This is a genomic window from Flectobacillus longus, assembly GCF_030056705.1.
Lineage (GTDB): Bacteria > Bacteroidota > Bacteroidia > Cytophagales > Spirosomataceae > Flectobacillus > Flectobacillus longus.
Genome location: NZ_JASHIC010000011.1, coordinates 1 through 57671, shown reverse-complemented (window position 1 = coordinate 57671; position 57671 = coordinate 1). Strand labels below are relative to the sequence as shown.

The following is a 57671-nucleotide window of genomic DNA, read 5'->3' as shown; positions in this document are numbered from 1 at the left end:
GAAACTTTTGAGGTAAAAATATTGGGTAAAGCCATAATGAGATTGGAATAAATCAAATGAGGTTTTTTTGATAAAAATAGGAAATACTTTACATATAGTAAAGAAAATCAAACACTTATACAATAGCAGAATAAGGTATTACACAAAATTCCCTCTATTTTGAGCGTGAACAACTACGACAGATAAATTGAGATTCAAGCAATTACTCATCTCTCATATAAGTTATTTTATAACCGCTTAACCTTATTATATCTCGACCATCTATGATTTTCACTTTCGTAAATCCTATTTCTCTATCTTTAAAATAAAAACCAAAACACCTCTTGTATGGACTGTCCTAATTGTAACACGCCTGTTTCAAACTACAACATCAACATCCAAACTGATATTGGTAAATGTGATGCTTGTCAGCAAGTATTTAAGATTTCGGAATCTTTTCAGCATACGCCTTCACAAAAATCATATTCCTATGAAGTAGACTTAACCCAAGTACCTGAAGGTATGAGCATAACGAAGAATATGGATGTGATTTCTTTACAGATAAAAAATTCCATTGGTTATGGTCTGATAACCAGCCTTCTTCCTATTTCAGTCTGGACATTTTTCTATTTTTTAGCCACCGAAATCCTCGATTGGGCATCAATGGAACGTATGGTACAATTTGTTATCATAGGATTTGCTATTTTATTCGTTGGATTTATGATTTGGTTATTTCTACAATCAATTTTTGGCGAACTCAATATCCACCTCAACAACAAAGGAGGAAATATTGAAAAAGGATTAAAAGTATTTGGTTGGCATTCCAGCTATTCATTCGATTGGAAAACGGTTTCTGGCATTGAAGAAGAAGTTAGTTATTATCAAAATAAAGACCAAGTTCAGCCATTTTACAAAATTGCCATTTATGCAAGTCAGAAAATCGAACTTGGAGATTCATTAACAGAAGATAAACGTTATTTCGTCCTTAAATTTTTACAATATTATTTAGGGAAAATTAAAACTACTGGCAAATTGTAATAGCCTTTTAGCCTTTCTATTTCTAATCAAATTCTAAGCTTAATTCTTCTATTTACATTAAACTCCCTAGCAAAAATTACGTCATACCTATATAAATTATCAATTTGATACAATAATCATTTCACCTATCGAATTGAATTCATTCATTTCAAAAACAAATGTTAAATAATATGAAAATGCTAGAAAACAAAGTAGCCGTAGTAACGGGTGGTGCTTCGGGAATAGGTTTGGCAGTAGCGATTGCTTATGCTAAGGAAGGTGCAAAAGTTGTTATTTCGGACATCAACAACGAACTCGGTGCTATTGCTGTTAAGCAAATTGAAGAGCTTGGTGGCGTAGCAACTTATATCAAGGCTGATACATCAAAAGCTGAAGAGGTAGAGGCCTTAGTCAATGGAACTGTGAGTACTTTTGGAGGTCTGGATATTATCTGTAACAATGCCGGGATTGGCGGTCAACTAGCTAACACTGGAGATTATAGCTTGGATAGTTGGAGAAAAGTATTGACTGTTAACCTTGATGGCGTGTTTTACGGCTGTAAATATGCGCTTCAATATATGGAGAAAAATGGTGGCGGAGTGATTGTCAATATGGCGTCTATCCACGGTTGGGTAGCAGCTCCAATGTCATCAGCTTACACGACTTCGAAACATGCAGTGATTGGTTTGACCAAGAATATTGGTGCTGAATACGCTCAGAAAAACATCCGTTGTAATGCGGTTTGTCCTGGGTATATTCAAACACCCTTGTTAGACCAAGCATCTGGCGACATCAAAGAGGCTTTGGCAGCCAAACATCCTATTGGCAGATTAGGACGCCCTGAAGAAGTAGCAGAATTAGTACTTTTCTTAAGCACCGAAAAAGCTTCATTCATTACTGGAGCAGCCTATTTGGTCGATGGTGGATATACTGCTATCTAATAACGACGCATACAATAAAAGAAACCCAATGCCTTTATCGGCATTGGGTTTGCTGTAATACTCCCAATTTCTAATAATGTCACTATGACATCATTAACCAGTTCATTCCATTTTCTATACTTTCAAAAAAACTTTATTCTTGTATAAAATTCTTAGTAAAATCACTTGAGTAAGTGTTATAGAGCAGGCTGTCAATACATTATGCCAGTGCGCTGGACTGTGTAAAATGAGTCCTCCAAAAAAGAAGTTGGCGGTATGTCCAAAATTCACAATTCCTTCAGATGCCATGTAAATCAAGATGGAGTTTGAACCAATCCAAATAAACGGTGCTGCCCATTTTTGAAAGCCCCAAACGTCTATAATTAGGTAGAATACAACAAAAAACCAAATTGAAAAACCACCCACTACACATACAAAGGAGCTTGACCACAATCTTTTATTAATAGGAAATGATATATCCCAAACTAAGCCGATTAATACCAAAACTAGTCCTGCAAATGCTAATACTGCTATCTTTCCAGATGAAGAAGTAAAGTATTTACTTCTTAAAAATGTAGTTGTAAAAACACCTAATAGCGCTGTCCCAATGGCAGGAATGGTTGACAAAATTCCTTCGGGGTCAAATACTTTACTATGCAATCTTCCTGGCAACAACAACCTATCGATGTATGATTCTAAGGAACCTTCCTTAGTGAGTACTCCAGCTCCAAAACCTGGTACTGGCACTAGTTTCATCAAAGCCCAGTAAAGTACCAAAATAAACACAAACCAATACACTTGTCTTCTGGTGTCTGAATTGAGATAAATAAGTCCTGCAAAAAACCACGCCAAGCCAATTCGTCCCAATACACTCGCCATACGGGTCTGTTCGTATCCATTCCATTTAAACAAACCGTTGACAACCATTCCTAAAAAAATTAGCGTAATGGTACGCTTTATCATACTCCAATACAAAGGACGTTTGATATGAAAAGGCAATTGATACGCCGATGTTACAGCCGCCTCCTGAGCTTTTTTTTGCATGGAAAAAGGCATAGAAGCCCCTGCAATAAACAAAAACAACGGAAATATCATATCATAAAAAGTTACCCCGTCCCAAGCAGTATGATGCAGTTGTTCTGACATCCACTCAAATGCTGGGATATGCGTAGTTTCTGCCAAAGCATGAATGATATGCTCACCACTCATAATCCAAAACATGTCAAACCCACGAAGCGCATCCAGCGAAATGAGTCTTAGATTTTTTGACTGATTGCTCATATATTAGTTTGTCGAAAAACGTTTTCTATTTTCTTTTGTAAAAACTCCATTGGAGCGACAGCTTGGTTGCATCAAGCCTTTGTTGGAGTTATCTGCCAACAAAACTTATTTGGCATTATTTATACGCCTCCAACAGAGCTTTTTGATACTTCAGATGAAGCTTTTGAGCCAACAAAATACTACTACCTTGCGTAGTGGTAGGGAATGATTTTTGAGTTGTAACCCATTTCCATTCCCAAGCACGAATTTGCTGGTCGAATGACTTCAAATCTGGCTCTTTGTTTTCCGACCTAGCTTTTGTTAATTCTTGAAAAAACTGCGTCCAACGTGGTTTATAGAAATCATTCAACAAACCACTCCACTGGCGGTTAGAATATTCGTGCAATGGACTGTTGGCATCGCCCCAAAGTGTTACCAAGTCTCTGGCATTTTGCTCGTACAATGCTTTTTCTTGTGGCGTTGTACCCCAAGATCTAGCAGAACTAATCCATGGTCCTAGCATAAAATCCTTACGCGTTGCCAATAGGGCATCCATATCAGAAATCAAGGTCAAAAATTCCTCAGAGTCTTTTTTGAACTGAAAAGCATTTTTATCCTTGTAAGAAATTTTCCATTTCTTCTGCAAAATTAAGGCATAATTAGCCAAAACCTGACGGGTAATATCTACCAAATCATATTGAAAACCGTCGGCATTTATCCCCTTTTTGGACGCCTCCACAAACAAATCCCAAGCTGGTAATAAATCTTGAGGAGCGTAATTTAAGCGAGTACGAGTCCAAATTGTAGTTGAATCAAAAGTAGGACGACCTGTAACAATTGACTCAGCACCATCACGAATGTCTTTGCCATTATAAACCGTTTTTCTTAATATTTGCCAAGCATCTACCAAGCTCTTGTCCTCCGTTTTGTAACGGTTTTTTGCATATTTGACCAACCACTCATTCAAATCTACAGGAGTCGTTTGCCAAGTGTGTTGCATCATCAATTCATAAATCACAGGATTTTGCTCAATTGCCTCCATGGTTAGACCTATTCCTTGCAAATTCTTTGAATTTGGGTCATTGAGCGCCAATGCTGGTCCTGATGCTACACCCTCCATTCGTCCAAATAGGTTGACATTTCCTCCAAAATTATTCAACATATTCCAAATCCACGGTTTGCCGTAAAAGGCTTCTGTTCTTTTCCAAACAGGTTCAATTTCAGTGGCTAAATCCAAAAGCAACATTTTGTCATTTGGCACAGCGTTCAACAATGCCTCGATTTGGGGAGCTTTCCAGAATTTTCTATCACTATAAAACAACCAACCTTGCATTACCCAAATACCTTTTGGGTCTGCTTGACGAATCCCTTCATAAATTCTTGCACTCAATTTTGACAAATACGCAGGCTCATCTGTTGGAGGTTCATTTTCATTGAAAGTGTCCGCCGAATACAAGTGATTTGTACCAAAAAGTTTAGTTTGTTTATCAATAAACTTCTTTCCTAGGGTGGCAAAAAGTGGATCTTCCGAATCAAGGATATAAGTATCGCCAAAGCCATTAGTCCAGTTTGTGGCTTTGAGCTTGGCGTTAGGATATTTCTTTTTAAAAGCAGCAGGTACGTGTCCTGTAAAGGCAGGCAATACAGGTGTCATCCCTAATGCTCTCTCTCTTTGGAGAATTTTGACCTGTAAATCTTTGTGTGATTTCATCCAGCTTACTGGCAAAGGACCACCCCAACCGTCGAGATTTCCCATCCAAAACCATGAGAAATAGGCAGGACCACTGAAAAAGTCTTTTAGATCATTGTCCGAAAAACCCATTTCGTTATACACTTCTCGCCATGTGAATTCTTCGCCTGTAATGGCCAATGGCATATTGATGCCGTGCATCGCCATCCAATCAATTTCTTTTTGCCATCTTTCCCAATTCCACCACGACATACTGTAGTTGAAGGTACAATAGTTGAGATAATAGCGGTATTGGTAAGGCGTAGTTTTGGTAATTTTTGCTGGAAGTTGTGGCAATTTTGAAGGCAAATCAAGATTTTCGCCATTCCATGTAATTTGACAATGACAGTACTCAGTAAGGTAGTAATACAAAGCTGAGGCAACGGAAACGCCATTATTTCCTCGCAATATAATTTTATTGTTTTTACTTTCTATTTCAAAAAGATCTTTGGGTGCAGAGGTCGACAGTGGTTCTACCACGAAAGATTGTGCTTGCTTCGGAATCACACGTGCTATGAGCGCCTGTGATTCTTTTTGATTCAGTTGTGCCCTTGTATCAGCACCTAAAAATACGCCTAGCAGGACACCAAATATTTTGAGAGAATGGTAAAATGTTTTCATCGAAGTATTAAAATTAAGTTGATAAAACAAAGCTCAAGCTTTTATTTGAGCTTTATTAAGTAGGATAGATAGTAAGATTTTGATTACCTCTGACAAGACAATAATGCTTGTCAGAGGTAAAATAAAACACTAACGCATTTTGCTATACGCTATTTCAAAATTTATGAGAGTGATTTCTAATTCAATCAAATTATGCCAATTGGTAAAAGTTATGAGTGTGAATTTGAGGTTGATTTTTCAAAACTCTACACTCATAACATATCACTTATTAATAGCCTGGGTTTTGCTTCAAGTTTGGATTCAACTGCAAGGCATTACGTGGAATTGGGAAAATTCTACGGTAAGTGTCTGTGTTGGTTTTGAAACCCCATTTGTTTTCAAATTTTCCAAAACGAATCATATCGTTTCGGTGCCAAGCTTCAAAGGCAAATTCTCTTACACGTTCAGCATAAATACCTTCTAAATCAATCGTTGAAAGCGCAGGAGAAGTTGTACGTTGAGTACGTACTTGATTAACCAATGACACAGCCGTAGCACCTGTCGTTGGCGCACCACCACGCAAAATAGCCTCAGCCTTCATCATTAAAACATCAGCATAACGGAATACAGGAATATCGTTATTTTGATCACGGTTCAATGAAGTAGCATCAGGATAGAATTTGATATTGCGATAACCCATATTCCAAGCAATTTCGTCATTTCCGACATCAAATGACGCTACACTTTGACGCAATACGATATCTGGCGTCAGATTTACTTGGTAAGTCTTCGTTTCTGTAGGGTTGCTACCTTTATAATATTGGTCATATCCCAGATTGTTGGTTGTCACTGTTACTGGAGTAACACCATCAGCCATAAACTGTAACCCTGTCAACCATTGTCCGTTACGAATATCATTAGCATCATTGAAATACGCATAATATTCTGGTAAAGTACTTGCCGAACCTGCTGGTGTATATGGCATACTAAAGCGTTTTGCCATACTTCTTGGTACTTGGTAACGAGCATGAATGTTTACCGAACGGAATGGGAAACTGTTTGTCATCGTTGGATTGTACGGAATCGCAAAGATGAACTCTTTCATTTGTGGACCATTGCTTGGGTAGAACATTTGCAAATACGACGCTCTTGGCTCAATTGAATACTTACCGCTAGCAATTACTTTATCGCAAGCTGCAATACAATCATCATAACGCTTGGTACCTGTGTAAACTTCAGCATTCAAATACATTTTTGCCAAAAGTGCATAAGCTGTCCATTTGTTCGGACGTCCATACTGAGTTACATCGTTCTCTTCATTCAAGAAAGGAATACAGGATTGGATTTCTTTTTCTATAAAATCAAATACTTGAGCTCTTGGGGTATTAGCTTTTGGTGTAAAATCACCATACAATGTATCCAGAGGAACATTACCATAGTTATCCATCATCATGTAGTAAGCAAAAGCTCTTACCATTTTGATTTCGGCAATACCTGTATTTTTAGGTTTACCAGATGGCATTGTTGTTCTCAAAATATTGATAGTTTGGTTAGAAACCCCAATAATCGTCGACATCCAGTACCAGTTACCATTCAGATAACCATTGTCTTGTGTCCATGTGTGATAGTGCATAGTTTGGTTTTGACCACCGTCAAACCAGTTACCACCACGAGCAGGCATAATACTTTCGTCGGTACTAAAAGATTGTTGTTGGAAATATTCCACACCATAATTCCCTCTCAAGGCTACGTAAGCGGGTCCTGAAGCAGAAATATATTGAGCTGTATTTGAAGGAAATACATCGGGCGTAAGTTCTGTCGTAACAGGAACATACAAATCGTGGCAGGAGAATAATGCTCCCGACATCAAAATGATTGCGAATATATGTAAAAATGTCTTTTTCATGATTTCAACTAAAAGAGGATTAGAATGATACATTAACACCTAACAAGAATGTACGAGTTTTTGGATAGAAGTTGTTGTAATCTACCCCTGGCGCAATTCCACCTTGGTTTACCTCTGGATCAATACCTTTGTAACCTGTTATGACAAACAAATTATTCACAGAAGTGTACACTCTAAGGTTTTTAACAACTCCTGTTTTCTTGAAATTATAACCCAAAGTTGCATTATCAAATCTGATAAAACTTCCATCCTCAATAAAGCGTGATGAATAGAAATAAGCATTGTAGTCTGAGGCAGATTCGTTACCTGCATCAACCAAAATATTTGAATATTGAGCAGTATTTGGTCTGAATAAGTCAGCACGAGTTGCATTGAAAATTTTGTTTCCAAATACACCACGAATAAATACATTCAAATCAAAATTGCCATATTTGAATGTGTTGTTCCATCCCAACATCAATTTTGGCTGTGCACTTCCTAGGTATTTATAATCCTTGCCATCAACAGGTGTAGTTGTCAATTTACCATCAGCACCTACAAATTGAGAAACGCCATCTGCATTTTTACCCGCATATTCCAACGCAAAGAATTGACCCAATGGACGACCAGCTTTCAAAATTTGTAACGAACGACCTGACTGACCTCCACCTTCTGGACGAGATAATAATACCGAGTCGCCACCTGCAAATAATGGATTTGTTAAGCTTGTAATTACGTTGCTGTTGTGAGCCAAGTTCAAGGCACTATTCCAAGAAAAAGCCCCTTTTTGGATTAATTTTGCATTCAATGATAATTCTATCCCTTTGTTATTGATACTACCACCATTGGCAACAATACTACCTGTTGGCACTTTGATAGGGTCAACACTGTATGAGTAAATCATACCTGTCGTATTTTTATTATAGAATTCAATCGAACCTGTAAGTTTACTTTTTGCCAAAGTAAAGTCAATACCAATGTTAGTTGTAGCGGTCTTCTCCCACTGTAAATCTGGGTTTGCTGCCTTTGTTGGACCAAAAGCACCTGTTACAGCTCCGTTATAATAGTATGTTCCTAAACTTCCTGAGATAAATTGAGAAGTATAAGCATTAAAGCCAGAAGCATTACCCGTTACCCCATAACTTGCTCTTAGTTTCAAGTCATCAAAAATGTTTTGTCCTTGCAAAAAGTCTTCTTGACTTAATCTCCAAGCTACACCAACTGATGGGAATATCCCCCATTGATTATTTGTACCAAACACAGAGCTACCATCTCTACGTACAGAAGCTTGTAACAAGTACTTGCTTTTGTAGTTATAGTTCAAACGTGCAAAATCAGATATTAAACGAGTTTCTTGGTAAACACCATCAGGACCAAAGCTAATTTGGTAACCAGAAATTCCGTAAGGATTACTCAACGCCAAGTTGTTATACCCAATATTGTCTACAGGCAAATTACTAGTCGTTACCTGAAAACCTTCACCGATTTTGTTGCTTTGCCAAGAATAGCCTACTACTGCATTCAAAGAATGGTCGCCAAATTCTCTATTCCATGTCAAGTAAGTTTCTAAAATTTTTGAAGTATTTTGGTATGAGTTACGGCTAGCTTGTCCATTTTTCCCAAAAACTTGTTGATAGTGAAATCCTAAACCTGGGTCTGGATTATCATACATGTTGTTGTAAGTAGATGTATAATAACTATTGTAAAAACTTCCTGATAGGCTATTTGAGTTAAGATAAGAAAGGTTCAAATTATAAGTTAATCCAAAAGGCAATTGCAACTCAGTTTTGAAACTTCCAATCAAATTACTGTATTTAGTATCCATTTGGCTGTTATTGATCATTGCCACTGGATTATAGTAATTGTTGTTTTGTAAGTTTTCAAAATAGGTTCCATCTGCTTTTCTAATTGGAGACACAGGCAAATACAAGGTAGATTGTAACAAAACTGTATTTCTGTAAGGAATATCCTCAGCATCACTCGTAGAATTTGTTACAGAAAAACCAAACTTCAATTTGTCTTTCAAAGCATATTGTTCTACCGACAAACGACCAATTACTCTTTCCAAAGAACTATTCAAGAGAATACCATCTTTTTTAACGTAGTTCACACTTACGCTATAGTTGCTATGTTCGCCACCACCCGATACTGATAAGTTATGGTTAGTTGAGATAGCCGTATTTTTTTGAATAGCTGATTGCCAATCTGTACTTGCACCCAAATCATCCTTATCAGTTAATCCAACACCTGTTTTTTTCAAGAAATTTCTCAACTGATCTGCATTCATCATATCTAATTTACTAGATACTTTTTCTGCACTGATGAATGAGCTGTAAGACACTTGCATTTGACCCGCTTTACCTTTTTTGGTCGTTACCATAATTACCCCATTGGCAGCACGGTTACCATAAATCGCAGTTGCAGCAGCATCTTTCAATACATCAATCGAAGCAATATCGTCTGGGGCAATTGTCGAAATGTCTGCTCCTGGCACACCATCAATTACATAAAATGGTCCTTGCGAACTGTTCAATGTCGAAGCTCCACGCATAACAACAGCAGCAGGTTTGTTTGGGTCACCACTTGCTGTAATATTCAAGCCGGGTACTTTACCTTGTAATAACTGACCCACATCAGTCATAGCACCTTTATTGAGCTCCTCAGTTTTAACAGAACTCACCGCACTTGATAAGTTTTTACGAGACTGGCTACCATAACCAACAACCGCAACTTCTGTCAACGAAGTAGCTGATTCTTGAAGGCTTAATGAAATAAATGTTTGGTTTCCTACCGCAATTTCCTTTCCATTAAAACCAATATAAGAAAATACAAGGGTTTCATTTTTAGAAGCATTGAGTGAAAACTCACCATTGACATCGGTAGTAGTACCACGTGTTGTTCCTTTTACAGCAACACTTACACCAACCAAGGGCTTTCCATCTGTTGAGGATGTAACTTTACCTTTCACAGGCGTTGCCACTAATTCCACTGGTACTAGAACAGGTGCTGATTTAAGGGGTTTCAACACGATAGTTTTGTCAACGATAGAATATTCAATCTTTTCGTTCGCAAAACATGATTCTAGCACTTCTTCCAGCTTAGCATTTTTTACTACTACAGTTACTTTATCAGATTTTTGCAATAAGTCTGATTTATACCAAAAAGTATAACCGCTTTGACGTTCAATTTCTTTAAAAACTTGTGTAACACTAGCGTTTCGAAGATTGATATTAAATCTCTGCGAAAAACTAACGGCACTTACCTGTAAACATATCGTAAGCGATAAAATAAAGGTTAGTTTCATGACCCTGTAAAGTTTTGTGGAAAAGTGCCCACGACAGGAAGCCGAAAGGCATGGCAAATCCAGCCTAATTTGGAAAATAGGATTGCGATTCATACTTTTGTTTGGGGTTTTAAAATAAGATACTTGGAAAACTGATTTTATCAAACTCCGATTTCGAGCGAAGACGTGCCAGCGTTTTCGCTTTTTCTTTGTTTAATATCTTGTTGTGAAATAAGTGTCACAGGCACTGTTCTAGTTAAAAGGATATAAGTATTAGTGCTGAATGATGAATTGTGAATGTAAAATTTTAAATTTCATAACCTTACATGCTCAGTTGATCAAATCTTATTTTGCATGATTACTTAAGTTTACAAATACAGTATTTCAGTCGACTCAAAATCGTATTTGTAATTTAATAATCTATTGATGCTCAATTTATTTTTTCACAGTGAAGCTGTTTAAACTTTCGTAATATTTCTTGAGTAAGCAATGAATTTATACTGTTTGAGCGCAGCGAGGTGGTACGCCACTCCGATTATAAATTCTTGATTTTTTTGCGGCCGCCGCTGCGGTTACTTTTTGTATCAAGGCGGGAACGCCTAGTTAAAAAGTAAGGCTAAGAATTAATGCCAAAAACTGTTTTCTGAAAAATTTAAACAGCTTCAGTAAATAGGAAATCAATTTCCACTAACGCAATTCCACCCTATTTATACTCAGTAGTCAATTTCACTTATGGGGTAATAATAATCTTTTTACCTTCAATTTTAAATTCTACCTCACTCATCGAAAGTATTTTCAGGACATTCGAAAGATTGGTATTTCTAGGAAGTTTTCCTGTAAAATGCTCGTTGGATATTTTGCCAACATACTCAATATCGACATCGTACCAGCGCTCAATTTGTCGCATAACTTGTTCTAGGCTTGCATCGTTAAATTGGAAATAACCATTTTTCCATGCTAACTCCTCCTCTATATTTACATCATTAACCGTTCTGAAAATATTACTATTTATACCCACCTTCGATTGCTGACCAGGTTGCAACACAGCCGTCTTTTCATTATTACTCACTTTTACAGAACCTTCCAGTAGCGTAGTTTTGATAACCTTTTCATTTTGGAAAGCCATCACATTAAAATGCGTTCCCAATACTTCCACTTCTTGTCCTTGAGTAATAACCTTGAAAGGCATTTTGGGATTTTTTGCCACTTCAAAGTACACTTCACCTGTCATTTCTACCCTTCGCTCGTTGCCCGTAAAAGCCGTTGGAAATCTCAAGCTAGAAGCAGCATTAAGCCATACTTTTGTGCCATCTGACAAAACCACCTGATATTGACCACCTTTGGGTGTTGTCAATGTATTGTACATTGGCTTAGCCACCGCAACCTGTCCACCTTCATAAACGACTTTACCACTTTGGGTTTTACGAATATCTGTTTCGCCTTGCTTACCCAAACTCCCATTAGCAGAATTATCTAAAACCACTTTCGAGCCATCATCTAGTGTCAAAACAGCTTTGTCTCCCCCTGGGAGCACATCGTGTTGTTCAAACGATTTTACTTCTACAATTCGGTTTTCGGTTCTTTTCAGATTAGCATTATACTGCAACCAACCAAAAAAGCCAAAGCTTATAATCAATGCCACCGAAGCAGCCATGCCATAAGTGGTTCGCCAAAAACTTGGTTCTCTATATTCTTCTTCTATCGGAGTCGCTTCTTCCTCATGATTGAAGATATTAGTCAGTATTCGCTCCGACATCCCTTCGGGCATTGGAGTATCAGAAGAAAAGTTTTTCCAAATACCCGCCAACTTCTGACCTAGTTCAGTTTCCGAACTTGCGTCTACCCACTCCATTAGCTCTTGTAATTCCTCTTCGGAACAGGAGCTTTGAAAATATTTATCTATCAAAAAGTCAATTCGTGTCGAAGGCATATCACTTCTATGGAGTTTACTCCCTTTGGATTATGGTTTTATTTAACATCCCAATGGTCAAAACAAACAACCGAAGGGCTCACGGAAGAGGTTAGCTATAAAGAAGACAATTCTCAAAAAGGATAGGACTAGTCAAATTGAAAAAAAATTAAATTATTTTTTCAATTGATACCAAAAAGCCAACGCCATCATCAAAACAGCCTGATACTTGAGGCTTTTTTTGATGGTATTAAGCGCCTGAATGATATGATTTTTGACTGTTAAGGGAGAAATGTTGAGCATTTCGGCTATCTCATCATGTTTGAGATACTGTTCGCGGCTCAACTGATATACTAATTTTTGTTGAGGAGGTAATGTATCTACAATTTGTTGAAGCAAATACTGCGTTTCTTCAAATTGGATTTTATGGTCAGTGCTGTAGTCTTCCTCGGTTTGCGTTTCGAGGTATTCGACATATAGCAAGGCTTGGCGAGCTCTTGATTTAAAAGAATTGATGGCATAATTTTTTGCCATTCTAAAAAGATACGAATCAAAAGAAATGATGTTGGCTAAGTCAGATTTATCTTTCCAGAGTTTCAAAAAAATCTCCTGAACAATATCCTCCGCCACTTCGCTAGATTCTGTAATTCGGAATAAATAGCCGTATAGCTTGTTTTTATAAGTATGAAAAATCAAAGAAAATGCCTCTTCACTACCATTAGAGGCATGAATTAACAGTTCTTTTTCATCATATAAAATCTTTGTAGCCATTCAATCTTTTATAATAAGGTCACTAATTTCAAATCGATTCCTTGTATAAATCTACTCAATAATTTCAAAAAAATATAAATTTCAGATAATTATTGTATCAAAATCATCTAATAGACGAATTATAAATATCAATAAGCGGAAACATAGTACCGAAACGCATCAAAAAACGAATAATAAACAAAATCACTTACTTAAACAACAATAGTACTTTTCCAATATTTAATCAAAATTAAGACAGAAGTATCTATATAACAAAAAATCCCCGGCAATGTTTTTCAAGTCATTGCTGGGGATTTGTGTTACAGAAGAATGATGGTGTTTATTTCTTTTTTGCCTTAGCATCCTCCAAACTAATCGCAATTCTGAAGCTCGTCTTTTTGGCAGTGTTATTTTTTACCGTAAACGTATAGTCTTTGGTCACAGAAATGGTTGCTTGATAAGGATCAGCATTAGGTTCTATTGATTCCTTGCCTAGTTCCATCATACCTTTTTTGGTATCGTCAATAAAACTCAAAGTCAATACTTGTCCCTTTGTAGCTTTGAACACAAAACTTTTACTAGCGTTAGCCTCAACCTTTTGTTCCCAAACCAAAGAGTTAGAACCTTCTTTAGCAAAATCGATACGTTTGGGAGCTTGTGCTAAAGAGGCGTTTACTACAACTACAAAAGTGAACAATACAAGAGCGGTAAGTTTGAAAATGTTGTTTTTCATGTGAGATATGTTAAAGTGTTTACAAGAAGAAAAACCTCTTAGAATGTCAAATTACAAGATTTTTTAAAAGTAAACCAAAACACCATAGAAAAACAGTGATGACAATTTGATGACAAAAAACAACAGGAAAATTCAGCGCTTAATAGGTTTTAATGGCATTAAAATTAGGATAGAATCCTTAGAAAATGTGAGTACTGGCTTGGAAGCCAGCACTAGTTGAGAGTAGAAATAGATAAAAATCTTATTCTTTTCTTTTCAGAAAACCTTTATTCTCCATGCTTGAAACTATTTCACGTAAACAACTTTGGCCATTAGGATCAGAATCCCAGTACATACTGTGTGCCTTTATGGCTACTAATGTTAAAAACTGCCAAATGTTATAGTCTCCAACCTTGACAACTTCGAAATTGATATTGGTTGGAATAATTTGTAAATTCTTGATACCAAACAACGCTGTAGCTCTTTGGGTATCATTTCTAAAATTCGTCGCCAACGCATCTGATACTGAATACACGTTTAACCATGTAATCAAACTTTCCATAGTAGGTGTTCTATCTTCAAAAAATGTTGGATAGTAGGCTTCTATGAATTCAACTGGAGTACCTATTGTAATTATTCCTTTTACAAATCTCTTTGTATTTTTACTGACAGAGCTGGAATAAGGAAAAAGAAAATCCAATGCCACCAAACTTCCAAAGCTGTAGGTATGAAAATGAATTTCAGCATTCTCATTATCCTCACTTATTTTATCTATCAACCTCTCTAAATATCCTTGGATAACTTGTTTTTGTCTCCCTTGTTCCAAATAATCATTCGCACATACGAATTCTGCAGCAAGACTTGTAAGTAATAAATTAGCGTTAGGTAATGCCAGAATTAAAATATTTACAACTGGAAAAATTACGTGTCCGTAAATACTTTTGAATTCGTTCCAAACATTTTTCAAAAATTTAATCTTAGAGGGGTTAGTGTTCAAGTAGTCTCTGATAATGCCCTCCTTTAAAATTGTTTTTATGTATAAAAAAATTTCCGATTGGAAACTATCTCTTGCGAAAGCAATAGTAGCAGGTATTAATAACAAAACGGAAAGTGATAATATTAAAAAGATGCCGAAAACATATATAATTTGCCATGGTCGACTGTAGCTTTCCCGATAAAAAACACGATAGATAATGAGAGGGAATTTTCGAAGGACAAGAAGTAAAAGCCATAAATTTCTTGTGAGTACTGACCAAGCTTTAAACTTTGTAACCAGAATATCTATGTATCTAAACTCATAAAATCTGTATATAGGCACATTTTCTTCATTCTGTTTCTCATAAATAGTAATAAGTTTTGATTCTTTTTCCTCAGCAAAAGGTGTAGACTCAATTTTTAGAGTATACTTTACCCCCAAATTTGAGGATTTAAGTTCATTCGTGAACCTTTCGACATATTTATTGAGAGACTCACTAGAAAACGACTGACCTAGGCCAGGAATATAGACTCCAATTTTCATAATCTTACCTGTTAAAATTATATAGCAAATTATCCTCGTATTAGAAAGTCAAATGGTTTATACGAAAATTAGTGTATTATATCATTATTCTGTAAATCTTGGATAGGTTTTTATTATATGGCAAAAATTCAACTCTCACAATATGCCGTTATATAAAATACTCAAAAGGAGCTTTTAGTATCAACCCTAAATTATTGTATAAAGGCATTTTCAAACTTTGCCAAGCCAGCAATACCGGTGACTAAGTCTCGAACAAGGGCAATAATGTAATCGTTTTTTGTACGATTACTAAAAAGCGCCATAGTTGCTACAGAATACAGTCCGTTTTTCTGTCGCTCCTACGGCGCTTCATCAATATAAATTTATCCTAGTAAACTATTTTCAAACGATTAGACATTCTGAAAATTAGGATAGAATCCTTAGAAAATGTGAGTGCTGGCTAGGAAGCCAGCACTAGTGGGGGCAATAATGCAATCTTATTTTGTTTATCTGTCGCATCTTGGCGCTTTATCAATATAAATCTATCCTTAAGATTTATATTCAAATGATTCAACTTTGTGAAATTAGGATAGAATCCTCAGAAAAAGTGAGTACTGGCTAGGAAGCCAGCACTAGCGGGAGACAATAGTTCTATTTATAGATAATATTTTCGACTTCCTTGCTAAGAGGCTCTAAGTGTTTTTTTACTATTGCCCATACCATTGCAGAATCTACGGCATCGTAAGCATGTATTAGTCGATTTCTAAACCCTACAATTTTACGAGTGTTTTCCAAACTTAGTTCGGGGTGCAGCCCATCAAATTTATTCACTGCTTCTCCAATTATTCCTAATTGTCTTTCTACAGCGCTTTGTGTTTTATAATCTGCATCATATTCTTCAAAGGAAGATATTGTCCCCAAAAAATCATTTATTGAGTCAATCGCATACAGAATATCATACAAATATTTTAGTGCCTTCTCTGTCATAAATTAAAACTTTTGTGGCATCAATATTCCTTTTTAGATATGGGTTTCTGATAGATGATTCCGTTAATAAGTCCACTTTTTTATGAAAAAAATTCTCGAACGTATCCCAAAGCGATATCAATTTTTCACCACGTTCAATAGGATCTTTTTCATCTATTTCTACCAGTAAATCAATATCGCTATTTTGAGCATCAAATCTATCTGTTATAGCAGAACCGAAGGCAAATAGCTTTAGCACATTGTGCTTTTGACACATTGCTTGAAATTCTGGTTTCAATATTTCTTTCTGGAACTGCATGATTCAAATATAAGATATTTCATCAAAAAAACAGTATAAAATGTTAGTAGAGGCTTGAGGGACAGCAAATTCAGCACCATAGGTGCGACAGTTTGGTAGAGATGATATAACGGCAAAACAGTAAAAAGCGCCGTAGGTGCGACAGAAAGTAAATCGTGTTCTGTCGCACCTACGGCGCTTAAATGACTATAATTCATAACGATAATACTACCAAACTGTCGCTCCTACGGTGCTATGCTATTATTAACTTATCCTTGTAACTATTTTCAAATGGTTTAACATTCTGAAAATTAGGATTGAATACTTAGAAAATGTGAGTACTGGCTTGGAAGCCAGCACTAGGATTACTGGTTCTTTTCATTGCAATTGTATTATCTGTAGAGTATGATTAGGAAACATTTTTGATACTTTTATTAAAATATCACTTGCATCTGATAAAGTGGCTATATCTTCTTTTGGTCCTCCCACAGTAGGATTTCCGTTTACGTCAACTGATAATTCGTCATGATCCAAATGGACTAATTTACCTCCAATATTCCAAGCAATTCTATATTTATTCATTTTTATTTGAGGTTAAAATTTTTGATTGATACTTTGAATCCACGTCGATTTACTTCGTGTATTCAAAAGCGACTTTATATTAGACGTTTGTTTACTTCAGTTTTATACTGAACTAAAGTTTAGTATAAATCGCACATTGATTTATGCTTATGCTAGTTGAAAGCTATAAAGGTTGAAATAACCTTGGTTATAAACTTCACTTCTATTGACTTATCTGGAAAAAATTAACTCTACATTCTTTAAGTGAAGGTATTTCTCAATATATAAATACAGTTTTAACATTTTACTTAAAATGTGCCTTTGAGCCAATTCTACCGTTGAACTCTTCCATGGTTAAAATATTTTGTAAACGATCGATTGAAAATTGAATAATTTGGTCAGCCTCTTCTTTTTTTATGTAATCTTTTGGCGAAGAGATATTAACGTAATCCTCAGAACCAACATACATGGAATTGTTCCTTTGTTTAAAGAATTCCATAGTAGAATCCACAGAGTATTTTAAAGTAAAAGGATTTTCTATTTCGACCACTAAGTTTGTATAATTACATTTTAAGTCATGCCTCTTAAAACAATCTAAGAACTCCTTTTCGGAACAAACTCCCATAATGAAATCAGCTATAATTTGTCCTTTACTAATTTCTTCGTTTGCTGTATATGCCAAGAAATATGCTCTCGCATATTTTGCATGGTCATATAATATTTTAGCTTCTTCAATTAGTTCTTCTTTTATTTAGTAGTTCCCACAAAACCTCTTTATTGTAGGTACGTGTTGATGTTTCTTTTTGTTTTTGTATAGTTTTAATCATACTATATTTTTTGTACTTTTTAAAGTTGCCCATTTTTATTGCCTATAACTCTTTCATTCACAAAAAAAAGTACTATAAAATCTCCCAACAATAAATTGAAGGAATTCCTAAAAGGAGATTTTATAGTACTTTTAATCTGTTGCCGAAAGCCGTATGCTTAGGGTATAAATATCTCAGGTGAGAATATTTCTATTGTCATTTGAGATAAAGTAAATCTTAATACTAACCTACTTTATCTCAAACCGACTTCTTATTTTACTTCTTCAAATGGAACGTCTTCTGCTTGTGAAGAACCACCACCTGCATTAGCTGATTGACCTGCATCGCCTGTTGGTTGAGCTGCGTCACCACCTTGAGCGTACATTTCTTGAGATGCTGCCATCCAAGCGTTGTTCAATTTTTCTAATGCAGCATCGATAGACGCTGCATCACGTGAAGCATGTGCAGTACGCAATTCTGCTAATGCACCTTCAATTGCAGTTTTGTTACCTTCTGAAAGTTTTTCACCGTACTCTTTCAATTGTTTTTCTGTTTGGAAAATCAATGAGTCTGCTTGGTTAACTTTCTCGATTTTTTCTTTTTCAGCTTTATCTGCTGCCTCGTTAGCTTTCGCTTCTTGACGCATTCTTTCGATTTCTGCATCTGTCAAACCGCTAGATGCTTCGATACGGATGTTGTTTTCTTTACCTGTACCTTTATCTTTCGCAGATACATGCAAGATACCGTTGGCATCAATATCGAAAATTACTTCGATTTGAGGAACACCACGTGGTGCTGGTGGAATACCGTCTAAGTGGAAACGACCTAATGAACGGTTGTTAGCTGCCATTGGACGCTCACCTTGTAAGATGTTCAATTCCACAGATGGTTGGCTATCAGATGCCGTTGAGAATACCTCAGATTTACGAGTTGGGATTGTAGTGTTTGCTTCAATCAATTTAGTGAACACACCACCCATTGTCTCGATACCTAATGACAAAGGAATAACGTCTAGCAACAATACGTCTTTTACTTCACCTGTCAATACACCACCTTGTACTGCCGCACCGATTGCTACTGCTTCGTCAGGGTTAACGCCTTTAGATGCTTTTTTACCCCAGAATTTCTCTACTTCTTCAACTACACGTGGAATACGAGTCGAACCACCTACCAAGATTACTTCGTCGATGTCAGAGTTGCTGTAGCCAGAGTTTTTCATAGCACGACGGCAAGGCTCCAACATTCTTTGAATCAAAGTATCAGCCAATTGCTCGAATTTAGCACGTGATAATGAACGTACTAAGTGTTTCGGCATTCCGTTTACTGGGAAGATATATGGCAAGTTGATTTCTGTAGATGCTCCAGATGATAACTCGATTTTAGCTTTTTCAGCTGCTTCTTTCAAACGTTGTAATGCCATTGGGTCTTGACGCAAATCAACACCTTCGTCATTTTTAAATTCGTCTGCCAACCAGTTGATGATTACTTGGTCGAAGTCATCACCACCTAAGTGAGTATCACCGTCAGTTGATTTTACTTCGAATACGCCATCACCTAATTCCAAGATTGAAATATCGAAAGTACCACCACCAAGGTCAAATACTGCGATTTTCATGTCTTTACCACCTTTGTCCAAACCATAAGCCAAAGCAGCAGCAGTTGGTTCGTTGATGATACGTTTTACTTCCAAACCAGCGATTGCACCAGCTTCTTTTGTAGCCTGACGCTCAGCATCGTTGAAGTATGCAGGAACAGTAATAACAGCTTCAGTAACAGTTTGACCTAAATAATCTTCAGCAGTTTGCTTCATTTTAGTCAAAATCTGCGCTGAGATTTCTTGAGGAGTATATAAACGGTCGCCGATACGTACACGTGGAGTATCGTTTGAACCTTGTTCTACTGTGTAAGCAATTGTTTTAAGCTCGCTACCTACTTCAGTGTAACGCTTACCCATAAAACGTTTGATTGAAGAAATCGTGTTTGTAGGGTTTGTAATTGCCTGACGTTTTGCTGGATCTCCTACTTTACGTTCTCCGTTTCCGTTATCCAAAAATGCTACGATTGAAGGTGTAGTACGACGACCTTCTGAGTTGGCGATTACGACTGGCTCGTTACCTTCCATAACTGCAACACAAGAGTTGGTTGTGCCTAAGTCAATACCGATAATTTTTCCCATTGCTAGAGTGAATTAATTATTGTTAAATATCTTGTTTTCTTTTTAGGTCAAATGTTAAGATTGGTTTATTCCACCTTTCGGACTGTGCCTTTCATATCTTTTTTTCATCTGACGACGTAAAGTATTTAACAATCTTAATGCCAACCGAAAATTCAGTTAATTTTGCTGACAATCTGTCAGTATGTCAAAAATAGGATTTTTCATTGACTGACAAAAAATTAAGAAGCCTGACAACAATGGCAGATTCTTGGGAGTGATGAGTGTTGAGTTGTGAGTTTTGAGTAGGTTTAAATAATTTGGGATTGCTGATTTTGGAAATAAAGGATGATAAAATATAAATCTGTACCGAACGAAAATAGGGCTTTGTCATAATAACAGAAACGATGTAGAATCAACCCTTGCGGTTGCCACATTCGGAATGGCAATCGCAAGGGTTAATTCTACCATAAAATACCAACAATCAAAAACTCTCTTACAGCCCTAATGATGAACTAGTTCAAACTATTTGAAATTACTGATAACTGATATACTATTAACTTGTAACCACCCTTCTGAGCTTTAAAGTAGAATTCTATCCACTAAATACTTTTAGGAAAAATAGAGTTTATCTTTTTTACTGTAAAGTTGTTTTCTTGTACTAATTTCAATATTCATATTTCAACATTCTGGAATAATACTTATCTCGAAATGAAAATTTATATCCACACATTACTCAAAGAGTCTGAAAAGCAACTACTAATCAACACTTTACCTTCAGAAAAAGGTTATCAACTCAGCTTTGGTGATACGCTATTACCCGAAAATCGTAGAGCAACATTCTTGGAGGCAAGTGTTTGTATGGGCAATGTACCCTTAGACTGGGCAGAGGAAAGCACAAAACTACAATGGCTACAGCTACATTCTGCTGGCTTAGACCCCTATCAGCAATTATCACATAGTCGTTTCCCAATCACTCATCTCAAAGGATTTTTTGGTCAGTCAGTGGCCGAAACTGCTGTGGCTGGTATCATGGCAGTATATCGTGGTATCGACCGATTATCTGTGCTACAACCCCAAAATCAGTGGGTGGGCGGTAGTATTCGCCCTTCTTTGCATCTATTATTTAGAAAAAAGGTCGGAATTTTAGGTAATGGAGCGATTGGTCAAACAGTTGCTAAAATCCTAAAAGGTTTTGACTGCGATATTAAAATCTTTTCAAGAACTGCCATTGAAGGACAAGTTTGGTCGTGGTCAGAAATAGGAGCCTATTTGCCTGAATTGGATATTTTAGTGGCTTGTTTACCAGAAACCACCGAAACAATCGGTTTGATAGACGAAGCTTTTCTTAATCAAATGAAAAAGGAAGCGTTATTTGTCAACGTTGGTCGTGGCTCGGCTGTCGATGAACCTGTTTTAATCGAAAAGCTTCAAGCTGGCGCCATCGCAGGGGCAGTGTTGGATGTAACAGTTGAAGAACCTCTTCCAGAAAATCATGTCTTATGGAATATGCCAAATGTGCTTTTGACGCAACATTCATCAGGTGGCTGGGCAGAAGAAAACGCAGATAAGGTCAAGGTATTTTTAAACAATCTTCAACGTTTTGAAAATAATGAGCCCTTGGAAAATATTGCAGACTTGGTAAAAGGATACTAGGGAGTGAGGAGTTTTGAGTGCGGAGTTATCCGCATTCAAAACCCTGTAGAGACGTAATATTTTACGTCTCCAAACCAAATAGCTTAAAATCAGTAGTACTTATTAGGACGACCAAAATAAACGTAAAAAATATTAATCTTTAAAAGAGACAAACCTATAAGAACATCCAATTTTAGACGTAAAATATTACGTCTCTACAAAAAATTAAATTCCTAATTTGGACATCAATTTTGCACCCATGCTGTTTTTGTTAGAAATATATCGCACGCTCGCACCGATATATGGCGCTGTACCAGGATGGTACGTTTGTAGATTTTCGACCGCTGAATTAAAGATTTTGTCTTGCCTAAAAGTAACAATTCCACCTTCTAATGATAAATTGAATACCTTCAACACGTGTGCATTGGCTGAAACTGTAAATTTTACTTGCTGATAATTTTCCTTTCTAGCTAACTTTTCTCCTGTACCCAACTCCTGAAAACCTCCGCTGTATCCTCCTAATGCAATATTTCCGCCCAAATTAAACCATTCTGTAATTTTACGTGTGCCAGTAACTTGGAAAGGCAAAATTCCAGAAATACGCCAATCTTCATTGATACGTTTGTTGAAACCAAAAATAGGAATAATTCTAAACTTTTGATTGAATACTACCGCTGTGCCGTACATGATTTGGGTATTTAGTCCCAAAATTCTCACACGTGCTGCACCACCCCACAAGTAAGGCTGAGGTGAAAAAAAGGTCTCATTAGATTCAGTGATGCCTAATCCTCCTCCATAAAGCCAAAATTTATCTCGTAAACTTGCCTTCAATTGAAAAATGCCAGCCGAAAGCGTTTTATAACCACCTGAAGGAGCCTCTTTACCATCAATAGTTGGGTTTATCTGACTTAAGTTAGCTACCAAAAAGGTATGTTTTGCTTGAATATCAAACTTCTTTCCAAAACCGATTCCAACATTAAAATCTGTGGAAAGCGGAACAAAACCCAAGGTTGAAGTTCTGGTCAAACCAAAATCTTTTCCATCACCACGGTCGGCAGAAGGAATAGCCTCAGTTTTAATGGTGATATTAGGATAAAAAATCTGACTGAGAGAATTATTTTGAGCTTGTGTAGCTATTCCAAGCAACGAAAGAGAAATCGTAAAGCCTATTTTTTTAAACATTTTTTCAAAGGTTATATGCCGTTTAACGAAGCTAATTCAGAAATATTATGACAATCATGCAACCAAAAACCATACTCTTGGGTCTATACGATAAACCTCCAACTATTTATGTCCACTTTACTACAACAATTGATGAAAAAAATCAGCTTAATTCTCGCCCTGATGTCATTAGTAATTTTACTAAATGCCTGTAACCAAATCTTCAAATGTGATGGATTCGCCTGTGTGTCGCCTCCTCCAATTCCTCGATTCAAGATTTTGAATTCATCAGGCATAAATGTTTCAGACTCGACAGGATACTTCCTCAAAATCGCAAACGACAACAGCACCTACAAAGGGACTATGGTAAAAACGCCTGAAGCCACTCTATATTGGGACATAATGTTTACCAAAGGGGTAGATGGCACTAAAGAGTATGAACTATATGCTGAAAATACCAAATTAGGCGTAATTCGGTATGAAATAAGTATGAAGAAGTCAGGATGTTGTTCAAACTACAGCATTGACGTATTAAACCTAAATAACGTATCGCTCCTAAATTCCCAAGACCAATATGGCAAGTACACGATTAAACTAAAATGATTTAAAGAACTTTTTTGATTATTCAAAGGGATAGCACAAAGGTCAGATACCGAAACTTATTTTTGTCTGAGAATTCAGAAAAATTAAATCCCTGAATCTCAGACTCAAAATATATATCCCTTATGAAATATAAAATGTTGGTATTGGACATGGACGACACTTTGTTGACCGATGACCATCGTATCTCAGAAAAAAATAAAACTGCCATAGCTCAAGCACAAGAAGCAGGCGTAAAAGTGGTTTTAGCCTCAGGCAGACCCACTCCTGCCATGTTGAGTTATGCCAAAGAACTAGGTTTGCATCAAAATAACTCTTATATCTTGGCTTATAATGGCGCAGTTATCTTGGATATGACCACAGAAGAGGTGCTTTTTGAACAAAGTATTAGCAAAGAAGATATTCATGCCTTATATGATTTTAGTCAAGAAAACGGCGTGCATATTATTACTTATTTAGATGGAAATATTATTGCATCGTCAGAATCACCTTATATTGATATTGAGACCCATATTACTGGGATGCCTCTTATCAAAGTTGATGATTTTAAAAAGGCAGTAGACCGTGATTCTGTCAAATGTATTATGCTTGAAGAGCCTGAACGTTTGGTTGAAGTAATGGCAAAACTCAAAGCTCAGGTAAATCACAAAAGTATTACTACGTCGAAACCTTTCTTCCTAGAAATCATGCAATTGGGTATCGACAAAGCTGCTAGTTTGGATAGATTAGCTCAAAAACTAGACATTTCATCCGATGAAATTATTGCAGTTGGTAATGCTAGTAACGACTTATCGATGATTCAATACGCTGGTTTGGGTGTTTGGGTCGATAATGTGGAAGATGCCCTACGTCATCATGCCGATGTCGTCGTTGCCTCTAACAATGAAGACGGCGTTGCTGAAGTAATTGAAAGATTTATTTTGGAAGAAGCATTGGTGTAAATAGGATTTGTCCCTATAAATGTTCATTAAAAAAAGCGGCGAAAAGCTAATTTTGACCGCTTTTTTTCAACTGTATTTTTTAATGACGCTTTTTAGACGCAAAGCATTGCGTCTCTACTAGCAAAAAAATCACTCAATCACTCAACCGCTCAATCACTAAATAATAACAGCTAGCTCTCATAAATCGGTTTATCTCTCAGTCTCAGCCGTTGCCCCGAACGACCAGCGAACATTGCTCGGATTTCGGCAATGATTGATATGGCGATTTCTTCAGGAGTACTTGCGCCAATATCTAAGCCTACTGGAGTGGCAATGCGTGTCAAATCATCTTCTGTAATCGGCTTACCCTCCTCCTCCATTTTTGTAAACATTTTGTCGGTACGCTTTTTAGGGCCAAGCATTCCGATATATTTGATGGGAGTCTGAATAAGCGCACGCATATTTCTAAAATCGGTTTCATAGTCATGCGCCATTAGTATTGCAACGGTATAAGCATCTATTTCGACACTCTCAGCATCCTCTTTTGCAATAACATGATCTGCCCAATCAAACAAGCGCTTGTGTACTTTTAAAGGATTACAAACTACCGAAACTTTCCAACCCACTTCCTTACTTAATTGTACCATCGGATATATGTCATAATTACCTCCATAAATCAAAATATGAGTAGCTGGTAAAATCACTTCTACGAAAACACTTACTTCGGCACCGCTGTCTAACGTAAAATGATAAGAGCTTGATTTTTCTGAAAACAAAGCCCCATCTGCTGCTTTTGTCACCTCATCCAGTATTTCACTTACAGGAAAATCTATGGTAAATCGATTCCTTTCGTATTTATAGACACTTCCCAAAGGCAATTGCTCAGGTATATCTGTCGCTGTGACAGTAACGACAACCGTTGGTACACGTTTATCAAGAATATCCGATAAAATAGCAACAGGATTATTGATATCGTTAGGGTCAATGGGCGTGAGTAGGACATCAATAATGCCATTGCAACCCAACCCTACTCCTATTTGATAAGGATCATCGTCGGTAGTATCGTAGGTAACGATGGTAGCCTTACCTTGTGCCATTGCCAAACGAGCTCTTTTAAGAGCATCACCTTCCAAGCATCCCCCGCTGATACCTCCAATCCACTCTCCCGAATCACTCACCAGCATACGTGCCCCTGCTCGCCGATACGAAGAACCTTCTACGCGGACGACTGTAGCTAAGGCAGCAGAATGCGTAGCAAAATTTATTCTTTGGTAGGCTTCAATAATCGCTTTTATCTCTTTCATCTTTTCAAGTACTTTCTGTATTAATATTTGGTAGGATACAAATTTGTTAGGCTCCAATTTCAACAATTTTACTAAATCCGAACCTATTAAACTTATCTTTTACGCCAATCTCATTACCTTTTTCGACAAACGACTTCTTCTTTAGTATAAGCATAATCACAGTAAGACACCCTTTTAATGTCAATTCAAAGAAGCTCATTTCAAACTTTTTAATCGAGTCATTTCAGAATTTAGTTATCTCAAATAATTGATTTAAAAACAGACCATTTACAATCAAACGTTTTAGATTATATTATTTCAAGAAAAAAACCTCTAAAAATTGTACTATTTCAAAGCAACTTGATTAAATACAAATATTACTTTGAAAGATAGAAATTGTTTTATAAAATAGAGAAATAATTCAATTTAAAATTATCAAACCTAATTAACATTTGGTAATTACTTAAAATTAAATTAGAAAAATACAATTGAATTATTTATGATTTTTATCACTCTTAATCAATTTAACTTAACGAAAATATGCAATTAACTGGTTCACATACTTTGGCTGCTCCCATAGAGAAAGTCTGGCAGATGTTGATGGATACCGACATACTTGCCAAGATTGTTCCAGGAGTTTCGAGACTTGAAAAAACTGGCGAAAACCAATTTGAAGCTATTTCCGAAATCAAATTGGGTCCTGTAAGTGGCAAATTCTCAGGTGGTCTTACTTTATCTGACATTATAGCACCATCTACTTTTACCCTCAATGTTAGTCAAAATAGTAAAATTGGCAATGCAGATGCCTCCATCAAAATCAATTTGGTTGCAGTGGATGCTCAGCAAACGGAAATCAGCTTTGATGGTGATGCTAAACTATCTGGCTTGTTGGCTCGCACAGGTCAACGAGTACTGAGCGGTGTCGCTAACACATTGACTAAGCAGTTTTTCAGCAATTTCGAAGAAGAAATTGCCTCTTAAAATAGAATTACATCACTCATAATCAAACAAATACAAACCTTTAAATAAAAACTATCGAAAATGGAAATTAAGATTTCAGTAAATGTAAACGGCAAGGATTATGTCCGAGAGGTGGAGCCACGCACCCTTCTTGTCCATTTCTTGCGAGATACTCTTCGATTAACGGGCACACATATTGGCTGTGATACCAGTAGCTGTGGTGCCTGTACGATTCATGTCGATGGAGTAGCTGTAAAATCCTGCACAATGCTAGCTGTTCAAGCAGATGGATGTACTGTTACAACGATTGAAGGTTTGGCACAAGGGGCAGAACTACACCCTTTGCAAGAAGGATTTAAAGAATGTCATGGTTTACAATGTGGTTTTTGTACACCGGGAATGATTATGACTGCGGCAGATTTATTGGCTAAAAATCCAAGTCCAAGCGAGTCTGAAATTCGCCATGGTTTAGAAGGTAACTTTTGTCGATGCACTGGTTATCACAATATCGTAAAAGCAGTGCAGTATGCTGCTGAGAAAATGAGCAACGAAGTAAGCGCCTAAACGTATCACCGATTAATCATTCTTAACATTCATTCAGAAATCATGAGTAATAAATATATTGGTAAAGCCGTAAAACGTGTCGAAGATAAGCGTTTTATTACAGGCAAAGGCAAATATACCGATGATATGATTTTGCCGGGACAAACCTACGCATATATCATCCGCAGTCCGTATGCGCATGCCAAAGTCAACAGTATAGACATCAGTCACGCACTCTCAGCTGAAGGGGTCGTAGCAGTCTTTACAGGCGACGACATAGCCCAATCTGGTATTAATGGCGTACCAGCGGGTTGGCAGGTCAATTTCAAAAATGGAGATATTATGAAGGAGCCTCCTCACCCCTTATTGGTTGGTACAGGAAGCACCGTAAAGCACGTAGGTGATGCCGTGGCAGTAGTTATTGCAGAATCTAAAGAAATTGCCGCCGATGCTGCCGAAATGGTCGAAATAGATTATGAGGTTTTTGATGCCGTTGTCAATCCTGCCGATGCCGTAAAAGAGGGAGCCCCATTGGTTCATGAAGCAGCACCTAATAATATTGCTTTTGACTGGGAAATAGGCAACCCCAAAGCTGAAGTTGATGAAGCTATCGCCAACTCACATCATGTTACCTCATTAGAATTTGTCAATCAGAGAATGATACCTAATCCTATCGAACCTCGTTCGGCGATTGGGCTTTATGAACCTTCTACTGATAGATATACTCTTTATACCAGTACGCAAAACCCTCATTTGATTCGCTTATTGATGTGTGCTTTTGTGTTGGGTATTCCAGAACATAAAGTGCGCGTTGTTGGTCCAGATGTTGGTGGTGGATTTGGGTCAAAAATATTTCACTACACCGAAGAAGCCTTGGTTACTTGGTGTTCAAAACAAATTGAAAGACCTGTAAAATGGACTTCTGAGCGCTCGGAGGCATTTATTACCGATGCTCACGGTCGTGATCACGTAACTCATGCCGAAATGGGTTTTGATAAGGAAGGAAATGTTACAGCTCTACGCATCAAAACATTTGCGAACCTTGGTGCTTATCTTTCGACCTTTGCCCCTGCTGTGCCAACCTATTTGCATGGAACTCTTTTGCAAGGTTTGTACACCACTCCAAAAATTCATTTGGATATGACTTGTGCCTTTACGCATACCAATGCTGTAGATGCCTATCGTGGTGCAGGTCGCCCAGAGGCTACCTATTTGTTGGAGCGACTCATGGATTTGGCAGCACACGAAATGGGGATAGATCCAGTGGAACTACGTATGAAAAACTTTATTCCTCCTTTCGATGGTGTAAATCAGCCTGGCTATCAAACGCAAGTAGCCTTACAATATGATTCGGGTAATTATCAAGAAGTATTGAAAAGAGGAGTAGCCATGCTCGGTTATGAAGAATTCAGAAAAGCACAAGCTGAAGCGGCTCAATCTAACAAACTTTTAGGCGTAGGTTTTTCAACTTATGTTGAAGCCTGTGGTATTGCTCCTTCGGCAGTAGTTGGCGCTTTGGGTGCTCGTGCAGGTTTGTACGAAGTCGGGCAAGTTCGTGTGCAGCCTACTGGTAAAGTCAGCGTGTACACAGGCGCGCACTCACATGGACAAGGACATGAGACGACCTTTGCTCAAGTGGTAGCCGACAAACTCGGTATTCCTTTGGAAGACGTCGAAATTCATCATGGAGATACCGAAACTGTAGCTTTTGGTATGGGCACGTATGGTTCTCGTTCTTTGGCAGTTGGTGGTAGTGCTATTGTAAAAAGCTTGGAAAAAATCATTGAAAAAGGGGCAAAAATAGCCGCCCATAAGCTCGAAGCAAACGTCGATGACCTTACGTTTGCGGATGGGAAATACACTGTAAATGGAACCGATAAATCCGTGGCTTTCGGTGATATAGCACTTACAGCATATATTCCCCACAATTATCCAGCAGGATTAGAACCAGGCTTAGACTTCTCTAGTTTTTACGACCCAGCCAATTTTACCTATCCTTTTGGTTGTCATATAGCTGTAGTAGAAGTAGATAAAGAAACAGGAAAAGTTAGTCTGAAACGCTTTATCGCCGTTGATGACGTTGGTAATGTGATTAATCCAATGATTGTGGATGGACAAATTCATGGCGGTTTGGCGCAAGGTATCGGTCAGGCATTATTAGAAGGAGCAATCTTCGATGAAAATGGACAGCTCATCAACGGTTCGTACATGGATTATTGTATGCCAAGAGCCGACGATTTACCGATGTTTGAGCTAGATCGCACTGAAACACCTTGTCCACACAACCCACTTGGCGTAAAAGGCGCAGGAGAAGCAGGTTGTATTGGTTCGACCCCAGCAGTTGTCAACGCTGTATTGGATGCCCTCTGGAGTGGAGGCTTTGGACACGTGAAGGATATTCTTATGCCAACAACGCCAGAGCGAGTTTGGCGCGCGATGAACAGTTAAAGTATCTTTATTTACTGGAAACATTTTCTTTTCTAGAAAATCAACCATCAAAATTTTACCAAAATGATACCTCATTCATTTGATTATAAACGAGCGTCTTCAGTTGAAGAAGCCATCGAAATATTACAAAATGGAAGCTATGCTAAAGTACTCGGAGGAGGACATAGCCTAGTGCCAGCGCTAAAGCTGCGTCTCAATGCACCAGATACCTTGGTAGATGTTACCCGAATCGAGTCACTCAAAGGTATCGGTATCGAAGATGGAACCTTAGTTATTGGTGCAGCCAATACGCATCATGAAATCGCCACGTCTGCTGATGTACAAAACACGCTCTCTTTTTTGGCTAAAGGAGCTAGTGCTATTGGTGATGTGCAAGTTCGTAACAAAGGAACTATTGGCGGAAGTATCGCTCACGCCGACCCTTCTGCCGATTGGCCTGCGTTGTTATTGGCAGCGGATGCTAGCATTGTCATTCAAGGTGCTGACGGCACAAAAACCGTCTCTGCACAGGATTTCTTTACAGGGTTTTTCTCTACAATACTCGAGGAGACTGATATAATTACTCAAATTCGGATTCCTATTCCCCCTGAAGGTACAAAATCAACTTATCAGAAATTTGTCCAACCAGCTTCACGCTTTGCTATTGTTGGTTGTGCCGCGGTAAAAGAGCCTTCTGGTGCTACCAGAGTTGCTTTTGCAGGTGTATCCGATTATGCTTTTAGAGACGAAGCTGTCGAAAGTGCTTCAAGTTCAGGCGCCTCAGCAGAAGAAGCTGCTTCTAAAGCCGCTGAAGGGGTAAGTATTATGTCAGACCACTATGCCTCAGAGGATTATCGTAAACATTTGGCCAAAGTTTATGCTAGAAGGGCTTTGGTGGAAGTTAGTTAAACAGGCACAGAGGAGCAAAGGCACAAAGTGATTTGAGTTTGGAATACGGTAGTTTATTGATTATTTTTTGTTGGAATTCTTATTTCAGTATTTCATTTTGTGTCTTTGTCTCTTTCTCAACAAGAAAACTATGTCAGAAATCACGCTTGAATCTATTCGGGGCTTGTTGTTTGAAAGAGGCTATATTACCGACCATTCGATTGAAATGGCGTTGTTTTTATCGCTCAAACTTCAAAAACCTTTACTCATTGAAGGTCCAGCAGGAGTTGGGAAAACTGAAATTGCCAAAGTCATGACACAGATTTTGGCAACTGAGCTAATTCGTTTGCAATGTTATGAAGGTTTGGACGCCTCACAGGCTTTGTATGAATGGAATTACCAACGACAACTATTGCATTTGAAGGCTACTGAAGAATCAGGAATCAGTGTAGAAGAAAAAGAAAAAGGGCTATTTGAGGAAAAATTTTTATTGAAACGTCCTTTGCTCAAAGCCATTCAGTCACCACAAAAATGTGTGCTTTTAATTGACGAAGTTGACCGAGCTGATGAAGAATTTGAAAGTTTTCTGTTGGAGGTTTTATCTGATTGGCAGATTACCATTCCTGAAATTGGAACCATCAAAGCCACTTCTATTCCACAAGTAATTGTTACAGGCAACCGTGTACGTGAGCTTTCGGAGGCCTTGCGACGACGTTGTTTATATTTGTGGATTGATTATCCTGATTTTGAAAAAGAATTAATGATTGTCAGAAATCATTTACCAAATATTGATGCCAAGCTAGCCGAACAAATCTGTAGTTTTATGCAGGTTTTACGAGTACAAAAGTTAGAAAAAACGCCTGGTATTGCCGAAACCTTAGACTGGGCAACAGCCTTGGTGACGCTACATTTCTCGGCATTGGACAAAAATATCATTGAATCTACATTGGGAGTTATCCTAAAAGACTGGAAAGACATTCGCTCGATTCAGTTATCACTTAGTGAGTTACTAGATAAAACGGGTGTAAATTCAAAAGTAGATTCTATCTAGTTTTGTTTAAATTTTTAAGTAATCGTGCAAAATAAAATTGCATTAATACGCTTTAGGCTGTAAGCAGTAGGCAAAAAAATTTCTATTACTTCATGAGAAATACGATTTAACTTTTAGCCTACTGCATAAAGCCTAGAGCTTAAAGCGAATAAAATTATTTTTATTTTGCTCGCTACCTTAAGCAGAAAAAATCAAGAGAAAAATCGAGAGACAATTTTTTTCCGTTCATGATAAATTCCCAATAAACCTACCATTGCAATCATAAGCCAAAGTTCAGGTTCACTCATACGCTCCAAATCTTGTACCAAGTCAAGATTTGAATTCGCATTTAATACTTCACGTTGTTTTCTCTTCAAAACTGCTTTTTGTGCTTCATTTTCGAGTGCGATGTATGAAGTATATTCGCTAAGGATATTGCTCTCAAAGCTATTCTTCACTAAAATTCGCCAGTACTTTTCCTGTTGTTCGGGATGAAGCAAAAGTTGTCTCCTCTGACTTTCTAACAAAATCCCTGATTGCCATGATTCTTTCGAAAACGTAAGTGGCTCCTCTAAAGAATTCGACTTGAAAATAACTGTAGTTTTAGCATCATCTGCAAGAAAATATTTCTTACCCTCCGACACAAATAGTCGTATTTTCTTAGGATACAAAATAGAATCTAATTTTGCTAATTTTCCAATTATCGGGTTTTCTAAAGTATGATTGGTCAATATATTTTGCTTATCTAACAGCAGGAAATTAGCTCCTTCTGGAAAAGCAAAACTCCAATGAGATAATTTATTCTCAGTAAAAATACTATTAGCAATTGTGTCGCTTAATACTACTAAAATCGGATAAAAACTTGACTGATTTTTTGTCTCTTGATAAGCAATTTGTTGAATTGCCCTTTCGAGAAAAAACCCTCCTTCTATACCATCTTCCGATAATTCATCCATCCAATTATTTGTATAATCGACTGTTTTAACATAAGAGTTAACCAAGCTTATTTTAGCATTTGTAAAAAAGCTAGGATAATCTTTCTTTAACTTTTGCAATTGATAAGTATATCTTTGAAAAGAATTCCCATGTGCTACATCCAAAATAAAATGAAAATAGGGTTTCCGATAAGATTCAGATAATTTTGCTTTTTCTTTGTTGGGAATAAAGATAAAATGTGACGTATTCAACATTACATTAGGGTGTTTATCAACTCCTAATTTGGCTATTTTATTTCCAATTGAAAGCTCAATAGGCTCTTTGTGAATCAACTGAAAACCAGTAGTTCTTAATTCGTTTGGTGTAAATGGATACACATGTAATGCAACGATATTCTCATCAGAAAAATACAATAAACCAGGGTCTCTAGCAACGCTTTCATTTAAGATATTTCGATACACCCATTTTGCTGTTTTTTTCTCCGCCAAAATTCCCACTTCCCTTTTGCCACCCATATCCAAATAATAATTTGCAACAAATGTTCCTACTGGTAGATTGAATTTTTCATGATATTCTGCATTTTGATTTTTACCATTCTGAATACTTAAATGTACCCAAGATTTCCAAGTTTGAGTGGTACTGTCATACACACTTTCGGTTCTAATATCTTGTAGGCTAGTAGTTTGATTAGTCGTGGGTTCTACATGGATTTGTGACTCTTTTCCAAGATAAATCTGTTCCAAATCACTAATTTTTCGATTTGACAAACTCAAATTATCCAAGACCACCCATGAATAAAAAGTGTCAATGTAGGGAGTCCAGCTAAAGGTAGCGGGACGGCTCAGCTTGGTAGATTTTAAATAATACAATAGTTTTTTAAGATTAACCGAAGTCGTCTGAGATTCTTTCTCATAGTTGGGGCTGTAGACATAATTGAGCGTTGTATGCAAGTCGTTTCTGGCATTCCAAAAATAAATAATGATAACTGTAGGAATTAGCATAAATGATAATAATCCACTAATTATCAAATAGTAAGCTTTAAAACTTTGTTTTAAAGCTTGAAAGTCTTGGTATAATTCAGCACTGTGAATTATAAAAAGTGCGCTTGGGGTAAGCATCAATAAACCAAAAACTACAGTAAAAAGCAAAATAAAAGAAAGCGGTGTATAAGGTAAAAATACCAAAAAGAAATAGCAGGTAAAACTAAAAGTACTTGCTCTCATTATCCACAGCAATAGGTTGATTTTTGGGTTTAAACTTCGTGGTAAACAAACAATTATACCATTGGTAATAGCCAAAATCAAAAACCATTTATTGGAAAAATCACCGAAAAATCCCCCTAAAGGCATAAGGGTTGCGTATAGACTCAGACCTAAAACTGGAAAGATCAAGGCTATGATAATCTTCCACCAGATAGAAGGTATTTTTTTGAGTAGATTTTTATCGAATATTAAAATATAAAGTGCCCTTGTAGCAAAATAAAAAAAGCTAGCCATAACGCCAACAATCAAAATCCAGAGGAAGACCTCTATGTAATCTGTGATGTGGCTTGGATGATAGACTGAGCCAATCATGAAAAAGAAAAAATAAAATCCAATCGGAATAGCTAATGAAAGCGCAAGATTTTTGGCAAAACTAACCTTGGTTACATCAGGCGTAGTTTCAAGGATTAGTACAATCATAGCATAAAGCAAACTTGGCATCATAAAGGTAAAAACGTAAACGTATTTATTACCATCAATCATCCATGCGGGCACTTCTCTTGGCACAATTTCATCGCTATAAGTAACATAAAAAATTAAGCATAATAAATGCACAATCAAAGTTATTACTCCGTAGGGCAGCGGTGTATTTTTTCGAAGAATGATGAGCCTTATAGCATAAATACTTTGTATCATCAGCAATCCTAACACGATACCAGCTACTATAAACCAGTACTTTTGGGTGTCTTCCTGCAAGAGTGTATGAATTGTTTGCCATTCAATAAAGAGTAAAAAAAGAAGCACCGAAAAAGGCAGGGTATTGGATAAAATAATCCAAAAAGGTTTAAGAAGACTTTTCATGTTGTAGACTTGTTTTGAATAGGTATTGAAAAACTAAATACGTGAAAATGAGAAAAAATAAATTGGTGAGAACCCCAACTCCCTGATGGACAAAAGAATGATGTATTATCCAATTCTGAGGAAATGCTTGACTTAATAAAATAGAAAAACAAATTCGTGTGGTATTGCTAACAATCGTACTCAGATACGAAATCAGCAATATCGATATGCCGTATTTTGGAGAAATTTGGTTCTTTTTCTGCAAAATTAAATAGGATAACATTGCAGAACATATTAGCAAAAAATTGAAGCCAGAACAAGATTTTTCAATACAAATACTCAAACTGGGAAAGACATAGCCATCCGAACCATCCCAATACATTGTAGTATTGGTAAACGAAGAAATCCAAATAGCAACTGGTTTGACAAGCCAGAGAAGTTGCGAGATATTGGCGTATTTGTAGAAAATTTTGGCACACAGAAACAGTGTTCCAAGTACGAGCAAGGTAGAATATTTACTTTTCACGAACTATTTACTTTAAAACATCATAAATTTTATGTCGTGAAGATAGAGAAGCAAATTCAAAATAAAAATTTTAGCATGAAAAATATGGCTAGAGCGTAAAGTTTTTAAGTAAACCAGCTCACACTCTAGCCAAAATTTAGAGCATGTTTAAATTCATTAAAAATAAAAAAGCCTGTATTTATTTTCTGAAATCCTATTGTTTGAGCCGCAGGCGAGTTTAGGATTTCTTGACTTTCTTTTGTTACTTTTCTTGTGTCAAGACAAGAAAAGTAAGCAGTGTCGATAGGAAATTTTGTTTCTTCTAAAATACCGAATAAAATTTCAAACATACTCTTAGTGTTTTATTTCATCCAAACCTCTAAAAGACCGCCTTTTAATAATTCTTGATGTGTAATTTCAATAGCTGAAAACGACTTGCCATTTAATTTCATTTTATCAATCATTGGATGATTATCTGATTGGTTATATGTTTTTATGGTAAAATACTTACCCGATGGTGTCTGAATTTTTACTTCATCAAACATAGGACTTCCTAAAGTGTAGCTAGGATTTCCTGGGCAAACTGGGTAAAAACCCATCATGCTAAACACCAGCCAAGATGACATTTGACCACCATCTTCGTTTCCGCTCATTCCTCCAGGACTGGTATCATATTCTTCTCTAATAATTTTGCGAAGCCATTTTTGAGTCTTTTCCGCCTGACCCGCATAAGGATACAGGTACGCAATCTGATTGTTTGGCTCGTTGCCATGCCAATAATATCCCTGTTCAAAAAGGGTATCTAGCTTTTGAATAAATCGCTCTTTCCCTCCTACTTGAGCGATTAATCCTTGAATATCTTGTGGCACATAGAACGTATATTGAGCAGGAGAACCTTCTGTAATAAAACTCGAACGCTGTGCAAAAGGATCAAATTTGGTAATCCAAGAACCATCCGCATATCTTCCTCTTGCCCATCCTGTTTGCGGGTCAATGACATTCTTGTAGTTTTGCGCACGTTGTGCAAGTATTTCAGCATCAGCTTTTTTTCCTAATTTTTCAGCCACTTTACCCAATACAAAATCGTCGTAGGCATATTCGAGCGTGCGCGAAACCTGCTCACGCTTGTGAAATGCCTGCCAAACAGAATCTTCCATAGGAATATAATGGTATTTGAGATAGCTTGATAAAGCTCTTCGCCCTTTTCCTTGTTCATAACTTTTGGCGTCAGGATTAGGCTCAAAGGCATTTTTGCGCATATAGCGATAGCCTTTTTCGATGTCAAAACCTTTGATTCCTTTGATATACGCATCTCCGATAGCCGAAATCGCATGGTCGCCAATCATGGCAGCCGTGTACTGATTCCAACATGGAAAAATAGGTAACCAACCACCCTGCTCCGCCTTTACAATCAATGATTGCATCATATCGGCGGTGCGTTTGGGCTCTAAAATCGTATGAAGAGGGTGAACCGCACGATAAGTATCCCAGAGATTGTAGTCTTCATAATAGGTAAATCCTTTAGCAGTTTCTATGGTTTTGCCACCTGCAAACTGAGGGTATTTCCCATCAAAATCAGAGAAAACTCTTGGTGTCAATTTGGCATGATAAAGTGCTGAGTAAAATAGCGTTTTATCATTGTCAGAACCTTTTACCTGAATTTTACCAAGTGCCATATTCCATTGATTGGCAGCACTTTGTCTGACTAAGTCAAAATTACAATGGGAAATTTCTGCCTTTAAATTTTTACGAGCGCCTTCAATACTCGTAAACGATGTGCCTATCCGAACTTTTACTTCTTTTGAGGCAAATTTGACATAAGCTCCTACATTTTCGCCTACTGCTTTTCCTTGAGCAACTGCTTGTTTAGGCGTTACAACATTTTTTAACCATGTTCCAAAATCAGTAATATCTGAATCAAATTGTATGACAAAATAACCACTAAAACCCGCTGGCTGACCAGAACCTTGATAGATTCGGTGAACTGGATTATAACCCACTATTTCCTTTTTTTCTGGAAAAACCTGTACAAATCCAACGCCTTCGTCAGAATTTGGCTCGATGATTAGATAGTTTTCTTGCTGATTAGGATATTTAATTTTAAAAAATCCGCTTCTGCAAAGTGCTGTCATGGCAACATTGATTCCAGAATTTTGCAAATCTACCTGATACAAATCAGGGCGGACAATTTCAGTTTTTCGTGAGTAAGCTTCTGCTCTTTTTTCTGGGTTAATTTCGATTTTTCCCACTTGAGGCATTAGGGTCATAGTGCCATAATCTTGCACACAACTTCCATTCATCCAGTGACTTGCACGAAAACCTTGAATTTTTCCATCGTTATAATAATACGGTGGAATACATTTTTGTTCGGTAGCTCTTGTTTGAGGTGTCCAAGTGGTTAGTCCTTGAGGAACGCCAATCATAGGAACTACTTGTCCTTTTAATTCAGAACCAGCCTCGCTATGTTTTTGGGCACTTGGCGTAGTACTCGGTGCCGACCCAATCAATGGGTTAACATAATCGAGTGGTTTTTTCTGTGCAAAAAGGGAAGTCGATAATAATAAGATAAGTAAGATTTTTTTCACAATAGAATTAAATTAGTAGAGACGTTGCAAGCAACGTCTCCAAAAGATTTAAGGGAATAATGTATTTATTCGTAAGACTGCTCAATTTTTAAGTAATATTTATCAAACAGTTTTTGGGCAATTTGATTTGGATTTCCTTTTGGCGTAGCCATAAAATCCTTGTGTGAAGTCACCCATGACCATTCCCATTGTTTGATTTCTTTTTCAAATGCTTCATGCTGATATTTTTCTCCTTTTTGGTGAGCAGTGGTCAAGGCATCAAAGAATTTTTTCCAGCGAACTTTATAAAAATCCTTCATCAAACCATTCCATTGACGATTTGAATATTCGTGTAAAGGTGAATTGGCGTCTCCCCAAAGTGTTATTAAGTCTCTGGCATTTTGCTCATACAAATCTTTTTCAGCAGGCGTAAAACCACAAGCACGAGCTTCTTTGATCCATTTGCCTAGTAAAAAATCCTGACGTGTTCCCAATAATTCATCCATATCATCTATCAAAATTAGATATTCCTGAGCATATTTGTCGAAGTTAGCCCAATCGTTGTTACGATAGGCTGTCACCCATTTTTTCTGCAAAGGCAGCGCATAATTTGCCAGTACTTGTCTCGAAATATCGACTAAATCGTACTGAAAACCCTCCTTACTTCCATTTACTGCGATAGACTTTACCATCAATTTCCATGCTGGCAATAGCTCTTTTGGAGGATAATTCAATTTGGTTCTTGTCCAAATAGTCGTTGAATCAAAGGTTGGTCGACCAGTCAAAATAGACTCCGCACCATCACGAATTGTTGTTCCGTTGTAGGCAGTCTTTTTAAGAATTTGCCAAACTTCACGGTTTTCTGGCGTCACTTTTCCATAACGATTACGGATATAGCCATCCAACCACTTGTCTAAGTCCAATGGCGAACTATCCCAAGCATGACGCATTGTCAAAGCATACAATACTGGATTTTGCTCAATTGCTTCCATTGTCAAACCCAAGCCTTGTAGATTTCCTTTATTAGGGTCATTCAGTGCTTGAACAGGTCCGTTGGCTACACCTTCAATTCGTCCAAAAAGATTGACGTTGCCCCCAAAATTATGCAACATATTCCAAACCCAAGGTTTGCCATAATAGGCTTGTGTACGTTTCCAAACGGGTTCAATTTCGGTTGCCAAGTCCAGCAACAACATTTTATCGTTTGGTACTGCCTCCAAAAGAGCTTTTACCTGTGGCTCTTTCCAGAATTTTCTATCCGAATAAAACAACCATGCTTGCATTACCCAAACCGCTTTGGGGTCGGCTTGCTGCATACCTTCATAGACTTTTGCACTCAGTTTGGATAAAAATGCAGGTTCATCTGATGGAGGTTCGTTTTCGTTGAAAGTATCGGCTGAGTAAAAATGGTCAGTGCCAAACATTTTTGTTTGCTTTTGTAAGAACTTTTTACCCAACTCAGCAAATAGCGGGTCTTCAGCATCCAAAATATAGGTATCGGCAAAACCATTTGTCCAGTTGGTAGCTTTGAGTTTAGCTTTCGGGAAATGCTTTTTGAAAGCCTCTGGCACGTGTCCTGTGAAGGCTGGCAAAACAGGTTTCATTCCCAATGCACGTTCTCTTTTAATAATTTTCTTTTGTAATTCATGATGACTTTTCATCCAGCTTAAAGGAAGTGGTCCACCCCAGCCGTCAAGATTTCCCATCCAAAACCATGAAAAATACGCAGGTCCAGAGAAAAAGCCTTTTAAATCATCATCGCTAAAGCCCATTTCCTTGTAAACTTCGTACCAAGTGTATTCTTCGCCCGTAATCGCCAAAGGCATATTGATACCATGAAGTGCCATCCAGTCAATTTCCTTTTCCCAGCGTTTCCAATCCCACCATGACATACTGTAATTGAATGTACAGTAATTGAGATAATATCTGTAAAGAAAATCTGAGTTCTTTTTTACAGGAGTTTTGAGGACTGGCAATACCTTAGGTAATGCCAAGTTTGAACCATTCCAAGTAATTTGGCAGTGACAATATTCATTCAGATAGTAATTAAATGCCGAAGCAATACTTACCCCAGTGCTTCCCTTAAGGATAATTTTGCCATTTTTTGAACTGATTTCAAAAACATCTTTCCCGTTTTCTTGTGGAAGATAACCGACTTCAAAGGCACTGGCTCTGGTGGGAATAATTCGTTTGATTAATGCTTTGGATTCTCCTAAATCGATTTGTGCCGATAATTGAAAAATACAAAACAAGCTTACCAACAGCGTTAGAAATACTTTTTTCATGTTATGTTAATTAAAATTGGGTAATTAAGAAGACGTTATTAGTTAATAGTACATTCGTTATTTGAAGGTGCTCATAATTAAAAATTTATAGCAAAATTTCACCTCCGATATACTATTTATCTAATCTTTACTACTCCATAAAATCTGTTTTCTGAAAAGTTTAAACAGCTTCAATAATTTGAATTTTACATTCACAATTCTCCACTCAAAATTCAGCATTAATACTTATAACCTATATTTTTAAGAATAATTTATTTCTATATAAAAAATATAAACCCGCTACTTGCAAACATAATACGCCTGAAGCAATTCCGAAGTTTTGTGCATCAATCGTAGAATTTTGTAGCATTCCATCTAAAAAATAATGCGCCGTAGACTCAAAATTGATGATATTATGCACAGCCAAATATATCGTAATGGAGTTAGTACCAATCCAAATAAAGGGTTGAACGACCTTTTTGAAACCCATTACATCGACAAACCAATAGAAGAATGTCAAAAACCATATACTGATACCTCCTGTTATCAAAACGAAAGAGGATGTCCAAACTATTTTATTGATTGGGAATATCAATGCCCATAATTCAGCCGCTACAATTAATCCTCCTCCAATAAAAAACATTGCTCCCAAAAGTCGGTTAGAATCTAATTTTAAAGGATTTTTCAATAAAAAACGAGCTGTAAATGCACCCATCAACGCATTGCAAATTGCAGGAATCGTGGAAAGAATTCCTTCTGGATCATACACTTTACGATGTAATTTTCCTGGTAAAAAAAGTCGGTCAAAATACGCTGTCACATTTCCTTCTTTGGTAAAATCAAATACGCCAAAATCTGGAACAGGGTAAAATCTTACCAGTAAAAAATAGCCCACTAATATCGAGACAAAAGCAATGATCTGTGTTCGAACTGAAGTGTAAAGCACCAAAACTCCTGCTCCTAAACACGCCAATGCAATACGCCCTAGTACGCTGGCAATACGTGTATTTTCATATCCTTGAAACTTAAAAAAGCCATTTACCACAACACCCAATAAAATAAGAATTAGCGTTCTTTTCAGCAGATGAAATAAGATTTTTGATTGGGGATTAGGATGTGAAAGTTGCGTCAGTTTTTGAATTTGACTTTCAAAACTTAATGGCATCGAAAACCCAGCAATGAAGATAAATAGAGGGAATATACAATCATAAAAAGTGAGTCCATTCCAATCACTGTGATGTAGTTGAGAAGACATCCAAACGATAGGTCGCCAATTAGAATATGTTGCCCATGTGTGGATAAATGCTTCACCACCAATAATAAAGAACATATCAAACCCACGCAAAGCATCTAATGAATCAAGTCGTTTTTTTTGCATAAAGAAGGGATTTATCAAAGTATTATTCCATACTGTTAAAAACAGTTTTCTTTAAAATCTACTCAATCAAACATTGCAACCCCTATTTACACACATTGCCAAAGTTTTTGGCTTTGGCAATGTGAAAATTTTGTAAAGTTTTATTGTAGAATTGAGAGTTAACCGTTTGTGACTGTGGATGTCGGATATATCACCTGACTTAGTTAATCCTATTAATTCAATAGTTCCGAAATCAGAAATCCTAAATCCGATATTACAATTCCAGTAATGACTCACAATTTTACATGAATACCTAATATCCAGGGTTTTGCGTTAATAGTCTGTTAACCTGCAACGCATTTGTTGGTATAGGGAATAATCTTTTTCGTACATCGTTATCGGTTTTTACGCCCCATTTATCTTCATATTTCCCGTAACGAATCATATCATTTCTATGCCAAGTTTCCCATGTAAACTCACGAGAACGCTCTTCGTACACGGCTTGTAATGTTACCGAAGTCCACGCAGGCGAAGTAGTACGTTTTGAACGCAATTCATTTACTAGACCCAAGGCAGTTTGCCCGTTTGTAGCAGTTCCACCTCTTAAGATAGCTTCAGCTTTCATCAACAATACGTCGGCATAACGGAAAATAGGTACGTCATTATTTTGGTTACGGGTTGCTGAAGTAGAATCGCAATAGAATTTGTTGTTACGATAGCCCATATTCCAAGCTTTTTCGTCATTCCCTAAATCAAAACTAGCTGCATTTTTAATCACAACATTTGGCGTAATATCTACCTGATACGTTAGCGCTACCGAGGCGTCTGCACCTTTATAATCCTCATCATAACCTTGCTTAGTTGTACTCACCATTACAGGATTACCTTTATAGTCAAACTGTTTACCCGTAATCCACTGTTGATTTCTTAGGTCTTTTGAATCATTGAAATAAGCATAAAACTCAGGCAAAGTACTGCAAGCCGAACTAGGCGTAAATGGCAAAGTATATTTGGCACGCAAAGATCTTGGGAGAGCATAGCGAGCATAAAACATATAACCATTTGGCGCAGATGCGTCATAAGGTATCGCATAAATAAACTCCTTGATTTGTGGTCCGTTGTTGATAAAGAACATCTTTCTGTAGTCGGATTCTAAAGCAAACTTACCTGAACTGATAATTTTATCACATGCTGCGATAGCATCATTCCAACGAGCAGTACCAGTGTAAACTTCAGCATTCAGATACATTTTTGCTAAAATGGCATAAGCAGTAAATTTCGTAGGACGACCATAAGTTTCTTGTCCAACTACTTCGCTTAGATTTGGGATACTTTCGTTCAGCTCTTTCTCAATAAACTTAAAAACGTCAGCACGAGCTGTGGTACGAGCCGTGGTAGTATCTCCAAATTGGGTAGTTACTGGCACATTACCCCATAAATCCATCATCATAAAATAGCATAATGCACGCATAGAGCGTAGTTCAGCAATAGACGTTTTTTTCGCATCTGATTCTGGTGCTTTAGAAATCAAATAAATGTTTTGATTACTAATTGAGATTGTAGACGTCAGCCAGTTCCAAGTACCTTGAACATGGGCGTTATCACGATTCCATGTGTGTTTATGGTGTTGTTCATAACGACCTCCGTCGTACCAGTTACCTCCACGGGCAGGTAAAATAGCCTCATCGGTACTCAATGACTGAAGAAACCAATATTCAACAGCAAAACTTTGACGAAAACTATTATAAGTCGGACCTGCAGCTTGAACAAATTGTGCTGGAGTTTGAGGAAATACGTCGGGAGTAAGTTGTGTTGTTACTGGCACGTCCAAATCATGGCAGGAATACAGCCCGATAGCACCAAAAAATAGTAGGAATATATTAAAATATCTTTTCATTGTTTTCAATATTTGAATTGAGTCTAAAACTCTATGTATGACCATTTTTCAAGAAATCTTTAAGAGGTAAATTAAAAAGACGCATTTACCCCAAACAAAAAGGTTCTAGTTTTTGGATAGAAGTTGTTGGCGTCTACCCCTGGTGCAAGGCCACCTTGGTTGATTTCTGGGTCGATACCTTTGTAACTGGTAATTACAAAAAGGTTGTTTACAGAGGTATAAACACGTACTCTTTTGAAATTTTTACCTAAATTTTTGAAAGTGTAAGCCAACGTTGCGTTATCTAAACGTAGATATGAACCATCTTCAATGAATCTTGATGAGTAACGGTATGAGTTATAATCTGCCGCAGATTCACTTGCCACTTCTACAGGAATGTTTGTAAATCGAGCAGTACTTGGTCTATACAAATCTGCGCGGGTTACATTCATGATTTTGTTTCCAAGCACCGAGCGGAAGAATACATTCAAGTCGAAGTTTTTGTAGGTAAATGAGTTAGTCCAACCTAACAACAATTTTGGCTGCGCATTACCCAACATACGATAGTCTTTACCAATCTCAGGACGAGTAGTCAACTCTCCATTCGCTTTGTAATATTGAGAAACACCGTTGGCGTCTTTTCCTGCATATTCATAAGTATAGAATTGTCCGATTGGCATACCTGCAACGATTGCCTGAACTGTTTCACCTGTTTGACCACCACCATCAGGTTGAACAATTTTCACTGAGTCAGTTTTCAAAGTTGAGTTAGAAAGGCTTTCGATTTTGTTACGGTTATGAGCCAAGTTCAAGGTTGTATTCCAAGAGAAGTTTTTAGTTTTTATCGCACTAAAATTCAAGGTCAATTCAGCACCTTTGTTGCTCATTTTACCTACGTTTGCTGTCAAAGAGCCATTTGGATAAAGTACAGTACTTACGGGATACGTCCAAATCAAGTCTGAGGTAGTTTTGTCATATACTTCCAATGTACCACTTAAACGACCTTTTGCCACGGCAAAGTCAACACCAATATTTGAAGTAGCGGTTTTTTCCCAACCTAAATCTGGGTTTTCGTTTTGCAATGCCCCAATAGCAGACTGTTGGCTTCCGTTGTAATAGAACGTACCAACATTACCATAAATTAATTTGGTGGTATATGGACTAAAGCCCAACGAGTTACCTGTTACACCATAACTTACACGAAGTTTTAGTTCATCAAAAATCTTTTGATTTTCCATGAATGGCTCATTATCAACTCTCCAAGCCAAACCTACTGATGGGAAATACCCCCAACGTTTGTTTGCTCCAAATACCGAAGAACCATCGCGACGAACAGATGCTTGGACTAAGTATTTGTTTTTGTAGTTATAATTCAAACGACCAAAATCAGAAATCAAACGGATTTGCTGATAGTTATCTCCTCCATAATTCACTCTAAATGAAGGCACTGCATACGGGTTACCCATTCCTAAATTGTTGTAACTTACGGCATCAACTGGGAAGTTGGTACTTGTCGACTGAAAACCATCGCCATTGATACTTTCTTGCCAAGAATACCCAACAACTGCGTTGATTGAGTGATCACCAAATTGTTTATCCCAAGTCAAATAGGTTTCTAACAAACTCTGACGGTTTTCATAAGCGTTACGAGTAGCAAAACCATTTGTACCAACCAAGTTAATAAAAGACGGGTTGCCAGGAGGTTCTGGAGTACTACGGATATTATTATAGTATTGCGTATAGTAACTATTGTAATACGCACCGTAATTTGTTTGGAAGTTTTGGTATGATAATTTCAAATCATACGTCAAACCAAGCGGTAACTTCACCTGTGTAAAGAAGGTTCCAACTAAGCTTTTATACTTCAATTTTTCCGTTCCATTTTCGATTAATGAAACAGGGTTGTAGTAGTTACTTTTAGTAAAATTATCATACCAAGTACCATTTGCGTTTTTGATAGGTACAGTTGGTAAATATGTCAACATTTGTGCAAGAACCGTATTTCTGTAAGGAACCCAATCTGCATCACTCATTGAGTTTGTAACCGATAAACCAAACTTCAATTTGTCATTCATGGCTTTTTGTTCAATCGACAAACGAGCTACCACACGACTTAATCCAGAAGATTTAATAATACCTTGTTGATTGAAATAGTTGATACTTGCATTATAAACCGTATTTTCGGTTCCACCACCAAAAGATAAATTATGGTTTTGAGAAAAAGCCTCTTTGCGTTGTACTGCATCTTGCCAATTGGTATTTGCACCTTGAGCATCCTCAGGAGTCAAAGCCTGTCCGTTGGCTGTCAAGAAGTTTTTTAATTGGTTGGCATCCATCATTTCGTATTTATTCGAAACTTTATCTACCGCCATGTAAGCGCCATACGAAACCTGCATTTGCCCTTTACTTGCACGCTTGGTAGTTACCATAATTACCCCGTTTGAAGCACGGTTACCATAAATAGCGGTAGCAGCGGCATCTTTCAACACATCCATAGAAGCGATATCGTCAGGGGCAATCAAAGAAATATCTGCGCCTGGTACACCATCAACCACAAATAGAGGCGATTGAGCACCATCGCGAAGTGTAGAGGCACCACGCAAAATAATTGCTGCCGAACGGTTTGGGTCACCGCTACGAGTGATATTCAAGCCTGGTACTTTACCTTGTAATAATTGACCTACATCCGAAATAGCTCCTTTATTTAATTCTTCTGGCTTAATCGTTGTTACCGCAGAAACCAAGTTTTTACGAGATTGTGTACCATAACCTACTACTACAACCTCCTCCAAGTTTTGATTTTCTGGCAGTAATGAAAGCATAATTTTGCTTCTTCCAGCTACACTTACTTCTTGTTTTTTATATCCCACAAATGAGAAAATCAACACGGCATCGTTGTCTGGCACTGCAATTCTAAAATTACCATTGGCATCCGATGTTGTACCACGTGTACTACCTTTTACCAACACCGATACACCAGTCAAAGGCTGACCTTTTTCGTCAGTTACTTGTCCTGTTACGTTTATATCGGCGTTTACTACGTTTGGGAGTTCTTTGGTAACATTGGTTGGTAGAGTAATTTCTGCTTCTTTTTTACTTAAAACAATACGATTACCCACCACTTCATAAGAAATATGCAATGGTGTCAAAAACTCATTGAGAACAGTCGAAAGACGGTTATTTTCGAAAGAAAGACTTACTTTTCTTTCTGATTGTATAAGATTGGGACTGTACACAAAACGAACATCAGCAAGACGCTCGATTTGAGATAAAGCTTTTTTAACAGAGATTGTTTCGGGTCTTAACGAAATACTCTTATTGAGTACTTCTTGAGAAAAAGCATCGTTTGCGAGGGTTATCCCACAAAAAACAAACGACAGCAATAGCTGGGTCAAGGTGATTCGCATTGCTTCGGAGAGAATCTTTTTAAATAGTACGTTTTTTTTCATAATTTTAATTGTTTTTAACTGTGACTGGATAAAAACACACCTTGGTACCCATTGCAGTGGGTTCGAATTGCAGTTCGAACAAGGTATGCGACCGACAGTGTTATTGCACTGTCGGTTTTTCTTTATTTACAACCTGTACCATAGAGAAATATGACAGTTCCTCTCTGTTCATAATTAGCATTTACGGCTTTACAAACAAGGTCGAGTTGGGTATGAAGCGGCAGTTCGTTGAGGTCGCCCGTAAAAACACAATTCTCAAATGCGTCGCTCTCTATCTCAAAATCTATCATGTAGGCTTGCTTTAGGTGTTGCAGCACCTGAGCTAAGGGCGTTTCTTCAAAAATAAATTGTGTCAGTTGTACAGGTGGAACAATTACAACAGGTTCTTCTACTAAGCTTGGGATGATTTTTCGGGAATCTTTGACAAAAACTACTTTTTGATTGGGTGTCAAAATGACCCCATTGCGCTTTTGTTTTTCTTCGTTTTTCCGTTCGTAAACCGATACTTTTCCTGTTCGAACCAATACCTCAATAGATTTGGAATTTTCGTAAGATTTGATGGTAAAACTTGTTCCAAGCACTTCCGTAACCAAATCGCCTGTATGTACCACAAAAGGTTTAGCAGGATTGCGTTTGATGTTGAAAAAAGCTTCTCCTTTTAGATAAACGGTTCTTGTTTTTAGTCCAAAATGTTCTGGATATGAAATCGTACTGTTAGGATTGAGTTGTACCACACTACCATCCTCAAGCGTGACTTTCTGTACGGTCGACGAGTGGTTTGTTAAGTCAATTACTCCCCAGTTGCTAGTCGCTATGGATTGGCGAATAAGCTGTTCGGGGCTATCTTGCCAAGCGTACCACTTCAGCGCCAGTCCTACACAAATCAGAACGGTGGCTGCGGCAGTCCAGATTTTCCACTTGAAAGGTTTAATCCCTATCGACTGCTGAATACGCTCCCAAAGTTGTTTTTCTAAGTTTTGTTGTTCGCTAGCACTCAAGGGAGCTGAGGCTATCGAAAGCATATTGTCAGACCATTGCTCTACAAAAACAATCTCTTCGGGGGTACATTCCCCGTTCAGATATTTTTCGAGTAATTGGTCAAATTCAAATTGATTCATGATAGTAAATGGCTAATGAAATAACACTAGGTGTTTTCCAAACAGATTTAGATTATGTTTGCTGATATGCTTTTAAGTTTTCTCTCAACAATTTGAGGGATTTTGTAATATGATATTCGACAGCCTTTTCTGACAAATTCAACTGAACGGCAATCTCTTTCACAGATTGATTTTCGAAACGGCTCATTCTAAACACTTCACAAGTTTTTTCTGGAAGCTTTTTCATCGCCTCCTCTACAGCGTCGGATAGTTCGGAGAAATGAACTACTTCTTCTGTTGCATGAGATTGTCTTATTTCGTTGAAAATAAGATACTCCTGAAACTTGCGGTTAGTGATTTGGGACTTGATATAATTGGTACTCAGGTGCTTGATGGACACAACCAGATAGGCGCTCAACATGCGGATATTAAGCTGATGCCGACGATTCCAAAGGCTTTCGAATAAGTCGTGAACGAGTTCTTCGGCCTCTTCACGAGTGCCAATTTCGTGATATGCTACACCAAAAAGCTTGTACCAATAACGGTGATATACCTCCTCAAAGGCATACTTGTTATCCTCCATAATTTGGACAACTAATTGTTCATCCGTTAACTTTTTATATTTCATAAATTCGATTCAGGGTATATTACTGTATAGTCAAACAAGTCAGTAAAATCCCTAATTGATTTTAAATATTCTTTGAAAGTTTATATTTCAATTTTCACAGGTTGAATAGAAGAAGGTGATTTTATCCTTAAAAAAGGTGTATTTTCTTGAAGCAAAAGAATGATTTGGAGGGAATTACCACAAAGATAAGGCAAGGAAGCGATATTCAAACTATTTTATTAATTCTTTGAAAAATACAGTTTACTCTTTAAGCTTTAATGTTGTAATACACGCAGATAATTTGGAAAACTTACCGATAACTACTTCGAGAGTTTAATAGTTATTGCCTCAGTTTCAAAACTGTTAAAAAAAGAGTCCAAGACTAAGTCCTGAGCTAGTCATTTATTATTTATCCAAGTCTCAAAGCCAATAGTTATAGTTCAGAAATTGAAAAAGGCACAAAATGATTGAGTTTTTATCCAAAACCCTTCACCACTTTGTGCCTTTGAACCTTTATTACTTTAACTAAATACTCAACTGTTTAGCATACTTCTGTGCTTTGATAGCAAGCTCCGAAGTCAAGAAACAATGTTCTTGTGACATGGCAGTTTCAGTACGATTTACGACGTCATCTACCAAAAGACGACCATAAGGTAATTCCACGTCATTGCAGTCGATATGTACAGTTTCTTTATTATTGACCAAGAACAAGTGATTCCCGCCTTCTTTTCCAGCAATGTCAATATTTTTACGAATTTCAATATATCCTTCAGTTCCTAGGATTGTCAAGCGACCATCACCCCAAGTTTTGAGTCCATCTGGTGAAAACCAGTCTACCCGAACATAGCCAGTCCCTTTATCGCCCTTTACCATTACATCGCCAAAATCTTCAAAATTAGGATACTGTGGATGGTTTACGTTACCAACTTGTGAGGTTACAATTTCTGCTTTTGTTGAACCTGTAAAGAATAAAAATTGGTCAAATTGGTGTGAAGCAATATCACAAAGAATACCGCCGAATTGTTCTTTATTGAAGAACCACGCTGGGCGAGTAGATAAGCTAATACGGTGTGGCCCCATACCAATAGTTTGAATAACACGACCAATAGCACCAGCTTTTACCAGTTCCCCAGCTTTTACAGTTGCCTTATTTTCAAAGCGTTCGCTAAATAAAATCGAATAAATCCTTTTGGTTTCTTTCTGTACTTTGCGCACTTCCGCCAATTGCTCAAGGGTCGTAATGCCTGGTTTGTCTGACATAAAATCTTTGCCTGATTTCATGACACGAATCCCCAAAGGCGCGCGCTCATTGGCAATTGCAGAGCTTAATACCAAGTGAATAGACTTATCATTTAAAATCTCCGCTTCGGAACTTGCCTGTTTAGCGTTGGGATAGCGTTTGGCAAACGCAGCCAACAAATCAGCCTCTTTGGCATAAAAAGCGACCAACTGTCCCCCTCCTCGGATAACAGCCTCTACTTGACCATAAATATGCCCATGGTTCATACCAATCACCGCAAATTTGATTCTTGGTTCTGCAAAAACAGGTTCTACACTTGAAGTATTTGTTGCAGTGGCAACCTGATTTGCAAGCACAATCCCAGCGGCTGTACCGAATGTATTTCTTATAAATTCTCTTCTATTATTCTGCATGATTATGATATTTATTAGGGGATTTTCACTAAAATTATTTAGATTTTTGGGCAAGTTTCAAAGCCTCTGTTGTCGTGTAATATTTAGCCAACATATTAGGTACTTCCCAAACGGGCAATTTACCATCCTTCAGGTATTGCATATAGCGTTGTGCTACCAAACCAAAATGTGCTTCATGACCATCTTTGTATTTATCTGGAATGACAAGCTCCCATCCTTTCTCATTTTTTTGGATACTGATTCCTGGGAATTTTTGAGCAACTTTTTCGACAGCTTTTGTCAATTTTTGTTCAAAATCAATAACGTTTTTCGCTGGCTCGATATACAAAACAGGTTGATATTTTTGTTCAGCCCCCTGACGAATTACCAAATTTGATTTGGTACCTCTCATAATCGAGTAATGCGTATCACCACCGCCTTCTGGCGCTTTGTAAGCCCAAGTTACAGAAGCTTTGGCATGTACTCCTCTGATGGTGTAATTGATTTCGCCGTTTGAATAAACCTTTAAAACATCTCCTTTTACATCTTTTTTCAAATAATCAGGAAACTGTTCGAGTTGAGTAATATCCTTAAACTGAGCTAAAGTCATATCGGTCGCCCAACGTTTGGCACTATTTACTTTTATTTCCTTCTTATAATCAATAATTTGTTCAGGAAAACACTCCCACTGAATCAAATCCACCAAGTGAGTGTTGACATCCACAATACCTTCACCTTGCTGCGCTACATCCATAAACCAAGCTGGACGAGTGAGCACACTTCCAGAAACATATTTCCAAAAATGGTGAACACTTTCTTTAGTTACCGCAGGATTATCAGGCGTTCCTTTCTGTAGCGTTCCGAAAACCGACGCATCCATCGAAAACTCTCTTTGAAGCATTGTAGTAATCTCTGAGCGCTCAGTCATGATGTCGTATAGCAACACACCCTGTTTCTTAGCAGACTCAAATGCGGCTTTCAACATATCAAAGTTTTGAGGATCGATTACCATAGGTTTATCCGCCAAAACATTAAATCCTGCATCAATGGCTTTTTTGATATACTCCGTTTTCTTTTTGTTATTTCCTGCCATTACCACCACATTACCCGCTTTTTCTTGAACCATTTTTTCAAAAAAATCTGGCGAAGTATAAAGGATTTCTTTCCAAGCAGTAGGGTTTTGGGCACGGGTATTATAGCCATTGATACGAGCCAAGTGCATATCAAGATCCTTCCCTTGTGGTGCATAAACCTTCACCTCTGAACTTACATTGGGAAACATATTTTTTTGTACTAATGCAGCATGAAAATGCCCAGGGTCTAGGGTAAGCAATTTTATTTGCTCTGTTTTCTGAGCAAAAGTTTGAGAAAATCCTGCCATCAAAAAGGCAGCTAACAAGTATCTCTTTTTCATTCTTGAAAATTTTATATAAATGTTTTTTATAATGTTTGATAGAGACGCAAAGCATTGCGTCTCTACAATTGCATTATCTCACTGCGTATGCTGCTCTCTGTGGTCGTGATAAAAGACTATTGGCTTCTGGGTCATTTATAAATTTCTCCTTTTTAGGGTCCCAATACAAACGACGTTTGAGTTTCATGGCTGCATGGTGCAACAAACAAGCACTACATGAGCGGTGACCGATTTCAGCTGGAGCAATTGGGTCTTTTCTTGAAATAACACTTTCCAACCAGTTGCCATGATGGTCTTTACTTTCTGTTAAATGAATCTCGTTTGAACCAATCACCGATTCTAAAATTTTTGGATTACTCGCATCGATTGCTTTAGCAGCTTGTTGTTTGGCAATAGGATCTGAAGCAGTTACAGAGGCATCGCCACGAGAGACGAAAATCCAACCTTCCGTTCCCTCGAATCGAATACCGTTGGCGATTTCGTTGGTAACTATCATTTTCACGCCATTTGCATACATGGCTTCGGTTCTAAAAATACCGTGAACATCCCACAAACCGCTTTTCGGAAAATCAGCACGTCCCCATACTTCCACAGGTCCAGAATGCTCCATATTCATGGCCCAGTGAGCACAGTCGATATGGTGAGAACCCCAACCTGTAATCATTCCTGCCCCAAACTGCTCACAACGCAACCAACCCGGACGGTCAAAACCTACCTGTGGATGTACACGTTTTTCGGTATAATAAACGTCTGGTGTTGTGCCCAGCCACATATCATAATTTAGATTTAAAGGAATCGGCATTTGTGGTTCTACATCGCCGCCTGGGTCACCAGGAAGTCCAACATATACTGTTTTGAGTTCGCCAATTCTACCATTTCTTACTAATTCGGCGGCGTATCTAAACTGCCAACTCGAACGTTGTTGGCTACCAACTTGTACAATTCTCTTGGTTTGTTTTACGGCATCCGCCATGGCTCTACCCTCTGCAATAGTCAAGGAAGCAGGCTTTTGCATATACACATCTTTACCAGCACGCACTGAACTAATAACGATTGGCGCATGCCAGTGGTCAGGGGTACTGACCAAAACGGCGTCAATATCTTTGTTATTAAGCAATTCACGATAATCGGTGTAAACATTTACACCATCGTAAGGTTTTCCATTTTTCTTTGAATAAGTATCAACTACCAAATCTTTGGCAAGTTTAGCACGGTTGCTATCTACATCACAAACGGCAATGATTTGGGCATTATCAAACTTCCAAACCCCAGGCATATCATGTCCTCGCGAGATACGACCAGTCCCGATTGCACCAATGGTAATGCGATTACTAGGTGCATTTTTGCCAAAAACTGAAGCGGGAACAATTGTCGGAAATCCTGAGATAACAGCAGTAGTTGCTAAGGTTGATTTAATGGATAGGTCGAGAAAGCCTCTGCGGCTCATTCCATTTTCTTTTTTTTCATTCATGATTAAAATAGGATTATTGTGTTTGGGAGATTTTAATCATGAAAGCCAGCAAGCCGTAATTTTTTACTCGAAATATTAATATGAAAGGGAAAAATTGTAAGAAGCGGAGTCAAAAAATTATTAATGAAGCGCCAAAAAGTTGTTGAAAACCTATTTCCAACAACTTTTTTTGGGCTTTCAAACGCTAATGTGAGTACGAAACTAACGTTTAAAAGGTTTTAGGTGTATTTCCAAAGAAACTTTTCCCATTTTTCCTACAAGTAATAGTTGGTTTCTTACTGTGCTAATTTTACCTCTAAATATTGGTAAGTCCTTGCTGGGATAACGCCATTTTGCCTCTATCTGATTATTTTTCAATTGATAAGTGCCTATGTATCTTCTTTCTGTTGTATTAAAATCAAATACAATATCATTTCCTATGTCAAAATAAACTCTTGTCAACGTGCTGTCGTAAGGTGATTTTGCCGTAGTATTCACATCATTTATTTTGATTGTTTGAACTTGATATTTCCCTGTCAACTGTGGGTTTTTATCTATGGGTAATCTCAATAAAACGAAGACCAAAGGTAAAAATAGGATTACAACACGAGTCCCTATCTTAATAGTCTGGTTCAGGTCTAACAAATCTGAAATATTCAATTTTTGATTAAAGAAGAAATTTTGTAGCTGTTCAAAATCTTGAAAACCCAGATAAAGCAACGCCATAATTAACATGAGGGCATGAAGAATTACACCCATGTCTAAATGATAGAAAATGTCAATATTTAAAATAGTCACAAGAATGGGTAACAGCATAAAAACACCGAGAAGTCTGGTTTTGGAAAAAAGTAGTAAAAACGAGCCCAGCATTTGGAGAAGACCAATCGTAACGGTGAAGGGATATGAATGTCCAAAAAATGCCCACATCAACGAAACATCATCGACCTCACTAAAGGGCAAGTCTAGCATACCCAAGGGAACAATAAATTGTAGATGGTAAATTTTTTGCCAACCAAAAGTAATCAAGTCAAAGGCAACGACTCCACACAGCATGGCGAGTTGGATCTTATAAAGCTTACTGAAGTCCAACTCTTTTTTAGCCTTTCTAATGAAATAAAATACATAAGTAAGTAGAAAAATAATACTTATAGAAATGATAATGGAAGATGGGACAAATTTAAAACAAGCAAGTCCGATTCGACTTAATACTTTTGCTACTACCAATCCTGAAATAATAGATAGCATGATTTTTTGGATAAAACGCATATTCTTTTAAAGTTTAGTTTGTCAAAACTATCGACAACACCTCAACCCAGAGTTCAGAATTATCCATTTGAACCAAAAAATCAAGTTTTTAAGGCATACCTATTTTTTTGAATGCTAAAGGAGAAAGCCCAACAATCTTTTTGAAGCTATTAAAAAACGATGATTTCGAACTAAATCCCGATTCATAGCCAATACCTTCAATACTTAAATGGGTATGTTTAGGAGATTTCAAAAGCCTTTTAGCTTCATTGATTCTATAATTATTGATATAATCATTGAAATTGATGGATAGCCCTGTATTGAGTAAAAAAGATAAGTCATGTGTAGAAATGTTAAGATGTTCAGCCAATTGAAATAGGTTAATATCGCTTTGTAGATAGGGTTTTTCCTGCTCCATAATTATCTCCAACTTCGTTTTCAGAAATGCCATTTCTGCTTCACTTAAACGGGCTATTGAGCTTTTTTTGGACGATGTAACTTCAATAATTTCTTGAATTTCGGCTTTAACCGTTTCTGGAAATGGATAAATTTCTTTCTGAGGAATAATATAGTAAGCGATAAATCCTGAGCATAAACAGTAAATAATTGGTAGATAATGATATATAGGTAAATGAGTAAATCCTGCGCTTAGTATCGCTATCACAATAATTACCAAAATTATATACAACATATTCGTTAGCCAATTGAGATTTACTTGCTTAGTCTCTGTTGAAAATAATTGAATATCTCTTCTATGCTTTCTTAACAAAAAGAAAGAGTATCCCCAATAAATTAAAATCTGAAGCTTTAGGGACAACGATAGAAAAAAACCAAAGTATCTACTGAATTGCGCAGGCAAACTAAGAGGATATTCATGTTGAATCAAAAAAGCAATGGCAAAAAAACTAAAGATTATAAACGGAATAAAATGAAGGGAGTCATAAATTGAAAACAAGAATTTCGGCTTGGTGAAATAAACAATGCTAAAGTATAAAAAAGGTGCAATTAAAAAACGACTACATTCACTCAAAACAACAAAATCAGGATTTTGTTGGTACAAATCTCTTTCTGTTAAGCCCAATCCTACACAAAACAAAAACCCACTAAACCAATATTTCGCTTTTGTATTGTGTGCAGGAGGGTTAATAATAACGATAAACGCCAAAATAATAAAGCACCCAGCAGCCAAAGAATGAATCATAAAAGTGTATTTAAAAAAGGAAATTTAGTTTAAAATAAAACTGAGCTGGGAAAATACAAAAATCTGCTAAAAATAGAGATGCTTTTTAGTCAAAAAAGGGATATTTAACACAGAGTAAATATTTTGGAAACGACCATTGAGAAGAATAATCTGACAATATTTTTCTTTTAGTTGACTCTTTTAAAAATAAATCCTTCTTATAGATTTATAAATAAACAAATGTTCATTTATATTTGTAGCATGAGATTAAGAGATGAACAAAAAGAACAATTGGTCAGAACAAAAGCCCTTGAATTATTGGTTGAGGAAGGCTTTAATGGCTTTAGTATGCACAAACTTGCCAAGGCTGCCAATGTTTCTCCTGCCACTTTGTATATCTATTTTCAAAACAAAGAAGACCTTATTATGCAATTAGGCATAGAGGTTGGGCAAAAAATACATGAAGTCACTTTTGAGGGTTTTGATTTTGAAGATTCGTTTGAAGATGGATTGTGGAAACAATGGAAAAATAGAGCCAAATATGTGCTTGAAAATCCGGTAGCCGCCGCCTTTATTGAGCAGTTTCGAAACTCTCCTTACAAGAAAAAACTTAGTCAAGAATATTTCCAAGCCTTTAGAAACAATATGACCAAATTCTTAAAAAGAGCTATCGAAAAAGGTGAATTAATCCCTTTACCCAAAGAAGTTTTCTGGACTTTGGCATTTGCACCTCTCTATCAATTAATTCATTATGCCCAAGATGGGCATAATATGGCAGGCGAACCATTCGTGCTTACGGAGGAAATCATGCGAATGACTTTTAATCAAGTCATCAAATCTCTTAAACCCTAATATTTCTCTTTATACAATTATCTATCTCCATGGAACAAACACAAATCTTTACGCCCTATCAAAAATTCATGATAGCGGTTTTATCTTTTATTCAATTCACTGTCGTTCTGGACTTTATGGTATTGTCGCCTTTGGGTGCTATCCTCATGCCAGAACTTCATATTACGCCTCAACAATTTGGTTTAGTGGTTTCTGCCTATGCCTTTAGTGCTGGTGCTTCTGGGCTGTTAGCAGCGGGTTTTGCCGATAAGTTTGACCGTAAAAAGTTTCTTTTATTTTTCTATGTTGGCTTTTTAATTGGTACGGCATTTTGTGCGATGGCACCAACGTATGAGTTATTGATGGCTGCTCGTATTTTCACAGGTATTTTTGGCGGTGTGATTGGCTCGGTGTCGGTTGCCGTTATTTCGGATATTTTCAAATCTGAGGTTCGCGGACGTGTCATGGGATTTGTACAAATGTCATTTGCGGCGAGTCAGGTATTAGGCTTGCCTATTGGATTGCAACTCGCTAATATGTATGATTGGCATGCGCCTTTTTGGATGATAGTCATAGTAGGAATCTTGGTGGGTATTATCATTTTGGTAAAAATGCAACCTCTCACACAACATTTGGCTTATCAAAAAGATGGTAATCCTTTTGTACATCTATTCCATACGGTATCAAAACCTCATTATTTAAGAGCTTTTTCAAGTACCGTTTTATTGGCTACTGGTGGTTTTATGTTGATGCCTTTTGGTAGTGCATTTAGCACAAAAAACTTGGGACTTACCCTCGAACAACTTCCTATACTATATGCAGTTACTGGCGTTGCAGCACTATTTTTCGGTCCAATGATTGGTAAGTTAAGCGACCGTTTTGGCAAATACAATATGTTTGTAATTGGTTCTGCTATTAGCTCATTATTAGTGGGTATTTTCTGTAATCTTGGAACAACTCCCCTACAAATCATCATGGTTATCAATGTGATTATGTTCGCAGGGATTTCTTCTCGTATGATTTCTGCTTCTGCCTTAATGACTTCGGTGCCAAACCTTGAAGATAGGGGTGCTTTTATGAGTGTCAACTCTTCGATTCAACAAATTTCGGGTGGTTTGGCTTCTTTATTAGCAGGTGCAATCGTCGTAAAAGCTCCAGATGGGCATTTAGAACGTTATGATTGGTTGGGATATACCGTAATCGCTAGTATGGTCATTTCTGTTATTTTGATGAAATGGGTTGATAATTTTGTCAAAAATAAAGAAGCAAAATAGGTTGTGAGGGGTCAGGGGTTAGAGTTGAATTATGAGTTGTGAGTTGTGAATTAAAACTTGTCCTTGCCTAAAATAGGTTGCCCTCAAAAAGCAACAAATAATGGCAACTTCAAAATCTAAAACTGGGAAAAGTACAAAATACGAGATTCGTCAAAGTCGTATTTTCAGTGAGTCAT

At 37.3% G+C, this 57671-nt stretch carries 43 protein-coding genes (1 of these 43 running past the window's edge); 12 read left to right on the top strand and 31 right to left on the bottom strand.

Translation table 11 applies throughout. From position 1 onward, the window contains the following. Nucleotides 1-35, bottom strand: partial view of a DUF1569 domain-containing protein gene (locus QM491_RS09115; protein ID WP_283327195.1) — the 5' portion only. 424 nt of this gene lie to the left of the window's left edge; 35 of the gene's 459 nt are visible here — the first part of the coding sequence; it begins with the start codon at nucleotides 33-35; the stop codon falls past the left edge of the window. Between the two features lie 292 nt (nucleotides 36-327). On the opposite strand from QM491_RS09115, the gene QM491_RS09110 reads away from it, so the two are divergent. Continuing rightward, nucleotides 328-1017 carry a hypothetical protein gene (locus tag QM491_RS09110; RefSeq protein WP_283327194.1) on the top strand — a complete coding sequence of 230 codons (690 nt, stop codon included), beginning with the start codon at nucleotides 328-330 and terminating at the stop codon, nucleotides 1015-1017. Between the two features lie 170 nt (nucleotides 1018-1187). After that, nucleotides 1188-1937, top strand: coding sequence for an SDR family NAD(P)-dependent oxidoreductase (locus QM491_RS09105; RefSeq protein ID WP_283327193.1), 750 nt, complete (start codon nucleotides 1188-1190; stop codon nucleotides 1935-1937). A gap of 114 nt (nucleotides 1938-2051) precedes the next feature. On the opposite strand, the gene QM491_RS09100 is transcribed toward QM491_RS09105, so the two are convergent. The 13 genes from QM491_RS09100 to dnaK form a co-directional block, all read right to left on the bottom strand. Further along, complete coding sequence (locus tag QM491_RS09100) at nucleotides 2052-3197, bottom strand: acyltransferase family protein (RefSeq protein WP_283327192.1); 1146 nt, start codon at nucleotides 3195-3197, stop codon at nucleotides 2052-2054. Between the two features lie 115 nt (nucleotides 3198-3312). Further along, nucleotides 3313-5526: an alpha-N-acetylglucosaminidase gene (locus QM491_RS09095; RefSeq protein WP_283327191.1), complete on the bottom strand. Its 2214-nt coding sequence runs from the start codon at nucleotides 5524-5526 to the stop codon at nucleotides 3313-3315. A 268-nt stretch (nucleotides 5527-5794) separates the two neighbouring features. Then, nucleotides 5795-7411: a RagB/SusD family nutrient uptake outer membrane protein gene (locus QM491_RS09090; RefSeq protein ID WP_283327190.1), complete on the bottom strand. Its 1617-nt coding sequence runs from the start codon at nucleotides 7409-7411 to the stop codon at nucleotides 5795-5797. A gap of 19 nt (nucleotides 7412-7430) precedes the next feature. After that, the gene (locus tag QM491_RS09085; protein WP_283327189.1) at nucleotides 7431-10694 is read right to left on the bottom strand and encodes a TonB-dependent receptor; all 3264 of its coding nucleotides are present in this window, start codon (nucleotides 10692-10694) and stop codon (nucleotides 7431-7433) included. A 709-nt stretch (nucleotides 10695-11403) separates the two neighbouring features. Beyond that, nucleotides 11404-12603, bottom strand: a complete 1200-nt coding sequence (locus QM491_RS09080; RefSeq protein ID WP_283327188.1) for a FecR family protein — start codon at nucleotides 12601-12603, stop codon at nucleotides 11404-11406. Nucleotides 12604-12756: 153 nt separating this feature from the next. Then, a complete protein-coding gene (locus tag QM491_RS09075) occupies nucleotides 12757-13353 on the bottom strand; it encodes an RNA polymerase sigma factor (RefSeq protein ID WP_283327187.1) in 597 nt (198 codons plus the stop codon). 319 nt (nucleotides 13354-13672) lie between these two features. Beyond that, a complete protein-coding gene (locus QM491_RS09070) occupies nucleotides 13673-14065 on the bottom strand; it encodes a hypothetical protein (protein ID WP_283327186.1) in 393 nt (130 codons plus the stop codon). 241 nt (nucleotides 14066-14306) lie between these two features. Next, complete coding sequence (locus QM491_RS09065; protein WP_283327185.1) at nucleotides 14307-15563, bottom strand: hypothetical protein; 1257 nt, start codon at nucleotides 15561-15563, stop codon at nucleotides 14307-14309. A 630-nt stretch (nucleotides 15564-16193) separates the two neighbouring features. After that, nucleotides 16194-16529, bottom strand: a complete 336-nt coding sequence (locus tag QM491_RS09060) for a HepT-like ribonuclease domain-containing protein (protein ID WP_283327184.1) — start codon at nucleotides 16527-16529, stop codon at nucleotides 16194-16196. After that, the gene (locus QM491_RS09055; RefSeq protein WP_283327183.1) at nucleotides 16498-16806 is read right to left on the bottom strand and encodes a nucleotidyltransferase family protein; all 309 of its coding nucleotides are present in this window, start codon (nucleotides 16804-16806) and stop codon (nucleotides 16498-16500) included. Before QM491_RS09055 ends, QM491_RS09060 begins: the two co-directional genes overlap by 32 nt. 378 nt (nucleotides 16807-17184) lie before the next feature. Then, a complete protein-coding gene (locus tag QM491_RS09050) occupies nucleotides 17185-17388 on the bottom strand; it encodes a hypothetical protein (RefSeq protein ID WP_283327182.1) in 204 nt (67 codons plus the stop codon). Between the two features lie 283 nt (nucleotides 17389-17671). After that, nucleotides 17672-18103 carry an AbiV family abortive infection protein gene (locus QM491_RS09045; RefSeq protein ID WP_283327327.1) on the bottom strand — a complete coding sequence of 144 codons (432 nt, stop codon included), beginning with the start codon at nucleotides 18101-18103 and terminating at the stop codon, nucleotides 17672-17674. A 341-nt stretch (nucleotides 18104-18444) separates the two neighbouring features. Next, the gene (gene dnaK / locus QM491_RS09040; protein ID WP_283327181.1) at nucleotides 18445-20349 is read right to left on the bottom strand and encodes a molecular chaperone DnaK; all 1905 of its coding nucleotides are present in this window, start codon (nucleotides 20347-20349) and stop codon (nucleotides 18445-18447) included. Nucleotides 20350-21036: 687 nt separating this feature from the next. Here dnaK and QM491_RS09035 point away from each other — a divergent pair. Next, nucleotides 21037-21981: a D-2-hydroxyacid dehydrogenase gene (locus tag QM491_RS09035; RefSeq protein WP_283327180.1), complete on the top strand. Its 945-nt coding sequence runs from the start codon at nucleotides 21037-21039 to the stop codon at nucleotides 21979-21981. Nucleotides 21982-22185: 204 nt separating this feature from the next. Here QM491_RS09035 and QM491_RS09030 read toward each other — a convergent pair whose 3' ends face one another. After that, entirely contained in the window at nucleotides 22186-23142 is a 957-nt protein-coding gene (locus QM491_RS09030; protein ID WP_283327179.1) for a hypothetical protein, read from the bottom strand. A 108-nt stretch (nucleotides 23143-23250) separates the two neighbouring features. On the opposite strand from QM491_RS09030, the gene QM491_RS09025 reads away from it, so the two are divergent. Both QM491_RS09025 and QM491_RS09020 read left to right on the top strand, forming a co-directional pair. Further along, entirely contained in the window at nucleotides 23251-23724 is a 474-nt protein-coding gene (locus QM491_RS09025; RefSeq protein WP_283327178.1) for a hypothetical protein, read from the top strand. A gap of 122 nt (nucleotides 23725-23846) precedes the next feature. Beyond that, on the top strand, nucleotides 23847-24662 hold the full coding sequence (locus tag QM491_RS09020) for a Cof-type HAD-IIB family hydrolase (protein ID WP_283327177.1): 816 nt from the start codon (nucleotides 23847-23849) through the stop codon (nucleotides 24660-24662). Between the two features lie 170 nt (nucleotides 24663-24832). Here QM491_RS09020 and QM491_RS09015 read toward each other — a convergent pair whose 3' ends face one another. Further along, the gene (locus QM491_RS09015; protein ID WP_283327176.1) at nucleotides 24833-25945 is read right to left on the bottom strand and encodes an XdhC family protein; all 1113 of its coding nucleotides are present in this window, start codon (nucleotides 25943-25945) and stop codon (nucleotides 24833-24835) included. A 519-nt stretch (nucleotides 25946-26464) separates the two neighbouring features. On the opposite strand from QM491_RS09015, the gene QM491_RS09010 reads away from it, so the two are divergent. The 5 genes from QM491_RS09010 (at nucleotide 26465) to QM491_RS08990 (ending at nucleotide 31793) form a co-directional block, all read left to right on the top strand. Next, a complete protein-coding gene (locus QM491_RS09010; RefSeq protein WP_283327175.1) occupies nucleotides 26465-26905 on the top strand; it encodes an SRPBCC family protein in 441 nt (146 codons plus the stop codon). 60 nt (nucleotides 26906-26965) lie between these two features. After that, nucleotides 26966-27448: a (2Fe-2S)-binding protein gene (locus QM491_RS09005; RefSeq protein WP_283327174.1), complete on the top strand. Its 483-nt coding sequence runs from the start codon at nucleotides 26966-26968 to the stop codon at nucleotides 27446-27448. Nucleotides 27449-27490: 42 nt separating this feature from the next. After that, a complete protein-coding gene (locus tag QM491_RS09000) occupies nucleotides 27491-29875 on the top strand; it encodes a xanthine dehydrogenase family protein molybdopterin-binding subunit (protein WP_283327173.1) in 2385 nt (794 codons plus the stop codon). A 63-nt stretch (nucleotides 29876-29938) separates the two neighbouring features. Beyond that, a complete protein-coding gene (locus tag QM491_RS08995; RefSeq protein WP_283327172.1) occupies nucleotides 29939-30763 on the top strand; it encodes an FAD binding domain-containing protein in 825 nt (274 codons plus the stop codon). Between the two features lie 130 nt (nucleotides 30764-30893). After that, nucleotides 30894-31793, top strand: a complete 900-nt coding sequence (locus QM491_RS08990; RefSeq protein WP_283327171.1) for an AAA family ATPase — start codon at nucleotides 30894-30896, stop codon at nucleotides 31791-31793. Nucleotides 31794-31984: 191 nt separating this feature from the next. Here the strand turns inward: QM491_RS08990 and QM491_RS08985 are convergent, their stop codons facing one another. The 15 genes from QM491_RS08985 to QM491_RS08920 all read right to left on the bottom strand — a co-directional run bounded on the left by QM491_RS08985 (nucleotide 31985) and on the right by QM491_RS08920 (nucleotide 55411). After that, on the bottom strand, nucleotides 31985-34771 hold the full coding sequence (locus QM491_RS08985; protein WP_283327170.1) for an MSEP-CTERM sorting domain-containing protein: 2787 nt from the start codon (nucleotides 34769-34771) through the stop codon (nucleotides 31985-31987). Next, nucleotides 34755-35276 (bottom strand): exosortase K, encoded by a 522-nt coding sequence (gene xrtK, locus QM491_RS25530; protein ID WP_374761250.1) that lies wholly within the window; start codon nucleotides 35274-35276, stop codon nucleotides 34755-34757. The genes QM491_RS08985 and xrtK overlap by 17 nt, the downstream gene beginning before the upstream one ends. Nucleotides 35277-35401: 125 nt before the next feature. Beyond that, nucleotides 35402-35605 (bottom strand): hypothetical protein, encoded by a 204-nt coding sequence (locus tag QM491_RS08980; RefSeq protein WP_283327169.1) that lies wholly within the window; start codon nucleotides 35603-35605, stop codon nucleotides 35402-35404. 12 nt (nucleotides 35606-35617) lie between these two features. Next, nucleotides 35618-37840 (bottom strand): GH92 family glycosyl hydrolase, encoded by a 2223-nt coding sequence (locus tag QM491_RS08975; RefSeq protein ID WP_283327168.1) that lies wholly within the window; start codon nucleotides 37838-37840, stop codon nucleotides 35618-35620. 65 nt (nucleotides 37841-37905) lie between these two features. Continuing rightward, nucleotides 37906-40104: an alpha-N-acetylglucosaminidase gene (locus QM491_RS08970; RefSeq protein ID WP_283327167.1), complete on the bottom strand. Its 2199-nt coding sequence runs from the start codon at nucleotides 40102-40104 to the stop codon at nucleotides 37906-37908. Between the two features lie 232 nt (nucleotides 40105-40336). Continuing rightward, a complete protein-coding gene (locus QM491_RS08965; RefSeq protein ID WP_283327166.1) occupies nucleotides 40337-41461 on the bottom strand; it encodes an acyltransferase family protein in 1125 nt (374 codons plus the stop codon). A gap of 292 nt (nucleotides 41462-41753) precedes the next feature. Then, on the bottom strand, nucleotides 41754-43337 hold the full coding sequence (locus tag QM491_RS08960; protein WP_283327165.1) for a RagB/SusD family nutrient uptake outer membrane protein: 1584 nt from the start codon (nucleotides 43335-43337) through the stop codon (nucleotides 41754-41756). A 71-nt stretch (nucleotides 43338-43408) separates the two neighbouring features. Further along, entirely contained in the window at nucleotides 43409-46765 is a 3357-nt protein-coding gene (locus QM491_RS08955) for a TonB-dependent receptor (RefSeq protein WP_283327164.1), read from the bottom strand. A gap of 122 nt (nucleotides 46766-46887) precedes the next feature. Beyond that, nucleotides 46888-47883 carry a FecR family protein gene (locus QM491_RS08950; RefSeq protein WP_283327163.1) on the bottom strand — a complete coding sequence of 332 codons (996 nt, stop codon included), beginning with the start codon at nucleotides 47881-47883 and terminating at the stop codon, nucleotides 46888-46890. Between the two features lie 52 nt (nucleotides 47884-47935). Beyond that, nucleotides 47936-48490 carry an RNA polymerase sigma-70 factor gene (locus QM491_RS08945; RefSeq protein WP_283327162.1) on the bottom strand — a complete coding sequence of 185 codons (555 nt, stop codon included), beginning with the start codon at nucleotides 48488-48490 and terminating at the stop codon, nucleotides 47936-47938. 504 nt (nucleotides 48491-48994) lie between these two features. Then, nucleotides 48995-50122, bottom strand: a complete 1128-nt coding sequence (locus QM491_RS08940) for a Gfo/Idh/MocA family protein (RefSeq protein WP_283327161.1) — start codon at nucleotides 50120-50122, stop codon at nucleotides 48995-48997. A gap of 34 nt (nucleotides 50123-50156) precedes the next feature. Next, nucleotides 50157-51515 (bottom strand): putative oxidoreductase C-terminal domain-containing protein, encoded by a 1359-nt coding sequence (locus QM491_RS08935; protein WP_283327160.1) that lies wholly within the window; start codon nucleotides 51513-51515, stop codon nucleotides 50157-50159. Between the two features lie 73 nt (nucleotides 51516-51588). After that, nucleotides 51589-52986 carry a Gfo/Idh/MocA family protein gene (locus QM491_RS08930; protein WP_283327159.1) on the bottom strand — a complete coding sequence of 466 codons (1398 nt, stop codon included), beginning with the start codon at nucleotides 52984-52986 and terminating at the stop codon, nucleotides 51589-51591. A gap of 201 nt (nucleotides 52987-53187) precedes the next feature. Beyond that, a complete protein-coding gene (locus QM491_RS08925; RefSeq protein ID WP_283327158.1) occupies nucleotides 53188-54231 on the bottom strand; it encodes a hypothetical protein in 1044 nt (347 codons plus the stop codon). A gap of 88 nt (nucleotides 54232-54319) precedes the next feature. Continuing rightward, nucleotides 54320-55411: a helix-turn-helix domain-containing protein gene (locus tag QM491_RS08920; protein ID WP_283327157.1), complete on the bottom strand. Its 1092-nt coding sequence runs from the start codon at nucleotides 55409-55411 to the stop codon at nucleotides 54320-54322. A 240-nt stretch (nucleotides 55412-55651) separates the two neighbouring features. On the opposite strand from QM491_RS08920, the gene QM491_RS08915 reads away from it, so the two are divergent. Further along, entirely contained in the window at nucleotides 55652-56242 is a 591-nt protein-coding gene (locus QM491_RS08915) for a TetR/AcrR family transcriptional regulator (protein ID WP_283327156.1), read from the top strand. A gap of 29 nt (nucleotides 56243-56271) precedes the next feature. After that, nucleotides 56272-57495 carry an MFS transporter gene (locus QM491_RS08910; protein ID WP_283327155.1) on the top strand — a complete coding sequence of 408 codons (1224 nt, stop codon included), beginning with the start codon at nucleotides 56272-56274 and terminating at the stop codon, nucleotides 57493-57495. Nucleotides 57496-57671: the final 176 nt, after the last annotated feature.

Coding starts and splice junctions, on each gene's coding strand:
- QM491_RS08965 (WP_283327166.1), bottom strand. CDS start 41,461: ATGCAAAAAAAACGACTTGATTCATTAGATGCTTTGCGTGGGTTTGAT.
- QM491_RS09105 (WP_283327193.1), top strand. CDS start 1,188: ATGAAAATGCTAGAAAACAAAGTAGCCGTAGTAACGGGTGGTGCTTCG.
- QM491_RS09090 (WP_283327190.1), bottom strand. CDS start 7,411: ATGAAAAAGACATTTTTACATATATTCGCAATCATTTTGATGTCGGGA.
- QM491_RS08990 (WP_283327171.1), top strand. CDS start 30,894: ATGTCAGAAATCACGCTTGAATCTATTCGGGGCTTGTTGTTTGAAAGA.
- QM491_RS08955 (WP_283327164.1), bottom strand. CDS start 46,765: ATGAAAAAAAACGTACTATTTAAAAAGATTCTCTCCGAAGCAATGCGA.
- QM491_RS08950 (WP_283327163.1), bottom strand. CDS start 47,883: ATGAATCAATTTGAATTTGACCAATTACTCGAAAAATATCTGAACGGG.
- QM491_RS08945 (WP_283327162.1), bottom strand. CDS start 48,490: ATGAAATATAAAAAGTTAACGGATGAACAATTAGTTGTCCAAATTATG.
- QM491_RS09075 (WP_283327187.1), bottom strand. CDS start 13,353: ATGGCTACAAAGATTTTATATGATGAAAAAGAACTGTTAATTCATGCC.
- QM491_RS08925 (WP_283327158.1), bottom strand. CDS start 54,231: ATGCGTTTTATCCAAAAAATCATGCTATCTATTATTTCAGGATTGGTA.
- QM491_RS09070 (WP_283327186.1), bottom strand. CDS start 14,065: ATGAAAAACAACATTTTCAAACTTACCGCTCTTGTATTGTTCACTTTT.
- QM491_RS08930 (WP_283327159.1), bottom strand. CDS start 52,986: ATGAATGAAAAAAAAGAAAATGGAATGAGCCGCAGAGGCTTTCTCGAC.
- QM491_RS09085 (WP_283327189.1), bottom strand. CDS start 10,694: ATGAAACTAACCTTTATTTTATCGCTTACGATATGTTTACAGGTAAGT.
- QM491_RS09010 (WP_283327175.1), top strand. CDS start 26,465: ATGCAATTAACTGGTTCACATACTTTGGCTGCTCCCATAGAGAAAGTC.
- QM491_RS09110 (WP_283327194.1), top strand. CDS start 328: ATGGACTGTCCTAATTGTAACACGCCTGTTTCAAACTACAACATCAAC.
- QM491_RS09020 (WP_283327177.1), top strand. CDS start 23,847: ATGAAATATAAAATGTTGGTATTGGACATGGACGACACTTTGTTGACC.
- QM491_RS09060 (WP_283327184.1), bottom strand. CDS start 16,529: ATGACAGAGAAGGCACTAAAATATTTGTATGATATTCTGTATGCGATT.
- QM491_RS08970 (WP_283327167.1), bottom strand. CDS start 40,104: ATGAAAAAAGTATTTCTAACGCTGTTGGTAAGCTTGTTTTGTATTTTT.
- QM491_RS08910 (WP_283327155.1), top strand. CDS start 56,272: ATGGAACAAACACAAATCTTTACGCCCTATCAAAAATTCATGATAGCG.
- QM491_RS09005 (WP_283327174.1), top strand. CDS start 26,966: ATGGAAATTAAGATTTCAGTAAATGTAAACGGCAAGGATTATGTCCGA.
- QM491_RS08915 (WP_283327156.1), top strand. CDS start 55,652: ATGAGATTAAGAGATGAACAAAAAGAACAATTGGTCAGAACAAAAGCC.
- QM491_RS09100 (WP_283327192.1), bottom strand. CDS start 3,197: ATGAGCAATCAGTCAAAAAATCTAAGACTCATTTCGCTGGATGCGCTT.
- QM491_RS09000 (WP_283327173.1), top strand. CDS start 27,491: ATGAGTAATAAATATATTGGTAAAGCCGTAAAACGTGTCGAAGATAAG.
- QM491_RS08935 (WP_283327160.1), bottom strand. CDS start 51,515: ATGAAAAAGAGATACTTGTTAGCTGCCTTTTTGATGGCAGGATTTTCT.
- QM491_RS09080 (WP_283327188.1), bottom strand. CDS start 12,603: ATGCCTTCGACACGAATTGACTTTTTGATAGATAAATATTTTCAAAGC.
- QM491_RS08995 (WP_283327172.1), top strand. CDS start 29,939: ATGATACCTCATTCATTTGATTATAAACGAGCGTCTTCAGTTGAAGAA.
- QM491_RS09095 (WP_283327191.1), bottom strand. CDS start 5,526: ATGAAAACATTTTACCATTCTCTCAAAATATTTGGTGTCCTGCTAGGC.
- QM491_RS08940 (WP_283327161.1), bottom strand. CDS start 50,122: ATGCAGAATAATAGAAGAGAATTTATAAGAAATACATTCGGTACAGCC.
- QM491_RS09035 (WP_283327180.1), top strand. CDS start 21,037: ATGAAAATTTATATCCACACATTACTCAAAGAGTCTGAAAAGCAACTA.
- QM491_RS08985 (WP_283327170.1), bottom strand. CDS start 34,771: ATGAAAAGTCTTCTTAAACCTTTTTGGATTATTTTATCCAATACCCTG.
- QM491_RS09025 (WP_283327178.1), top strand. CDS start 23,251: ATGTCCACTTTACTACAACAATTGATGAAAAAAATCAGCTTAATTCTC.
- QM491_RS09050 (WP_283327182.1), bottom strand. CDS start 17,388: ATGAATAAATATAGAATTGCTTGGAATATTGGAGGTAAATTAGTCCAT.
- dnaK (WP_283327181.1), bottom strand. CDS start 20,349: ATGGGAAAAATTATCGGTATTGACTTAGGCACAACCAACTCTTGTGTT.
- QM491_RS09030 (WP_283327179.1), bottom strand. CDS start 23,142: ATGTTTAAAAAAATAGGCTTTACGATTTCTCTTTCGTTGCTTGGAATA.
- QM491_RS08920 (WP_283327157.1), bottom strand. CDS start 55,411: ATGATTCATTCTTTGGCTGCTGGGTGCTTTATTATTTTGGCGTTTATC.
- QM491_RS09015 (WP_283327176.1), bottom strand. CDS start 25,945: ATGAAAGAGATAAAAGCGATTATTGAAGCCTACCAAAGAATAAATTTT.
- QM491_RS08960 (WP_283327165.1), bottom strand. CDS start 43,337: ATGAAAAGATATTTTAATATATTCCTACTATTTTTTGGTGCTATCGGG.
- QM491_RS09065 (WP_283327185.1), bottom strand. CDS start 15,563: ATGAAAATTGGAGTCTATATTCCTGGCCTAGGTCAGTCGTTTTCTAGT.
- QM491_RS08980 (WP_283327169.1), bottom strand. CDS start 35,605: ATGTTTGAAATTTTATTCGGTATTTTAGAAGAAACAAAATTTCCTATC.